Raw genomic sequence first — 51,376 nt, 5'->3', positions numbered from 1 at the left:
GTGCTTCTCCAACTCCGGTCAGCTGTGCATCTCCATCGAGCGCATCTACGTCGAAGAGTCCATCGCACCCGAGTTCATCCGTATGTTCGGTGACCGCGTCAAGAAGATGAACCTCGCCGCCGGATACGAATTCGGAATCGAGATGGGCAGCCTCGTCTCCGAGGCGCAGGTCAAGGCAATCTCCGCTCATGTCGACGACGCAGTGGTCAAGGGCGCCACCGTCATTGCCGGTGGCAAGGCTCGGCCGGACATCGGACCGCTGTTCTACGAGCCCACCCTGCTCACCGGGGTTCCCGAAGACGCCGAGTGCTACCGCGACGAGACCTTCGGGCCGCTCGTCTCGATCTACCCCGTCAAGGACGTCGAAGAGGCCATCGCTGCGGCCAACGACACCGAGTACGGCCTCAACGCCAGTGTGTGGGCTGGAAGCAAGGCTGCCGGTGAAGCCATCGCAGCGCGCATCCACGCCGGCACCGTCAACGTCGACGAGGGTTACGCACCGACCTGGGGCAGCACCGCAGCACCGATGGGCGGTATGGGTGTCTCGGGCGTCGGTCGTCGTCACGGCGCGGAGGGTCTGATCAAGTACACCGAACCGCAGACCGTTGCCACCACTCGCGTCATGAATCTCGGTGGACCGCGCGGACTTCCGGCCAAGGTGTGGGCAAAGCTCATGCCTCACGCCATCAAGATCATGTCCTGGGTTCCGGGCCGGTAACGGGTGGAAACCGCCAGCGCGTACATCGAGGCAACGCCGGTATCGGTGTGGAAGGTTGTCAGCGACATCGAAGGTATGGGTCGCTTCAGTCCTGAAAATACCGGTGGAACATGGACTTCCGGAACTCCGGGCACTGTGGGTGCAAAGTTCAAGGGCACCAACAAGCATGGTCTGATTCGGTGGAGCACGCACTGCACGGTGGTCGACGTGGTCGACTGCCGGAGGTTCTCCTTCGAATCGGACGAGCCGAAAGCGCGGTGGACCTTTGTGCTCGAGCCTTCGGGAACGGGCACTGTGCTTACCGAGACTCGTGAGATCTATGCGACGCCTGCGCTTTACGTGCGCATGATGTCGGGTAGCGGCCTACTCGGTCGGGGTCGAGATCAGCTGATGCAGACCGGAATGGAAACCACCCTGGCGCGCATCAAGGCGTTTCTGGAGAGCTAGAAACTGACACAAGTGGGGCTGCACTCGATTCGAGTGCGGTCCCACTTCTGTTGTTGGAGATCTAGTTTGCAGTGCTGATGAGCGCAGCGTCGATGAGCGCGGTGTAGACACGCTCCGGTTCTTCGGCGATGCGATTGAGTACGTACAGCCACCACTGTGTTCCGAAGATGACGTATTCGCGTGTGGTGAAGCCCGCTCCTCGGAGTGCGTCCAGTTGCTCGGTGCCGAGGCCGAGCAGCATCTCGAACTCGACGTGCTCGCCTCTGAGCTTCGAATCATGTTCGGCACGTAGTGCTTCGAGGATGTCGCGGTCATGTGTCGCGATGGAGACCTGGTGACCCGAGTCGACGATTCGGGCTGCGTAGTCGAGATACGCGCTGCGCAGTTCGGCACTACCGCGTGGGTAGGCGACGGACTCGGCTTCGAGGAAGGCGCCCTTCACGAGACGGATGCGGCCGGGTCGGTCCAGCAGAGCGGCGAGATCCTTTGCCGTGCGGTGCAGTCGGGCCTGAACGGTGATCCCCACATGAGTGAAGCGCTCGGCCAGTCGCGCGTGCATGTCGAGGACCAGGTCGGTGCGGTCGGACGCTTCGGCAGAGATGATCAGCTCGGCACCGGCGCGTTCCGTGGTCTCGGCCAGGCGCACGACATTGCGAAAGCACTGCTCCGGATCGATGACCAAGCCGATGTGCGAGAGGTCGAACGACACGGTGCTGTCGACGCCCGACGTTCCGATCCGTTCCGCCAATTCCACGAACACATCGGTTTCGGCGTTCGCGAGTTCGGGATCCCGGACGCTTTCTCCGGTGTATTCGATGCTCGCCTTGTGTCCTCGCGCGAAGATCGAGGGGAGTCGGTCGAAAGCGTCGTCGATGGTTTCGCCGCCGATGTAGCGAGCGGCGACTTTCCGTGCGAGTGCTGCCGTCGCGGCGTCCGCCATGGTGCGTTCTTTCAGGGATTCGTCGAGTGCGAGGCGGCGTAGGACGTCCGCGGCCTGGGCTTGTAGATCCGTGTTCACGGCTTCAGCGTATCCGGACGAGGGTGCGGGAATTATTCTACGAACCCTTGCGTTCGATCTATTGTCGATATATCGTCGATACGTCAGACAAACACAGACAGTCCAGGAGGACAACATGTACGCCCCACACAACAACCCAGAAATGCAAGAACGTCGCGAGCATGGCCGCCGAGGCCCGCATCGTGGACACGGCTTCCGTCGAGGATTCGAGGGCGAGCGCCCCGAGGGTCGCTTCGAAGACCGAGCAGAAGGACGCCCCGAAGGCCGACGCGGTCGGCCCGACCAGCGCGGATTCGGTCGACCTGACCAGCGCGGACACGGTCGGCCGGGTTTCGGTGAAGCCGGCGCAGCGCTCCGTCCCGCGATGGGCCTACTCCGAGGTGCCGCTGTCGCGGTAGCCGCAGGTGGGACCGCTGAGCAGGTAGCCAAGGCCGAGGCAATTCTCGCCGAGGCACGCCGAGCACTGTTCGAGATGCTGGCGGAAAAGTCGGCTGACGCGCAGCAGGCTCACACAGAATCTACCGACACGCTGCCGGCAGAGTGATCACGGCGCTCAGGCGCCGACGGTGACTTCCTCGCTGTTCATGCCGGAAACGTGGCCGTCGGCGCCCTCTCGCCAGTACCCGACAACATTGTGCTTGTCGCGAGCAATTCCTCGAACTTCCCTCAGATGCTTACGAATACGACGGCTGGTTGCGCTTTCGCACGCCACCCACGCGTAGACGTCGGCCGTTTCGGATTCGGGAAACTCGACCTTCTCCACAGCTTCGAACAGCGCGCTCGGCGCCTTTCCGAGGCCACTCCCCACGAGCCACGTGTACGTGACGTCGCCGCGAGTGACAAATTCCTGTCGATCCTCTTCGGTTTCGACCTCGATGATCGCCTGTGCGACATCGCCCTTTCGAAGTTCTTCGACAATCCTGCCCAGTCCGGGGAGACCCGTGGCGTCTGCGACCAGCAGCTGCCAGCGAGGACCCGCCGGTGCTTGGTAGTGGGACCGCGAACTGTCCGACCAGAAGACGCCTAGTAGGTGACCTGGTTCGGCCCGCAGGGCCCAATCCGCTGCAATACCGCCAGGGTGCACGACGAAGTCGATGTCCAGACGTCGGCCGCCGTCGTGCACCTTGCGCACGGTGTAGTGCCGCCACGGTGGCTCGGTTCCGAGATCGGCCTTGCCGTAGTCGGGATTGTTGAAGTAGTCGTAATCTGCTTCTGTTTCACCGGGTTTCGGGAACGCGATGTCGATGCGCTCGTCGCCTTGTCCGCCGGTCGGCCAGTGCCAGTCGCCTTCTGCCTCGATGCTGATTCGCCGCATGTGCGGGGTCAGGGACGTGACGGTGACAACGCGGGCGGGTTCGCAGAAAGACATGCCTCGACCCTATTGGTCCTGCGTGTCGAAGTGGAGACAGATGCTGTCGCAAGACGGACATCGAGCGCAGCTGAAAACGCCAGCGTATGCCCCGGGGCATGATTCTTCCCCGGTGCACACGCTGGCCTTTTCAGTTATGTCGGTTCACGCCGCTGTCGGTGGGCTGTTCCCGCCGATCGGCTGCTGATACGGATCCACCGACATCGGCGGATAGAACACCGATTTCCGATCCGGCCCGATCTCCACCCGCCACTCCGTGTGGTGCATCGTCCGATGATGATGACCGCACAACAAGATCAGATTGTCGAGATCTGTTGGGCCACCATCGTTCCAGTGAACAATATGATGGGCATCGCACCACCCCGACGGCGTCCCGCACCCCGGAAACGCACACCCGCCATCCCGAACCGCCAACGCCCGCCGCTGCGGCACCGTCGCCGTTCGCACTTCCTTACCGCAGTCGAGCGGAACACCATTCTCATCCAACAAAATCCGCGTGACCGTGCAATCGCAGGCCAACATCCGCGCAGTGTCGATACTGATCGGGCCCACCCAATCCGTCCACGCGAAACCCACTTCCTGAGTCGACGGCAACATATCCTTCAAGGCTTTGAGGTTGGTCATGTCTTTCGCCGACGCAGTCACCGTGATGTGCGGTTTCACCCCGCCCTCGATCGGACCCAACCCCGCCCGCTCGTACCGCCGCAGTAGTTCGCAGAACCCGTCCGCCCGCCGCAGCGCCGGAGTACGGGTGTCCTTCACGCCGTCCTTCTCCGGTATCGGCGCAGACAGGCTCGACAACAACGTGATCAGACGCGCCCCGTTCACCGCATCCAAATCACCCTTCACGGTCACCCGCCCGTACAAGCCTTTCGAGGCGTAGAACTCGTTACGCTCCGAATCCTCACCCACCGGAACGCCGTCCTCACGCTTGCCGTACTGCTTCTCGATCCGCCGGATCGCCGCCCGCACCGCATCACAATCAGCAATATTCTGCGACGCCAGGCCAAGCAGGATCCCGCGAGCCTTGTCCACATCCGCCAGGGTCATGTTCTTCGGCGGATGCTGACAAAACGACGCCACCTGCCGCGCCTTCAACGCATCCACGTCACCACGATGAAACGCATCCGCGACAACAGGTTCGAGCATCAACAACCGCGCCAACCCGACCAGCAGACTGCACTCATCGATCTCCAGATTCGTCGAACCATGCAACCACTGCGCGATCGCCCGAAAACCCTTCCCGCCGAGAACGTCCCGGGAAAACATCTCCACGATCAGCAACACCAACCGCGACTGCAACTCGTGCCGGACACGCACCAGATCGAGAACCTCACTCTTGAGGCCCTCGCCATCCAGCTGCCACGCATCCCGACTGTCCATACTCAAAGTCTAATCGAACAAAGTTTCGAACACAATAGAATTGTGAGCGAAAATTGCTGCTGTCCAGCTACTTTCGACAATTCGGGCAAATGTCAGATCGAACCCAGCTCCCGCGCACGAGCTACCGCCGACGTCCGCGACTTCACTCCCAACTTGCCGAAGATGTGAACCAGGTGCGACTTGACCGTGGTCTCACTCAGGAACAGTTCTTTGCCGATCTCTCGGTTGGAGCGACCCGCCGCCACCAACTTCAGAACTTCGATTTCCCTTGGACTGAGGCTGGTTTCGGGTTTGCGTACCCGAGTCATGAGCTTCGACGCGATGGCGGGGGAGAGAACGCTGTCCCCGCTCGCAGCGGCGCGGACGGCTGACAGCAACTCGACCGGTGGTGTGTCCTTGAGTAGGTACCCGCTGGCCCCGGCCTCGACAGCGCTCAAGATATCTGCATCCGTGTCGTAGTTGGTCACGACGAGTACGTGCGGCGGATTCGGCAGCGCGCACACCGCGCGGGTGGCGTCGACGCCCGTCTTCCCGGGGCCGAATCGCAGGTCCATGAGCACGAGGTCGACCGGCGTGGTGGCGCAGAAGGCTATGGCTTCCTCGGCGGTGCCCGCTTCGCCGACTACCTCGACGTCGGCTTCGCTTTCGAGCAGCGCTCGTAACCCGGCGCGCACGATCGCGTGATCGTCGGCGAGCAGCAGGCGGATCACGGTTCGCCGACTTCGAGAGGAAACGTCACTGCGACGGCCGTGTGTCCCGGCTCGGACTCGATGGAGAAAGTCCCGCCCTGCAGTTCGACGCGTCGGCGAATTGCATTGAGGCCGAAAGATTCCGCCGGGCCACGTTCGAGAACTGCCACGTCGAAACCGCGACCGTTGTCGACCACGTCGAGGCTGACGGTGTCATCGGAATAGGTCAGTGTCACAGCCATTCTGGTTGCATCCGCATGGCGGAGAACATTGGACACCGCGCCCTGAGCGATGCGTACCAATGTTGCTTCGAGGGGCATCGGCAGCCGCACTGCCTCGCCTTCGACCACGGAGCGCGCTTCCAGTTCAGGACTGCTCGTGCGTTCGCAGATTCGACGAAGCGCGTCGGCGAGCGACTGACCGTCCAAGGCCGCGGGCGTCAATTCGGCTATGAGTTGGCGGGTTTCGGCAAGACTGTCCGCGGCAGTTTCCCGTGCGAGGCTGATCTGACGGATGGCCGGGCTGTCCGGATCGGCGCGTTCGGCAGCGTGAAGGAGCATCTGGATGCTCGAAAGTCCCTGGGCCACGGTGTCGTGAATCTCGGCGGCGAGTCTTTCACGTTCCGCGAATTTTCCGGCATCGCGAGACGTCGACGCCAATTCTTCACGGGTGTTCATCAACTCGTCGATGAGACGACCGCGCTCGGCTGCCTCGCGGTACAGCGCTTGATATCCGAGGCCGATTGCAACCGCTACGGCAGCGCCGATGATCGGGCCGACGGCGCCGGCAATCGTCCATCCACGATGCAGGCCGGTGCCGACCACGGCGACAGCCGTTGCCGCGGTGACGGCGAGAAGACTCCAGGGGCGTCGCAGAATATGGAGATAGAGGAAGAAGAGTCCGAACGCGAGGTAGGCGGCGTCGGCGGATACCGCCATCGTCGCGATCCAGACGAGGGTCAGCACGGCCAGCCACCAGCGGGCAGCGTTGCCGCGCAGCCTTTTGGCGACCCCGAAAAGATAGACGGCAACAAAGATCACGGCCAACGCGATGATTGTTGCGGTCAGGTCGGATTCGTCGATCAGCGCTCGAAGAAACACCACACCGGCCAGCGCCATGACAAGGACATGCAGGCCCAATTGTAGGCCGGCGAAGACAGGCGTGAGCGGAGATCGGTGCATCTCGCCCAGCTTAGCGAGGTTCGGGCCTGGTTCATCCATCAAAAGTTGTAAACCGGGATGGTTCTTTCGAGCGCTGGAATGTCGATCCGAGGTGCGATGGAAAGAGTCTGCATCCGCGAGAGCGTAGAGGCAAGCACAGGAAAGGAATTCACAGTGTTTGTCGCAATGAGGGACTTACGGGCAGCGCGAGGTCGTTTCGCGCTGATCTCCGTCGTGGTTCTGTTGGTTGCACTTCTGGTCAGTTTTCTCAGCGGGTTGACTGCAGGACTTCGCCATCAGAACGTGTCGGCCATCGAGGCCATGAATGCCGACACGGTGGTGTTCGCCGACACCGGAGCCGGGGCGTCGTTCGACGAGTCGGCGCTCACGCAGGACCAGGTCAACGCTTGGACCTCCACGTCGAAGGACGTCGATCCCATCGGAATCGGTCGCGGGAAAGCGGGATTGGCCGACGGAAATCAGAAGTCGGTGGCCCTGTTCGGCGCTGATGGCGGTTTCGGTGACGTGACGCCGTCGGCGTCAGGCACGGTGGTGTTGAGCGAAGGTGCCGCCCGCGATCTGGGGGCGGGCGCCGGCGATCAGGTGAGTGTCGGTACGCAGCAGTTCACCGTCAGCGCCGTTCGCGGTGACGACTGGTACAGCCATTCGCCCGTCGTCTGGATGACGCTCGACGACTGGCAGGCGGCCAATCCACGCGGCGGAGTTGCGACAGTACTGGCTGTCACCGGAGCCTCCGACGCTTCCGCAACGGACAAGGCGGCTGCGACGACGTCGACGACGGTCAGCGGTTCGCTCGACGCGATCGGTTCGTACAAGTCGGAGAACGGGTCGTTGACGTTGATGACGCTCATGTTGTTCGCGATCTCAGCCCTGGTGATCGGTGCGTTCTTCACGGTGTGGACGATCCAGCGAACTCCGGACATCGCGACGCTGAAAGCGCTCGGTGCGACTACCGGTTCGCTGGTGCGCGACGCACTGGGTCAGGCGCTCATCGTTCTGATTGCCGGTGTCACCGTCGGAATCGGGCTGACGGCCGTGGCCGGATCGCTGATCGGTGACGCCATGCCGTTTGTCCTGGACGCATCCACCACCGTCGTACCTGCCGTGGCATTGATCGGGCTCGGTCTGCTCGGCGCGGCCTTTGCACTTCGATTCCTCTCGACCACCGATCCACTCACAGCATTGGGGAGCGCACGATGACCATGACAACCGGCACCACAGTTCTCGACATCCAGAACGTCGATCTGACGTTTCCCGATGGGCAATCGCGGGTGACGGCGCTGGACGACGTGTCTCTGCGACTGCACCGCGGCGAGATCGCCGCGATCACCGGGCCCTCGGGTTCGGGCAAGTCCAGCCTGTTGGCGGTGGCGTCGACGCTGATCCGTCCGGATTCCGGGCACGTCTATCTCCGGACGCCGGAAGGCAGCACCGACATCGCTGCGCTGAGTCGGCGGGCGGCGTCGGAGCTGCGACGCTCGTCGATCGGCATCGTCTTCCAACAGTCGAACCTCGTGTCTTCGCTGACTGCACTGGAGCAGCTCGAGGTGATGGCGCATCTGGGGCAGTCCGTGTTCACGTCACGGGCCCGTCGCAAGGCCGTGAAATCAAAAGCGATGGATTTGCTGGACGCTGTCGGGCTCGCGGATCAGAGCGGAAAACGGCCGTCCCAGCTGTCGGGCGGGCAGCGACAGCGCGTCAATCTCGCGCGAGCATTGATGAACGATCCGCAGCTTCTCGTGGTCGACGAGCCCACGAGTGCGCTCGATCAGGAGCGCGGTGCCGCTGTCATGGATCTGATCATCGGCGTGGTGCGGGAACGCGAGGCGGCAACCCTTCTCGTGACACACGACCGAAGTCACCTGTCTCGGATGGATACTGTCTATCGTGTTGTTGACGGTTCCTTGGCGGAGGATCAGGAGGCGCTCGCGGCGTGACTCAGGCGGGCACGATTCGGGCATTCGTCACTGCATCCGGGCGGGAAGTCAACCCGCGATTTGCTGGGCAGTTAGACTGTTGTCGACTCGGGCAACTTGAGAGGACGTGTTATGGAACGCCGCCGCAACGTTGCGCAGCCGCCACAATCGCCGATTGCGGATCTGGAGCAGATGCCTGCCCTGATTCTCCTCGACAGGCTTCCGGTGCCGGTCATGGCCGTTCACCGCGACGGCAGCATCGTTTTTGCCAATCCGTCCTTCGCTGACATGCTGGGATATCCCAAGAAGGCCGTCTCGGCGTTGCGTTTGCAGGACATCCTCTACGACAAGGATGCCGACGACGTCAGTGCAGAGCAGGCCCATCGTGAACTGAGTTCCGAGCCGGGCTCGGTCAAGGAGTTCGTGCACTCCGACTCCACGTTGGTGCGCGCGACGGTCAGCCAGTCGCTGCTCCGACGGGACGACGACACGATCACCCTGGCCGTCCTCCACGATCTGACGGAGCGCCTGTGGAACAACCCACGGCACATCGACGACAAGCCCACCAAGTAATCCCAGCTACTTCCGGGATTTGACGGTTCGGTCCAGGCCGAGGGTGGCGGCAAGGGTGTTGACCACCCATTCTTCGTACTGTTGGCCGGTCCAACCCGCGCCGACCACGAGGTCTGTATAGGTCTCGGGACTGAGCAGCGTGAGTGCGACGTTCACGGCTGTTTCGAGGTCGACGGTTGGCGCTTTTTCGACGATGCCGACCATCAGATGTTCCTGCACCGTGCGTCTCTGAGTGCGGTTGATTTGCCACAGACGGGCGGCGTCCTCGTCGGCGGAAGCGGCGGCCCGCAGTGCCAGCAGGATGTCTGCGGTGCGTTCCAGAATGAGCCGTCCGTGGTGAACCTGAATCCGGAGTTGTCCGAGTGGATGTGGGGCGCCGAGTGCTGCCGCCACCCACGGACGGTCGAGAGTTGCCGTCTTTTCCTCGTCGCCCGCAACGGCCACGTCGAGTAGTGCTGACAGCACGCTCGGCTTGTTGCCGAACACGAAATAGACACTCTGCACCGACACGCCCGCCGCCGCGGCAAGCTGCTTGATCGTGGCGGCCGCGTAGCCGGGATCGACAAAAACCTCACGCGCTGCCTCGATGATCTTGCGCCGCGCCGACGTGTCTTCCCGAAGAACCTCAGTCATGATTAGAGTTTAACTCTAGAGTCGAACTCTAGCGACTCGGGAGGCGAAATAATGACAAAGGTTCTTGTACTCGGTGGCTACGGTGCCGTCGGGATTCCCCTGATGAAACAACTCGCGAAGGTCCCCGAAATCTCCGCGTACTCCGCCGGCCGTGATCCTGCCCGCGCGGACGTCGTCGTTGATCTTAAAGAACCAGGCGCGTATTCGACTGTGGTTCGAGACTTCGATGTGGTGGTGAATGCGTCGGGTCTCGAGGACGTTGGCCTGGCAGACGAAGCGGTACGCGGTGGGGCGGCATTCGTCGACATCACGGCGACCTCGAGCTACTGCGAAGAATTGGAAGCGGTCGACGGACCCGTTCTGATGGGCGTCGGGTTGGCGCCGGGATTGACCAGTGTCCTTGCAACCGAGGCGCATCGACTCGGCGACGGACCCGTGGACATCCTGATCGGCCTCGGCGGTGGAGAACTACACGGGCCGGCCGCAACGGCGTGAACGTACGGGATGTTGGGCACGAGGTTTCCTGATCCCGACGGACGATCGGTCCGCAACTACACCGGGATGAAGACGTTTCGAATACCGCCCGATGTGACCGGCTACCGCACCGGTCCTGCTGTGCGGGCCGACTTTTCGGACCAGCATGCGTTGACGCGAGACCTCGGTGTTCCGGTCAGGACGTACCTGCGATTGGACACGTCCACCGCGACGCTCGGACTTGCGGCCATGACGTGGGCACCCGCGCTACAGAAGGTCGTGCCGAAGAAGCTGTGGGGCTCGGATCGTTGGGTAGCGATGGCCCGAGCGGATACCGGCCCGGCGCTGTGGGTTTCGGGGCGTAGCCAGTCGGTCGCGACGGCAGCTATCGCCGCGCGCGCCGTGCAGGTGATTCGGGATGCCGCGATCTCGAAGCCGACGTGGTTCCACGCGGTGGAAACCACCGAGTCGTTGCAAGCGGCGGTTCCCGAACTGTCAGTGCGGCAATGGGATGGTGCGAGCCGATCGTCCGGCAAGACTGTCCACTAGTCGGGGCGAGCCGAGAAACGGCAATCCGGCGGCCGCATTGGTGAGACAACCGGGTACGACGACGCGGACGACGTGCAGGCCGGCGTGGAGAACATCAGTTGTGGTGAGATCGACCCATGCCGGCCGGAAACCGGCTGCCGTCAGAGCGCTTTCGGTGCCGGCGGCTGATGTCAGAGAGTCGAGTCCCACCTCGCCGACGACGGCACCGACCAGCTCACTCTCGAATCGTGCTTGGATCTCCGGGTCCAGGTGAAGTTGCAAGTGGCATCCGTAGTCCATCACGTCGGCAAAATCCGATCGGTAGGCGCCTGCATAGCTTCGGTCAGCTCGCCAAGGCGCAAGCGGACTGGTCGGGGAGGCCGCGGCTCGACCGATGCCGCTCTGCGGGTTGTCGTAGTCGGCGGAAAGCAGCTGCAGCTGAAGCGCTTCGCCGAGTGACTTGAACGCAGCGGTCTGGGCGTCTTCGTGGCAGGCGGTACCGATGGTCGAGTATCCGGTGAGTCCGTCGTGGATGAGGGCGCCGAGCACCGGGATCCCGAAATCGCTGTCGAATGACAACCACCTGGTCGAGAGGGTGCCGTGATTCCCCAGTCGCCGAAGCACCTCGGGAATGCCGGTGACGACCCGAACACCACGCCGCCCGGTCCAGGACAGCGTCATCGCGTCTCGTTCGACTATCTCGCGCAAGGCATTGTCGATTGCGAACTTCACCGAGGGTCCGGCGGCGAGACCCGCCTGAGCTACCGGAGAGATCGCCGGACCCGTCCGGGCGACGAAATGAGGATACGAACCCCAGACGAGTTCGGCCGGTACCCAGATATCCGAACCCGTGATCAGGTCGGCTCCGCGAGTCCAGTCCATCTCCAGATCGTCGGTTGGTTCGACGAACGGGAACTGTGGCCGCGCGCACTGGGCGGCGTCGAAACGCGCGAGTTGTGACAGGTCGATGCTTGCTCCGATCAAGGCATCGGCCGACCCGCGGACGATCGGTTTGGCGACGATGTTGCCGCAATATCGTTCCACCGCTTCGCCTATCGCAGCTGCGGTAGGCCGCGCACGGTCACCCAGATCGAAGCAATATCCGGCGCCGGCCGAGTCACTGGACCAGGGTGAAAAGCGTGCTGAATCACTGACATACGAGTGAATCAGCTTGAACTCGGGCGGAAAGTGCTGGGGAACAACGGCGTCGACCAGCTCTCGAATGATCCCAGTTCGGCGGTCGACGAGCGAAGATGTCATGCGAGGGGGACCGGCAGATGCAGATGGGTGGTCGATGCGCTGGTCAATCTGCTACCTCCAAGAAGGGGAAAGGCTGCCGGGGCGTTGTTGTACAGGCCCGGAGTCAGGATGCGGACGACGTGCAACCCGGCAATCGAGATGTCGCCGGTGGTGAGATCGACGGAAATCGGCTGGTGTCCCCGTGACATCAGAAGCGCTACGAGAGAAGCCAGATCCAACGGCGCTTCGTCGGGAATCTCTGATACCGAGAGTGTTTCGGTGTAGTCGAAGAGATGTTCCTCTGCGGCCAGGGCCATCACGGGATCGAGATAAAGTTGGGCAACGGTCGGCAGATCGACGACATCTTTCCATTGCGGATCGAACTCGTCCCGGTAACGACGGTCGGCCCGAAAGGGTTTGTACAGGTGCGCCGGCAGCGTTCCGTCCGCCACGCTGCGCCAGGTCGGCCCGTCGGGGTCGGCGAGGTCGATCGTGATGGCAAGTACCGCGTACGCCTCGACCAGTGCCTTCGAGACGGCCGCCTCCATCGTCGGTCGACAAGCTGTGCCCAGCGCGACCAATCCACGTCGGTCATCGCGGATCCACACTGCGGCGACGGGAATGCCGAAGGGGGAGGGAAGCAGCAGCACTCGAACGCTCCGGGTCTGGCTCTCCAGATCCCCGAGTTGGCGGTGCGCAGGCAACCGCTCCCAGTCGGAAAGCTCGATCGCCGGCTGTGACCGGTCCCCGCACCACCACAGCGCGGTGGCATCGCGTTCGAGAAGTTCCAGCAGAGCTGACATCTCGGCCTCGTCGCGTGAGCGTCCCGCTGCGATTCCGGCGTACTGCAACGACGCGATCGGTGGCTCGCAGCGACGGGTGCCTGTGTAGTACCCGAGATAAGTCAGGGCCGCAGGCACGTAGGTGGGCACCTTTTCGTCCATGGTATGACCCAATGCCCAGCGAATGTTCAGATCAGAGGTGAAGGGAACAAAGGGGAATCCGGGAAGGCGGTACTGATCCTCGCTGTACAACGCAAATTCAGCGGGATCGACGACCCGTGAGCCGGCCAGTTCCAGCGCTGATGCACTGCTGCGGACCAGATCCTCGGGGACCACGTTGCCGCAATATCTTTCGACGGCCTCACCGGTCGCCGCCCCGCGAGCTGCTGCATCGTCGCGTATCGAAGCCCCGAATCCGTAAGGGTCCGCGCGAAACAGTGAACCGCTGCCGCCGAAGTTTCTGGTGTCGGCCACCCTCGCGGCCCAACCGACCCAGCCTGTCGGCATGTCCGAGCGAATGTGTGGTTCCAGTGAGGTCAGCACGCCGCTCCGGGCGTCGACCAGCAAGTCATCCACCGGCAGTTCCTCCGAGTATTGGCAGGGTCAACGACCCGGAAAATGATTGGTGCAGTGCGGTACTGCGTGTTCCTCGATAGCGATCACCGTCTCCGAGATTGCGTGCGAGTCGTGGGAAGTCCGAGCCGGCGATCCGCAGCGTCAAGACATCACCCGCGCGCACAGTGTGCAACACGGGATCCAGATCGATGGTCACCATCGTCGGCTGCAGGCTGACACCCGCGCCCCGTGCGATCGATCTGGTAACTCCAGCGGGATCGACGACGCTCAGTTCGGCGATCCAATCGGCTTCGCCCTCGGGTGAATACACTTTCAGCTCCACCGATGGTGTTCCGGAGAGTACGGAGTCGTGCTTGATATCGAAAGTCAAGACAACACAGTTGTTTCGGTCCCGTGAGGCGTCATACAGGAAGCTGTAGGCCGCATCCTTCCGATCTGGTTCGAGATGAACGCGATTCGCACCCGTGACAAACGGTTCGGTCGACCATTCGCCGACACCCCGGTCGAATACCCGATTGATGGTCAGGGGCCGCGCAGCGAATACCGATTCCATCCACTCGACCTGAAGGCGGCCGAAACTTGTCTCGCCGACCATTCCAGGGCGGAGGTCATGTGCCCAGGGACCCACGATCAAACTTTGTGGCCCGTGCCCCACGGATGCAAAGTGCCGAAGCGTCTCCCGGATCATCGCATCGTCCCAACCGCCGACGTGCAGTCCGGCGACATCGAGCTCGGACAGTTCGTCCGCGGAGACGAGATCGTCGCTGCCGTACGGTTCGCGTTCACGAGCCCGGCTGATCGGCGTCCTCCAACCTGGTGAATCGGAGGTCAGACCGACTTTCTCGATCATCGACTGCACCGGGAGATGTTCCAGCAATGACGAATCCGAGCGCATCAGGGCAGGGATGAAACCCTCACGAGAGGAAGACGAATCTCCGTGCTCGCCCCACCACGCCAGATGCTCGGCGAGGAGAAGTATCCCCGAGGGATCACGTTTGACGCGGTCGCTTCCGATGGTCGGCACCTTGGAGACGACGCCGTCTACACGAAATGACCGATCGGCGCTGTTGGTCTCGGCAGCAAATGCCCAGGCGGTTCCGGCCGCATACGAAGCCCCGCTCGCGATGACGCACTCCGGTGTCCACGGCTGATCCTGCAGCCACTCGGCCAGGGAGGCGCTGTCCTCGCGCTCGTGGACGTACGGTTCCCAAGAGCCGGTGGAATCGTGCCGTCCGCGTACGTCCTGCGAGATGAATGCAATTCCTCGTGATCGCCATTCGATCCCCTCCGCCAGATGCCATCCACGCCCGTACGGGGTGCGGATCACGATCAGTCCCCGCGGTGAAGAATCCGGTGGGAGAAGCACATCCGTAGCCAACGAAGAACCGTCTGCTGCCGGGATCTTCACGCCGAGTGAGATCACCGGAGCGTCGGCGCGGGTTCGAGAACGCCGCCGGGCAGTGGTAGCACGGGATGGCGAGTCATCATGAGGGTTCGCGGATTCATCCGGATCTGGTGGTGAAGGTGTGATGGCGGTGCGCCATGCACACCAGCCACGACGTCCGAACATGCAAGCGCACTGGCCATTGCGGCTGCGGTGGGTGAAAGTTCGAGCGGGCGAAGTTCGCTGCCGGCGAGGTGATTCCACAGTGCCTGCAGATGATCCGGGACGCGCGACGCAGCAAGCCGTCGACCGCAGACGTCCCGGTAGCTTGCGCTGTCGATGCCGTCGAAGAAGGGACCGATGCAGATCTCACCCAGCTCCGCGTGGACGCGTTGCCACGGAGTTCGGCTGTGGCGGCACCAGGTATCGAGTTCCGACCACTCGTCGTGAGGAGGAGCGCCGGCAACCGACAGTACGAGGTCCGACGACGCAACGTCGTGTTCGATTGGCGCAGTAGTGGATACGACCTCGAGATGCGGAAGAGCCTTGGAGAGCAGGGCGATGCAAGCATCGGCAACGGGCCCGATCCCGTCCATCAGCACACGCTGTGGGCGCGGAATCTCCGGCGCTTGACCTGGAACAGCCAGCACGCCGCGAGAGACGAGGGCGTCGGCGATCTCGATAGCTCCCGGGCCGAGCACCGAACCAGAGCGCCTGAGAAAGTTGTCGAGTTCCGCGAGGTCTTCGGCCGGCGCGCCGATCGTGACTGCGTTCTCGTCCGGTGTCAGGTAATGCCAAGTGCCGTCCGGGGTCGGATACAGCTGGTGTCCGTCGGCGAGGGCGTACACGGATCTCCTTGTCGGTGCCCGCACCCGACGAGTCGGATGCGGGCGGGGTCATCGGCAGATCAGACTGTCGAAACAGTCTGGATCAGGGGAGGTTTCAGCTCTGGAAGCTGAACGGGTTGTCGACGAGGGCGTTGGTGCCCACACCCTGCAGGGCGTGTGCGGACGTTGCCTCGGCAACCGGCTCGAAGGTAAACGGGTTGTCGACGAGAGCGTTGGTGCCGACGCCCTGGAGTGCATTGGCCGGAGCCGAGTTGGAGACGCTGTCGAACGAAATGTTGCTCATTGTCATCCCTTCCGTAATGGAAACCATTTCCATTACGATGCCACCGTACGAAAGATCGCCACGGAGAGCAACAGGTACAAGAGAGTGCATACATGAGCGAGACCCCGACGACGGGATCCGTCGAAGCGCAACCACATGTCTTTCGGGACAGATCGTTTCGATTGTTCTTCACGGCTCGTACGATTGCCGTAGCCGGTGCGGCGGTCACCGGAGTGGCCATGCCGATCCTGGTGTTCGACATCAGCCGGTCTCCGTTTCTCACCTCGCTCGCGGCTGCGGGGACGGTTCTGCCGTATCTCGTGTTCGGCTTGTTCGCCGGCGCCGTGGCAGACCGAGTCAACCGGCGGACGGTCATCCTGTGTGCGCAGGCCGTAGCTGCACTTGCTTTGGCGAGTATTCCGGCGGCGCAGGCACTCGGCGTATTGACGGCGTGGCATGCCGTCGGCGTATCGATGTGCATCGGAACGTGTTTCGTGTGGTTCGACGCCGCTGCTTTCGGAGCGCTGCCTGCTCTGGTCGGTCGGCAGAGGATACCGGCGGCCAACAGCGCGCTGTGGACGTCCAGCACGCTGATCGATGTTGTCTTTCCGGCGATAGCCGGCGTGCTTGTGGCCTCGATCGGCCCGGCCTACGCATTGGGTGCTGATGCACTGGCTTACGTACTGGCCGGGCTGGCCATGGCCTCGATCGGAGCCTCGTTTTCGATTACTCCTGCGGCGCCGAAGAAGTCGGGAACCGGAATTGCGCGTGACATACGCGAGGGCCTCAGCTTCCTCTGGCGGTCGCCGCTTCTGCGAGCCTTGACCGGCGTCGGCTTCGTCAATTCCCTGACGCAGGGTGCGGTTACGGCGCTCCTGGTGGTGTACGCATCCGAGAGGCTTGGGATTTCGACGTCGAGTCCGATGATCGGCGCCGTGTGGACGGCCGTCTCCGTGGGTGGAGTGGTCGGGGCGCTCGTGCTTCCACGCCTACCGGCGCAGTGGCCGGTCGGGGCGATCACTGTCGGGGCGCTGACCATCGCCCCGGTGGTGCTGTTCGTCGTTGCGACAACCGGCAACACCGGCGCCGCGATCACGGCGCTCGTCGTCTACTCCGGCTGTGCGACCGTCACCATCCTCAATGGCATCGGTGCACGTCAGCGCCTGACTCCGGATCGTCTGCAGGGGCGCGTGAACACCACGGCGAGGATGGTCGCCTGGGGTGGTTCGCCGGTCGGCGCCTTGATTGCCGGGGCAATCGCAGGACGCTGGGACATCGGCACCGCCTACCTCGTTGCGTGCATCTTTGCGCTGGTCGGGGCGCTCTTCGCGTGGGCGAGCGCGCTGCGGACCGACCCTTATCCGCACAAATGAGCATGTGACTATTAATGAAAACGACTGTCGTTATGGTTAGATCCAACTGTTCATGACTGCGAACCCCACCGACTCAGGAGTGCGATGACGCTGACCAGCGAGGCAGCACCACGAGTGCCGTCGCGTCCACATCCCGTCGGCGAGCGCGGGTACGTCCCGTTTCTGTTGGCCACGGCGGTTGTGCTTGTCGCGGTCTCCACCGTCGCGGTGTGGTCGGGTGCCGCGTCGGTGTCCTTTGCCGACGTGTTCGCGGTGTTGTACGCACACGTCGGCGGTCCGCCGGTCGACCCGTTGCTCGATCGGATCGTGTGGGGATTGCGGGTACCGCGCATTCTGATTGCGGCATTGGCGGGCGCCGGATTGTCGTTGGCCGGCGCCGTGCTGCAAGCGTTGGTGCGCAACCCGATTGCCGATCCGTACATTCTGGGCGTGGGTTCCGGAGCATCCTTCGGTGCAGTACTGATCATGACGACCGGCATCGGAACCAGCCTGTCGATCGGTGTTCCGGTGGCAGCCTTCCTGGGGGCCATGGTCTCCCTGATCGCGGTTCTCGTACTGGGTCGGCGAGAGGGAATGCTCGTCCCGCTGCGCATGGTCCTGGCCGGAGTTGCCATCGGCTATCTGCTCTCGGCTGCAACAAGTTTTGTGCAGTTGCGCGCCGATCCGAGTCAGCTTTCGGGAGTGCTCTTCTGGTTGCTGGGCTCGGTGAGCGGGGCCAGTTGGTCGGATCTCGGTGTGCCCGCCGCGGTGATCACCGTCTGTGCGGCAATTCTGTTGACACAATCGCGCCAACTCAACGCGTTGGCCATGGGAGACGAGAGTGCGCAATCGGTCGGCGTGGACGTGCGCCGTACCAGGTTGCTACTACTGGTGATCGCGTCGTTGCTGACCGCGGTTGTCGTATCCGTCGCCGGGGGAATCGGTTTCGTGGGGCTGCTCGTGCCGCACGCCGTACGACTTCTGGTCGGTTCCGATCACGGCAAGCTGCTCCCCGCGACCGCGTTGGTTGGTGCCACCTTCCTGGTGATCGTCGATCTTGCGGCTCGGATGTTGGATGCGCCCAACGAATTACCACTCGGGATCATCACCGCCGGATTGGGTGCACCGTTCTTCCTCTGGTTGCTTCGACGGGACGGCGGTGCGCAGTCATGAGATTGTCGGCCAGCGGAATTCACGTCGTTCGGGGCGGACGCCTCGTGGTTTCGGGTGTAGACCTCGAAGCGCCCGAGGGAAGCGTGGTCGGACTCGTCGGACCGAACGGCAGTGGAAAGTCCTCCCTCCTGCGCGCGTTGTATCGCTCGATGAAGCCTCGAAGCGGAATCGTGAAGGTGGACGAGGTGAATGTTTGGGACGATCTCTCGCCTCGATCGGCGGCACGCATCATCGGTGTTGTGGGGCAGGAGCATTCATCCGATTTCTCGTTCAGTGTCCGCGAGGTGGTTGCAACGGGTCGGACGCCGCATCACAGCGCGTTCTCTCGACTCGGCGAGATCGACCGAGACATCGTCAGCGCCGCACTGGTGCGAACCGGCATGCAGGGCTTTGGATCACGTCTCTTCGCCGAACTGTCCGGCGGAGAAAAACAGCGTGTGATGTTGGCCCGGGCGATCGCTCAACAACCGTCGGTGCTGGTCCTGGACGAGCCCACCAACCACCTCGACATCCGTGCTCAACTCGAATTGATGGAATTGGTCGCCGAACTCGGTACCACGACGATTGTCGCGATCCATGAACTCGCCTTGGCTGCAGCGTATTGCGACTACGTCTGTCTGCTCTCCGGCGGGGTAGTTGTCGCGACAGGACCAACGGCCGAGGTCCTCACCGAGGACCTGCTGTCCGAAGTATTCGGGGTTCAGGTGCATCTCGGCACTCATCCGTTGACCGGGCGCCCCCTGCTCTCGTTCGCCCCTCCGCTCCTACACACGAAAGAAGCAGTGTCTTGAAATCCTCGATACGTACTGCCGCGCTGTTGTGCTCGGCCGTTACCGCCACTGCAGTACTGACCGCATGCGGAAACTCCACGGCGGATTCGGCGGCGTCGTCGTCCGAGAAGATCACCGTCACCAATTGTGATCGCGAGGTCACGGTGCCCAAGACGGCGGAGCGGATTGTCTCGCTGTATCCGTCGATGACGGAACTTCTCATTCAGCTCGGCGCCGCCGACCGCATTGTCGGACAATCGAATACCGACCTCTCTCCTCCCAGCCCCGAACTCGCTGATCAGTTCGCGGCCGTGCCGGTACTGAGCACCGGAGTTCCCGCGAAAGAAGCATTGCTCGACGCCCGTCCGGATCTGATCGTCTCCGACGGGGAATACTGGTTCGACGGTGACCGATTGCAGACCATGGACGAATTGCGTGACCTCGGCATCCCGATCTTCGTGAACAGCGGCTACTGCCACAAGGCCGTCACCGAGGGGCGGATCGACGACGTCTGGTCCGACCTCGACGGTCTCGGCACCTTGACCGGAACTAGTGACGCGGCAGCAACCCTCCTGGCCGACGGCAAGAAGTCCCTCGCAGCAACCGAGGCATCTGTCGCCGGGCAGGAGCCGGTTCCCACTGTGATGGTTCAGGTTTCGGAGGGACAGTCCTATGCTCTGGCCAGGGGCCTCTACAGCAGTGTGCTCGAGGCCGCCGGGGGAAGCAATCTTTTCGAGAACGACCTTCCCGACGGAAAGTACTTCGGCCAGGTAGCCACGGAATCGGTGCTCGCGAAGTCGCCGAAGGCTGTCCTCGTCGTCTACTCCACCGAGTCGGCTCGGGAATCCACCCTGGATGCTGCGCGGACGGCATTTGCCGGAACCCCCGCCGCGGCGTCGAATGCGATCTTTGCCGTTCCGGAGGCGTGGTTCGCCGGCGAGTTGGTCTCGATCGACGGGGCCGGCGAGGTGTCTCGCCTGCTGCACCCGGGTTCGTGACCGCACTCGAGCGAATCGAGGCCGTCGTATCGCTGCATGCAGTGTTGGACCGGACGGTGAGTCCGTCGGAGCTACCGTTCGACGAGCACGCACTGCCGCCGGTGACGTGTGAATCCGTGGAACTGCCGGCCGCGACGCCACTGCCGGCCTGCGGGTTCGCGGACGTCTTGCAGGCACGACGGAGCCGCTACGACCCCGCACAGACGGTACTCCGAGCAGGCGAGCTGTCAAACGTGTTGCACCACAGCCTTGTCAGCAGCCCGACGGCGGGCGGGATGCGCGAACTGACGCTGTCGTTTGTTCTCAGCCGACCCGGAGACGAGCTCGGAGCCGGGGTATACCGATATGCCCGAGGCCGTGCCGAAGCTGTCCGGCCAGGCGACGTGCGAGAGCACCTTCGAGCGAGCCTGCTCCAACCCGAGTTCGTCGACGTGTTCCCGGTTCTTCTGTTTGTGGTCGCCGACGTCGAAGCTCCGCTCGAGAAGTACGCGATGCGGCACTACCGCACGATGCACGTGGATGCCGGTGTGCTGGTTCAGAATCTGTACCTCGTGACCGAGGCGATGGGACTTGCGGGCTGCGCCATCGCAGGATTCACGGATGCGCGAGTGGCATCTCTGTTGAATCTCGCGACGACGCAGCTTCCCGTCATGGCTTTTGCACTCGGGAGGCGCAGCTAGGTCAGGCGAGAATACGTGCCTTCTGGGTCTCGAACTCGGCCTCGGTCAATACTCCCGCATTCTTGAGTTCGCCCAGCTTGGTGAGCTGTTCGAGCTTCAAGTCCATCGATGCTGCCGGAGCTGCCTGCGGTGGCAGGGGTGGTAGATCGGGAATCGGAGGCACCGGCTGGGCCTGCGCTGCGCGAGCCTGATCTTCGGCGGCCCAACGGGTCCGCTGACGGCGCTGAACATTGCCGTGAATGGAGCTTGCGACGGCTACCCGGCCGGCTCGCCTCAAGAAACTCATGCGTCCTTCTCCGTATTGCCTGGTGCGGTGTTGTCGAGTGCGGTGGCAAGTTCGTCCAAGCTCAGGTGACCTTCGGTGACAATCTTTGCGCCGCTGCGTGTCCACGCGTCGATCACCGGCAGTATGGCCAGTTCCTCGTAAACGAGCACGGCGGCAACACTACCGGTGGCCAACTCGTCACCAACGGCGGCGATGTCGCCGGCGTCGAGCAGTCCGGAGGCTGCGCCGTCGAACTGCGCCAGATCGAAATCTGCGAGTTCGAAGGTCGATGCCGGTACGACGGCCACTGATCCATCGGCGGCTTTGGTGACGAACTCGAGGTCGAGGATGCGGATCACGCCGGAGTCGACGAGAGTGAGCAGCTGCTCGAATCCTGCGGAGGTCGGTGCACCGCCGGGAAACTCGACGGCAACGTATTCGATCGGACCGAATTGGTCTTGGTTGGACATCGGTTACTTCTTGCCCTTCGTGGGTTGCGGTTCTTCCAGAGCAGGTACTTCGTCGGGCATGCGGCCGGCCGGAATGATGGCGAGCAGGGAGAGTCCGGCGAGGACGAGTAGCGAGGTTCGCAGGGCGCGCAAGCGCGCTTCGGTGTTGATCCGGATGGCTTCGTCGATCTGTGCTTGTGTCGCCGAGGTGTTTTCGAGCGTCACGACGAGTTGATCGTTGGGGACGAAGTTGACCTGGTCGAGATTGATCCCGGACTCGACCTTGAGTGATGCCGGGATGGTGGGGTTGTCGATCAGCTGCGAGCTGACGAGGGTACCGAGGATTCCGACGGCGAAGACGCTGGCCACCGCGATGCCGACGCTGCCGGACATGTTGTGTACCAGTCCCCGCCAGGCACCGACGTCGCCGGCCAGTTCCTTGGGGGCTGCGGTGAGGAGGGTGTTGAACACCAGCGCAACGATGGCGCCCTGCCCGAGGCCGAGGGTGATCAGTCCGATGACGACAAAGATCTGATGCCAGTCGCCACGAATGGTGAAGGCCAACAAGATGAGTCCAGCGGCAACGACGACGAACCCGGCTCGTGCGATCAGACGCGGGGAGTACGTCTTGTACAGACGCGCGACGACGGTACTCGCGATGAAGATCGAAAGTGTGTACGGGATGATCGAGAACGACGTCTGCAAGCTGCTGCGGCCCTGGATGATCTGCATGTACAGCGGAATGAGGAAGTTGGCCGCGGTTCCCACGAACATCATCGTCGCCATGCAAATCGTGGTGGCGCGCTCGGCGCCGGTCTTGAGGACGTCGAGGTTGAAGAGCTGAGGCTTGTTCTGCGCCTTGCGGCTTCGCGTCCACTGGAAGAATCCCTGCGCACAGATGGTGCCGAGGACGATCAGGATGGCCGCGGGTGAAACACCGATGACCGAGAACGGCGCAGCGTCGGTGGCCAGGATGACGCCCCACGAGTTCAGGCCGCTGAAACCGAAGCTGAGCAGGATGACGGCAACGGCAGCAATGGCGGCGCCGGCCCAGTCGATGGTGATGTCCTTCTGCGGGGGAACAGGTTTGACCCGGAAGCTCAGGATCAGGTTGACCACCGCGAGAGCCACGACGAGGGCGAACGAGTATCGCCACCCGATCGTCGTCGCGAAGGAACCGGCGATGAGCAGCGCCAGCACACCGGCCGCCGGGATTGCTGCTGCCAGGTAACCGATGGCCTTTGCCTGCTGATCGCCACTGAAGTTCGTGGCGATGAAGACCGTCAACGCGGGAGCGATGAGGGCGATCACGGCGCCGGATGCAGCTTGCGCCACGAACAGCATTGCCGGGCTCTGACTCAGGGCGACCGCGGCCATTGCGAGGCCGTGAATCGCGACGGCAATCTGGAAGACCAGACGCGTTCCGTAACGGGCGCCGATCTTGGCCCCCAACAGAATGAAGGCAGCCATGGCGAAGGTGCCCGCGGTGATCGCGGTGCCGACACTTGTTGCGGGCGTGTCGAGATCGGTGGTGATGCCGGCCATCGAGACGGTCAGGGCGTTGACGGCGAACGACGCCTGAATCTGGGTGAGGACCACCACGATGAGTGGTAGCCAGGAGGCGGTGCTCACGGCGGCCGTTGTGGCGGCCGCGCCAGGCTTTACGGACATGATGGGTCACGCCTTCCTCGACACTGCGTGTACTCGCGACGTGCCCGGATCAGCCACGCACGGCTACATTAGCCGGAATTGTGCTGAATGGTCGCCTGCAAGTGGTTGGTTTCTTCGCGGTAGACCACCATCTCCCGGTGCAAGGCGCGACGGAAGCGCGGTTGCTCGGCCAGGAGTACGGCCAGCACGGTCAGCAACAGCCACGTCGCGGCCGCGCTCGCGAGGAGCAGCAGGACCGGAATCCACGGAACGCCCATCTGCTCGAGCAGCGTCGTCTTTGCCCAGACGCGCCAGTAGAGCATCAGATTGACGATCAGTCCGACACCGTACGAGATGACGAAGGACAGCAGGAACTGCTTCCACGTGCCGTCGTGGCGCCGCGCCGTCATCGGTTCTGCCCGCAGCGGCAAGCTCACCGACATCACGTTCGCGACCCCCAACCAGAGCAGGATCATGGTCAGCACCTGGCCGCACGCCTTCACCAGGTCGGCACTGCTTCCGGAGCGCCACGCGAGGACGGCGCTGAGCAGGAACCCGGCGCTGCCGACGAGGAGCAGCATCACCGCGTTTTTCGCGACGAGCACGTGCCAGAGCCTCGTTCCACCGGACAACGCAGCGCGCACGCGGCCGGCGTCGAAGCTGAGCGCATTGGTGCACACGACGCTTCCGACCACACCCGAGAGTGCATACAGCGCAAGGTAAGGCAGTCGATCTTCCTTGGTGTCCCACTGGAAGAGGCGAATGAATGCCAGGTACGCCAAGCCCATTCCGAGGCTCAGCCCCAGCCGAAAAGCGATCGACCGAGGCTTACCACTCACCACGTGCCGTGCTTCCTCACGGATCCGGGAGCCGAGATCCTGCACATGCCGGACGACGGGGTTGCCCGAGTTCAGCGGGACGTAACCACGGATCGCGGCGGCGACGGTATCGGTGTCACCGGCATCGAGCGCGGCGACGCGTGCTTCGAGAACCGCAAGGTGGGCGGCGCGCAACGCTATCCGTGCGGTGGTCACCGCGGCGACGGCGTCGGCCTCGGCCTGCGCGGCGGTGCCGATGCCGGCGTCGGCGGGCAGCGGCGGCTGCAACGTCGTGATCAGTTCGAGTTGGCGCGCCATGTGCGGCGACGGTGACAACCCGCTGTACGACGGTCGGCTCAGCGCTGATCGTTCGTCGTCGAGCGAATCACCTACGGACGCGGCAGCCTTGCGGACGGCTGCCGGGTTGTGCCAGCGCACCGACCGGGCGTCACGCTCGGCGGCGACGGCCCGAGAGGCAACCTCGGTCAGATCCTCGACCGCTGTCAATGTCTGCTCCACTCGGTTTAGGTTGGTTTCATGACCACCAACTCGGAAAAGGAAGATCTCCAGCGGTACCTGCAGGCAGCACGTGATGCGCTCGTCTGGAAGCTCGACGGGCTGTCGGAGTATGACATTCGGCGCCCGATGACCCGGACAGGGACCAACTTGTTGGGTCTGGTCAAACACATGATCGGCGTCGAGCTCGGGTATTTCGGTCCGACGTTCGGCCGGCGTGTTCCCGATCTCCCCGCGTGGTTGCGTTCGGAGGAACTCAACGTCGACATGTGGGCCCGCGCCGACGAGTCCACTGCCGACATCGTCGAAACTTATCGCCGCACCTGGGCTTTCGCCGACGCCACGATCGAGGAGCACGATCTGGACGCCCCCGGCTTCGTGAAGCACTGGCCGGAGGATCGTCGCGACGTCACACTGCACCGGATACTCGTTCACGTTGTCACCGAGATCCATCGGCACGCCGGCCACGCGGACATCGTGCGGGAGCTGATCGACGGCGCCGCGGGGATGAAAGCGGGCGACAACAATCTGGCTCCCGGTGATGAGGCGTGGTGGGCCGAGTACACCGACCGTCTGGAGACGGCGGCACGCCAGGCCCACCACGCCTGAACTACTCGAATACCGCTGCTGCGCCGATCACCACGACAACGATCACGAAGTTGATCAGTAGCAGTGGCCAGACGAAGCGCAGGAACTTGTCGTAGCCGACCTTCGCCATGGCCAACCCGCCGACAACGACGACGTTGGTCGGGGCAACCATCAGCATCAGGCCGTGGCCCATCTGGAAGGCGGTGATGACGAGTGCTCGGCTGACTCCGGCAAAGTCGCCCAGCGGCGCGAGCAGCGGCATCGCCAGGGTGGCGTGACCGGAACTGGACGGGATCAGGAACGCCAGCGGGATGTTGACGAGCATCACCAGGATCGCGAAGACCCCCGCCGAAGCGCCGCTGACCAATTGCTCCATCGCGTTGAGGATGGTGTCGAGGGTTTCGGTGTTGGTCATGATCACCGAGACGCCGCGAGCGAGCAGGATGACGATCGCCGGTCCGACCATGTCGCCGGCTCCACGCGTGATCAGGGAGACGATCTTCTTCTCACCCATCTTCGCGACTATGCCGACGAGAACGGCGGCGAGGATGAACAGCATCGCCAATTGCGGGAACCACCAGTTCAACTCGAACCAGTAGGGCTCGGTTGCCGTGACGTGGTACGCGTCGTACTCGGCCGGACCGGTGGTGGCGCCGAAGATGCTCGACCACGGGATGACGGAGAAGATCATCAGTCCGAAGGTGAGTCCGGTGATGAGCAGTACCAGCTTCTGAGTTCCGGTGAGCTTGCCGTCGATGTCCACCGGCTCGGCCGGCTCTTCGTCTTCGTCGTCCGCGATGTCGAAACCGACAAGCGACTTGGACGGATCCTTCTTCACCTTTGCGGCGTAGCGGAGAACGAATGCCACTGCCACAGCGGTCAATACGATCCACAGGATCACGCGCAGCACGATGCCGTCACCGATGGAGACGCCTGCCTCACCGGAGGCGACGCCGATCGAGAACGGATTGACGGTCGACGCCATGTTTCCGACCAGAGCGCCGAGGATGATCATGGTGGCCGCGACCATGCGGTCGTAACCCAGTGCCGTCATCAGCGGGATGAGCAGGGCGTAGAAGCCGAACGTCTCGACCGAGAAGCCCATTGTCGAACCGAGCAGCGAGAACAGCACCATGATGACGGTGATGAGCAACCAGCCCTTGTCGCTGAGCTTGGTAGCCAGCTGGGAGACAGCGGTTTCCAGGCTGCGGGTGGCAAAGCTGACCGAGATGAACGCACCGAGCGCCATGATGAAGAGGACTACGCCGACCGAACCGAAGAGCCGTCCGATGTTGTCGGTGTCGACGAACCCGGTGATCGAATCCTGTACGCCGTACAGGCCGTTCACGGGGGAGAGGATCAGTTGCTGGATTCGTTCCCAGAACGACAGCGGAGACGTGACGGTCTCGAAGCTGCCGGGAACGGGTGAGCCGTCCACGTCGACGCCGAAGCGTCCGGCCGGAATGAACAGTGCCGCAACCCAGACCAGAATGGTGACGATCGCGAGCATCGTGACCGCGCCGGGGAACTCGAACTTCTTCTTGGCCGGAGTAGGTGCGGACCCCGTGTCGGTCTCGGTGCTCATTTCTTCCCCTCGAAGGTGTGTGCGTACTCCTGGAAGAACAGTGCTTTGGCGACGACGGCCTTCTCGAGCTCGTCGAGCAGGACGCGTTCGTTGGGGCCGTGGATGTTCGCGTAACCGTCGGTGGCGCCGAACAACAGCTTCTCGGCGGTGGGCACTGCTGTATCCAAGGCCATCACGAGGGGGATCGAGCCGCCGCCTGCCATCAGCCCGGCCGGCTCACCCCACGACTGCGATAATGCAGACAATGCCGCGTCGAAGGCCGGTCCACCTTCGGCTGCCGCAAACCCGTCGCCGGTTTCTCCCGCGGTGACAGTCAGTTGTAAACCGAAGGGGCGCAGGGCTTCCAGGTGTCGGACCAGAGCAGCCTGCGCCTCGATGGCAGGTTGGCGCGGGTGTACGCGCAGATTGATCACGGCGCGGGCAGTGCTTGCGACGGCGTTGACCGCACCGTCCACAGGGGGAGCGTCGATTCCCGTCACGGTGATGGCCGGGCCCGACCAGATGCGTTCGCCGATGCCGCCGGTTCCGAGCAGCGGAAGCCCGTCTTGGATCTCGGCGAGGGTGCGGAACTCGTCCTCGGTGTATGAACTGCCGGTCCACGGTTCGCGCAGGAGGCCGTCGATCGCCACGTCACCGTTGTCGTCGTGCAGCGACGCCAGTGCGCGGATGAGCGCGAGGCGGGCGTCCGGTGCGGCGCCGCCGTAGAGGCCGTTGTGCTTGTCGGCTCCGAGAGTGGTGAGTTCGACGATCACCTGGGCCGATCCGCGCAGTGCGACGGTCAGGGTCGGTGATCCGGGTCGAACGCTCCCGACGTCGGCGATGACCATTGCGTCGGCCGCAAACAATTCGGGGGCTTCCGGCGGATAGTTGTCGAAGGGGCTGCCGAATTCTTCCTGGCCTTCGATGACGAGCTTGACCGTCACCGGCGGCTTTCCGTCGAAGACGCGAAGCGCGCCGATCATGCCGATGACGTTTGCCTTCGAATCTGCCGTACCGCGGCCGTAAATCGCGCCGTCACGCTTGCTCGGTTCGAAAGGCGGTGAATCCCAGAGTTCGACGTCGTCGGCGGGAACGACGTCGTAATGCGAATACATCAATACGGTCGGGGCTCCCTCTGGACCGGGAACTGTTGCAATGATGACCGGCGCAGTTTTACCTGTTATTTCGAGTTTCTCTATCTTCGTGACTCCGGACTTCTCCAATAGAGAAACGATCAGGTCGTGAGCCTCGAACAGGGGCTCGCTGGGGAAACCTTCTGTTGCTATCGACGGAATACGAACAAGTTCGACGAGTTCCGACTCCAGTGCCGGCATCAAAGCTGCAACTGTTTCCTTGATTGTGGAATAGGAGGGCGAGGCGGATTCTTCCGGCACGGAATTGACTCCTTCTGGGAAAGGCGAAAAACATTAGAGGCAGAGTCTTACACCCGATATGCGGGGTGTGAAAGGGTGACCCGAACAAAAAGCCGAAGTGGGGCGCCGGGCTCGCGATTCTTGACATTGACGTCAACGTCAACACACACTGTGACGGTGACCACCAGTGAAACGCAGGAGCGAGCGCGGACAGCCCGCAAACTCGGCGACGGTCCACGCCGTGCCGGACTGCTCGACACCGCTGCCCTCTGCTTCGGCGAACTCGGATACGACGCCGTGACGGTCGAGACGATCACGACCAGGGCTGATGTGTCCCGGGCGACCTTCTACGCGTACTTCTCGTCGAAGGACGAGGTCTTCCGCGCCGTCGCCGAAATGATGTGCCGACGCTTCCTCGACGCTCAGCACATGGAGGGCCCGGCGGCCGAGGATCTACGCGAAGTTCTCCGAACGACCACGTCGGCGTTCATCACGGCCGTGTACACCTACGGTGACCTGCTCGCGGTGATCGAGCATCGGGCGCGGGTGGATTCCGAGGTCGAGCGCAGTTGGTCGGCGGTTCGCGAAAAGCTCGTGAGCCGCTACGTCCGCTTTGTCGATCGGATTCGACAGGTTCACGACGTAGATCCCTGCGTTTCGCCTCCGGTGCTCGTTCAGATGATCTCGGATGCACAGATGGCCGGTGGAGCACGACTGAGTAAGGCGAGTGTCGAAGAGCAGAACCAGTTCATTGCAGATATGACGACGATGTCCGAGCGGTTGATCGGGTTCGAAGAGTCGAAATAGAGTTCTTTTACGAATGGAGTGATCGGTGGCAGAACAAGACGTGCTCGAAGCGGCTCTGGCGGAGATCTCTGCGCTGCAACAAGCGCATTGGCCCGCCGGCATTCCCCGCGCCGTCGAGTATCCGCTCGAAGGTGGGGGACTTGTCGATTACTTGCGGCATTGGGCGATCGAGCGGCCGGATACTCCTGCCATCGTCTTCTACGGCCGGGTCATCACGTATTCCGAATACGACGAGCTTTCGGATCGTTTTGCCGGATGGCTGCTGTCACTCGGAGTCGAACGCGGCGATCGCGTCGGCGTTCACCTGGTCAATTGCCCTCAGTTCCATATCGCGATGCTCGGCATTCTCAAGGTCGGTGCGGTTCACGTGCCGATCAATCCACTCTTCCGTGAACATGAATTGATTCACGAACTCAACGATGCCGGCGTCAAGGTCCTACTGACGCAGAACACCTTCTCGAAGTTGGTGAAGAAGGTTCGCTCACAGACTCCACTCGAACACGTCGCGAAGACTGCAGTGTCGGACATGCTGACGGCGATCCCGACCGTCGAACTGCCCTTCGAGGTCGACGATCCGCGCCTGAGCGACTGGCAGTCGATCATCACCAGTGAGCGGGCGACTCCTGTCGCCACCGAACTCGATTCCCTCGCCGCCCTGAACTACACGGGCGGAACGACGGGAATGCCCAAGGGCTGTGAGCACACTCAGCGCCACATGGTTTACACCGCGGCCACCGCGACGCTTGCGGGCGGTGACCAGGTGGGTGCCAATCCGCCGGTGTCCCTGGTGTTCTTGCCGATCTTCTGGATCGCAGGTGAGGACTTCGGCATCCTGGTTCCGCTCGTCAACGGCGGAACCGTGGTCCTGCTGAATCGTTGGGATGCGGAGACCACGCTCGACGCTGTCGAGGCTTACGGCGTGACCTCGCTGGTCGGAACTGTCGACAATTACGTCGAACTGATGGACACGCCAGGATTCGCGGAGCGAAATCTCTCGACACTCCAGAACGTCATGGCAGTTTCGTTCGTTCTCAAACTCGATCCGGCCACGCGCCAGCGGTGGCGCGAGGCTACCGGCGGCGTTCTGCGCGAAGCGAGCTACGGCATGACCGAAACCCACACCGCGGACACGATCACCCTCGGCTTCCAGGACGGCGACTACGACCTGAAAAGCGAGCCGGTGTTCTGCGGAATTCCGGTGCCCGGCACCGACGTTCTGATCGTCGATCACGACGGCAGGCCGGTTCCCGTCGGCGAGCACGGGCAGATCATCGTGCGCAGCCCGTCCATCCTTTCCGCGTACTACCGCAACGAGGCGGCCACCGCCGACGCCATCCGTGACGGCTGGCTGCAGACCGGTGACGTCGGAAAGTTCAGTGAGCGTGGCGGTTTGCACTATTTGGCGCGGAACAAGGAAATGATCAAGACCAACGGCATGAGTGTCTTTCCCTCCGAGGTGGAAGCGCTGCTCATGCTGCACCCGGCGATCGAAAAGGCTGCGGTGGTGCCGAAACCGGACCCGGACAAGGGGCAGGTGGCTTTTGCGTTTGTCCAACTGGTCGAGGGTTCCGACACTGCGGCCGACGAGATCGTCTCGTGGGCCAAGGAGAACATGGCCACGTACAAGGTGCCCGAAGTGGAAGTGCTCGAGGCGCTTCCGATGACTGCAACAGGAAAGGTGCGCAAGGGCGATCTGTTCGAGCGCACTCAGGGGGGCAAGTGAGACTGCTGATTGCGAACCGCGGCGAAATTGCGCTGCGGATCATTCGAACTGCCCGTGAACTCGGGATCGAGACGGTGTCGGTGTACGCCGAGGACGACGCGTCCAGTCCGCACGTCGCGGCGGCCACGGAGTCGGTGCCGCTCGGAGCGTCGGGCGCATCCGCGTACCTGGATCAGAGCGCACTGCTGAAGATCGCGGCCGAAACGGGCGCCACGCACGTGCACCCGGGCTACGGATTCCTCAGTGAGAATGCCGAATTCGCGCAGGCGTGTACCGAGGCGGGCATCGTCTTCGTCGGCCCGGACGCCCAGGTTCTCCGGACTTTCGGCGACAAGGCCAGCGCCCGCACTGCGGCGGTCGACTCAGGAGTGCCGGTCCTGCCGTCGACATCGGCGAACGCCGACCTCGACGAGGTGCGTGAATTCTTCGAGCGCAACTCCCGCGGCATCATGATCAAGGCGCTCAGCGGCGGCGGTGGCCGCGGCATGCGCGCGGTGCGCGACCCGAAAGCGCTCGACGACGCGTACCGTGTGTGTGCGGCCGAAGCCCAGTCGGGATTCGGCAGTTCGGCACTGTTCGCCGAGGTACTCAGTGAGCACGCTCGGCACATCGAAGTGCAGATCGTGGCGGCACCGGGGCAAGGTGGAACCCACGCGCTCGCTCTGGGTGACCGCGATTGCAGCGTCCAACGTCGCCATCAGAAGTTGATCGAGGTTGCGCCCGCGCAGGGGCTGTCGGGGGCCCTGCGCGAGCGTCTTCACGCTGCGGCGGCGAGGCTGTGCGCCGAGGTCGGCTATCGAGGCATCGCGACGGTCGAGTTCCTGGTCGAGGAACGCGGGTTCGTCTTCCTCGAGGTCAATCCCCGAATTCAGGTGGAGCACACGGTGACCGAGGAGGTCACCGGAGTCGATCTCGTCGCCGTGCAGCTCGCGATCGCGGACGGAGTTCCGTTCGAGAACCTGGACCTGCCAACAGGGATCATCGCTGTCGAGAAGGGCTCGGAGACAGTCGGATCCGTGGCAAACGCTTCGGGGATTGCGATACAGGCCCGCGTCAACATGGAAACCATGACGCCGGACGGCAATGCGCTGCCGTCCTCCGGCACGCTCGACAACTTCACTCCTCCGGGCGGACCCGGCGTGCGCGTGGATACCTTCGGTACGGTCGGACTCTCGCCGAGTGCGCGTTACGATTCGCTGCTGGCAAAGGTGATCACCCACACGCGTCGAGCGGATTTCCCTGCCGCGGTGCGTAAGTCGATTGCTGCTCTCAGTGAGTTCGCCATCGACGGTGTAGCGACCAACCTCGAATTTCTGCAGGCAATACTGTCGGACAAGGACTTCCGCGACGGCCTGGTCGACGTCGACTGGTTGGGTTCTCGATTGGCGGACCTTGTCCCCGAAGTGGGCCCACAAACGCCCTCCTCGTCTGTGGACGTGGCACCGGACGAGGATGTGGTCCGTGCACAGATGGCGGGCATCGTCGTCGAACTCGCGGCAGTCGGTGACGGTATCCATGCGGGTGGCCAGGTTGCCGTCCTCGAGGCGATGAAGATGCAGCATGTTCTCTCGGCGCCCGGTGATCTCGAAGTGGTCCGGGTCCTGTCGTCACCGGGCAGGTCGGTGGGCGCGGGCGAACCGTTGCTCGTCGTCCGTAGTGCAAGCGCAGGATCGAAGCTCGCCGAGGTCGACGAGGTGGACCTCGACGACGTCCGTCCCGACCTCGCCGAAATCATCGCTCGCCACGAGGTGACCCTGGACCCGGCCCGGCCCGCAGCCGTGGCGAAGCGTCACAAGCTGGGACGCCGGACTGCTCGCGAGAACGTCTACGACCTGGTCGACGACGACAGCCTGGTCGAGTACGGCGCGCTCGCGCTGGCGGCGCAGCGCAGTCGACGCAGCGAGGAAGACCTGATCGCCAACACTCCTGCCGACGGGTTGATCGGCGGAGTGGCGACCATCAGCGGCGGCGAGAGCGTCGTGATCTCGTACGACTACTCGGTGCTCGCCGGTACCCAGGGCATGCGCAATCACGCCAAGACCGACCGCCTGCTCGAGATCGCCGATCGCAAGCGAGTTCCGGTGGTGCTGTTCGCGGAAGGTGGCGGCGGTCGCCCCGGTGACACCGACGCCGGCGCCGGGGCGGGCCTCGAGCTGGGAACCTTCCGCGCCATGGCGGCGCTGAGCGGGCGGGTGCCCATGGTCGCCGTCGTGTCCGGGCGCTGTTTCGCGGGCAACGCGGCCCTGGCCGGCGCGTGCGACGTCCTGATCGCGACACCGGACGCCAACATCGGGATGGGTGGTCCTGCCATGGTCGAGGGCGGCGGGCTCGGAAACTTTCGCCCCGAGGACATCGGCCCCATCGACGTGCAGCGCCGCAACGGCGTCGTACACCTGGTCGCTGACGACGACGCTCATGCGGTGGCGCTGGCCAAGCAGTACCTCGGCTACTTCCAGGGTGCGAGCGGAGAGTGGACCGCTCCGGATCCGCGGCTCTCGCGGCATGTGGTGCCGGAGAATCGCCTGCGCTCGTACGACGTTCGTGGAGCGATCGACGCAATCGCGGACGTCGACAGCGTCCTGGAACTGCGTCGAGACTACGGACGCGGTGTAGTAACCGCACTCGTTCGTGTCGAAGGAGTTCCGTACGGTGTGCTGGCGAACAGCAGCGAGCATCTCGGCGGCGCGATCGACGCGGAAGCCTCGGACAAGGCTTCGGATTTCCTGGAACTGCTCGAAGCGCACCGCATCCCTCTGGTGACGCTGTGCGACACACCGGGATTCATGGTGGGCCCGGATTCGGAGGAGGAGGCGACGGTTCGAAGGTTCGGCAGGTTCTTCGTTGCCGGTGCTCGCCTCACCGTGCCGTTCGGAACGATCATCCTGCGCAAGGGTTACGGGTTGGGCGCTATGGCAATGGCCGGTGGTTCCTTCCACGCCCCCGAGTTCACGGTCGCGTGGCCGACGGGCGAGATCGGGCCGATGGGTCTGGAAGGTGCTGTGCGTCTCGGTTTCCGCAAGGAACTCGAGTCCGTCGAAGATCCGGTGGCTCGGGAAACACTGTTCGGTCAGTTCGTGGAACTGGCCTACGCACAGGGCAAGGCGCTGATGGCGGCGACCACGTTCGAACTGGACGACGTCATCGATCCGGCCGATACCCGCGGATGGATCAGACAACTCTGCAGAAACAGTTGAGATCCTGCTGATTCGAGCTGTTGCCGCACGTGGGCGGGGCAACTAGCCTTGCCCACGTGTCGGCTGCGCGAGATAACGTCCTGATCATTCATTGGCACGACCTGGGGCGGCACCTCGCGAGTTACGGTGTCGCCGGGGTCAACAGCCCCCATCTCGACCGGCTGGCGGCAGAAGGCATCCGGTTCACCGACGCACACGCGACGGCGCCGCTGTGCTCGCCTTCGCGCGGATCGCTCTTCTCGGGCAGGTATCCGCACAACAACGGTCTGATCGGGTTGGCGCACCACGGCTGGGAGTACCACGCTGAGGTGCAGACGCTCCCGCAGATCCTCTCCGACCACGGTTGGTACACCTCGCTCTTCGGCATGCAGCACGAGACTGCGTATCCGAAGCGACTGGGCTACCACGAGTACGACGTCACCAACTCGTTCTGCGACTACGTGGTTCCGCGTGCCCAGAACTGGCTACGACGCTTCCCGCCCGAGCCGTTCCTGCTCACCACGGGATTCTTCGAAACGCATCGCCCGTACCCCGCCGATCGCTATACCCCGGCGGACACCGCAGCCCTGGAGGTCCCCGGATACCTTCCGGACGTGCCACAGGTGCGCGAGGATCTGGCCGAATTCCACGGCAGCGTAGAGGTGGCCGACGCCGCGGTGGGGGAACTGCTCGCGACCCTCGAGGAAGAGGGGCTCGACGAGAACACCTGGGTCTTCTTCCTCACTGATCACGGCGCGGCGTTCCCGCGTGCCAAGTCGACGCTCTACGCCCCGGGTACCGGTATTGCCTTGATCGCTCGGCCTCCCGCGCGGTATCGCAGTGGCGGAAAGGAATACGAGACACTGTTCAGTGGTGTGGATCTTGTTCCGACCATTCTCGATCTGCTCGGAATCGACGTCCCCACCGAGGTGGAAGGGCGCTCGCACGCCGATGCCCTCGTCGACCGCGGAACTGAACCGTCCGAACCCGTTCGTACTTCCCTGTTCACGGAGAAGACCTTTCACGACAGCTTCGATCCCATTCGAGCGGTGCGTACCAAGGACTACAGCTACATCGAGAACTACGCCGTCCGCCCCGCTCTGGATCTACCGCTCGACATCGAGGACAGTCTTTCCGGAAAAGCGCTCGGCACCGAGCATCTTGCGGTACGCGCACCCCGGGAGCTGTACGACCTCCGTGCCGACCCGGACGAGAAGATCAATCTGATCGATCGACCGGAAGTCTCGGCAATACAGGCGGAATTGTCCTCGCAGCTTCACACGTGGCGCGCCGAAACCGACGATCGTCTCCCGGACGAGGCATTGGGAAGCGCGATGGCGGTGCACCGCATGGCGGCGTACCTCGAGAAGATCGGTGTCCGACCCAACGTGCGGTCCGCCTACAGTGCGGACCGCGGTTACCTCGAGTCGGACACCGAAAACCCCTAGGGCCTCGCGGCTTCGCGCTCTTCCAACAATGCGATGACCCGCTCGACCAGCTCGTTGATGTCAGCGCCGGTTGTGTCGAATGCCAGGTCCGGGTCCTCCGGCGTCTCGTAAGGCGCGTCGATTCCGGTGAGCCCCTTCAGTTCACCCGCCCGCGCACGTGCGTACAGGCCCTTGGGATCGCGGCGTTCGCATTCTTCGACGGGAGTGGTGACGGCAACTTCGAGGAAAGTGAGCCCGGCAGCTTCGTTGAGAGCGCGCGCAATTGCTCGATCCGAACGCAGCGGCGAAACCATCGACGCGATGGCCACGACGCCGGCGTCGGCGAACAGTCGAGTGAGATGCCCGACGCGCCGGATGTTCTCGGCCCGGTCTCCCGGCGAGAACCCGAGATCGTCGGAGATACCGTGGCGGACGTTGTCACCGTCCAGGAGATACGCGGTGCGTCCCGCGTCGACGAGCGCACGTTCGACAGCCACAGCGACGGTGGATTTTCCGGAGGCAGGAAGGCCGGTCAGCCAGATCGTCGCGCCCCTCTGGGTGGTAGACGCCCATCGCCGTTGACGTTCGAGTGAGGACGGATGCCACTTGATGTCGTTGCGGGTCTGCTCGCCGGGAACGACGACGCGTGGTTCGAGAATGGTGCCGGCGCCGACGGTGTCGTTGCTCTGCTCGTCGATCAGGATGAAGGCGCCAGAGTCCCGATTGTGGTCGTAGGTGTCGGCGACCACCACGGAACTGGTTCGGAGCGTGACCGTTCCGATGTCGTTGAGTCCCAATTCGACTGGGCTGTCCTGCTCGTCGAGCGTTTCAGGATCGAGACGGGTGTGCAGTTCTTGGACGGTCGCTCGCACGGTCCGGGACGTGTGTTTGAGCGCTATCCGATCGCCCGCGCGCAACGGTGTGTTGGACAACCAGCAGATGGTGGCTTCGAGTTCTCGGGCCAGAACCGGCAAATGAGCCTGCGCACCGCCACTGACCAGAACGTCGCCACGTCCGACGTCGATGTCGTCGGCCAGTTCCACCGAAACCGACAGTGGTGCAACGGCAGTACTGCGGTTGTCGTCGAGAGTGTCCAGACTGATCACGGTGCTCTTCGATCCGGACGGCAGGACCACTACCTCGTCTCCGACGCTCAGTGTGCCTGCCGAGATCCGGCCGGTGTACCGGCGACGATTCTGCGGATCGGGGCGCGAAACCCATTGCACGGGAAGCCGAAGCTCCTCGATGTGCGTCGCGGGCGCATGGAGTTCGACGCCTTCGAGGTACTCGAGGAGCGTCGGCCCCTCGTACCACGCGGTGTTCTCGGACCGCGTCACGACATTGTCGCCGGCTTTCGCGGAGACCGGTATGGCGAGTACGTCCTCGCGTCCGACTTGCCGTGCCAAGGCCCGCAATTCTTCCTGCACCTGAGCGAATCTCGCTTCGTCGAAGTCCACCAGATCGATCTTGTTCACCACGGCTACAAGGTTCGGAACACCGAGCAGTGCGGCGATTCTGGCGTGCCGGCGCGTCTGACGCAACACGCCGGTCCTCGCGTCGACCAGCAGGACCGCTACGTGAGCGTTGGATGCTCCGGTGAACATGTTGCGCGTGTAGCGTTCGTGCCCCGGGGTGTCGGCGAGTACGTAACTTCTTGTCGGGGTGGAGAAGAATCGGTACGCGACGTCGATCGTGATGCCCTGTTCACGCTCGGCACGTAGTCCGTCGGAGAGTGCAGCCAGGTCGGCGACACCGTGCTCGTCGGTCACGGAATCGAGGTGATCGGTTGGCAGGCTGTCGGTGTCGTGCAACAGTCGTCCGATCAGCGTGCTCTTGCCGTCGTCGACGCTACCCGCCGTTGCCAGCCGCAGGAGTTGGCGAGTGATGGTGGTCGTCATCAGAAGTAGCCCTCACGCTTTCGGTCTTCCATCGCGGCGACCGACGTTCGGTCGTCTGCGCGAGTCTCGCCTCGTTCGGAAACCGTCGCGGCCGAGATTTCGGTGACGACGTCGTCGATAGTGGTGGCGTGCGATCGAACGGCGCCGGTGATGGTCAGATCGCCGACGGTTCGATATCGCACCCACTCGGTCGTTGCCGCGGCGTTCTCGGCGTCGGTGCTGAATTCGGAAGCAGCGAGGAGCATTCCGTCGCGCTCGAATACCCTCCGCTGGTGCGCGAAATAGATGGACGGCAGTTCCAGTTCCTCCTGGGCTATGTAGCGCCAGATGTCGAGCTCGGTCCAGTTGCTCAGCGGAAAGACACGAACGGACTCGCCGCGTCTGATCCGACCGTTGTAGAGCGACCACGGTTCGGCCCGTTGCGCTCGCGGGTCCCACTGGCCGAACTCGTCACGGAAGCTGAGGACTCTTTCCTTGGCGCGCGCACGTTCCTCGTCCCGGCGGGCGCCGCCGAACGCGGCGTCGAACCTTCCAGCTTCGAGAGCGTCGAGCAGGGTTCTGGTCTGCAGGCGGTTTCGCGATCCGCTGGTCTCGGTCGACTCCTGCACTCTGCCCTGGTCGATCGAATCCTGAACGGAAGCAACCAGAAGTGTGTGCCCGCCCTCCTTGATTCGACGGTCGCGAAATTCGATGACCTCCTCGAAATTGTGACCGGTGTCGACGTGCAGGACCGGGAAAGGGAGTGGGGAGGGCCGAAACGCCTTCTCGGCCAGACGAAGCAGGACTATCGAGTCCTTGCCGGCCGAGAAGAGCAGGACCGGTCTCTCGAGTTCTGCCACCACCTCTCGAATGATGTGAACCGCTTCGGATTCGAGAACTCGGAGTTCGTCGACGACATCGGTGACGGTGCTCATGTGACGGGATATCCGTTCTGTTCGGCGTCGATGCGATAACGCTGCACCCATTCGCGGGATCGTCCGTCGCTCTGACGACGCAGCGGCGGTGGCGGGGCCAGTTGTCCGTCGAGGCCGAGGGAGATGAGGGTTTTTGCGACCACGGATTGCGGGTCTTCGGTGAGATCGCGGAACCCGACTTCGATGGGAGAGATGTCCTCTTCCTCGAACCAGCGCTTCCATTGGCGTTCCTGCTCACCGAGAATCGTCACCAGGTGCGCGATTCCGACTGCGTTGTACTGCGCACCGTCCGAGAGATTCGGTGGAGTCGCGTCGTCGCGCCAAACCTGTGTCTGCACGGCGCGCCACATCGACACAGCTTGAGCGACGACATCTTCTCGATAGACGTGGATGAACTGCAGGTCGTGATCGAGGGTGTCGTGGAGTGCGGAACGTAGGTCCGTCCCACTGCGCCAGGGCAATCCGGCCGCGCGATCGAGTAGGAGCGGCGTCTGGTTCCACATCAGCTTGCCACCCCAGACTCCGTTGGGGGTTCGGCCGAGTTCGAGAAGTTGTGTGCGCCACTGTTCGGAGGTGCGAGTGTCCGGCGTGCCCGGGTGGAACGGGGCGAGCAGACCCAGGACGGACTCGTCCGTGACGTCTTCGAACCACTGCCTCGGTTGCGGCGATCGCGAGGTCTCGGGGAGGTACTGGAAGAACTCTTCCGGCTCACCCGCGACCCCGGTTGCTCGCAGGGATTCGACCAGCAAAGTACTGCCGCTGCGCTGCGAAGCGCAGACGAGAAACGAGCGTTGGGCCTCCGTCATGCGAGCAACGCTAAGGGGGGCCGGAAACCGCCGCAAGCTGGGAAAATAAACTCACGTAGAGGTTAAATCTCGACGTGAAACGTTAAATGTGCGGGTCACGAAATGTCGCGCTGAGGCACGTCTTACGCAGTTGTCGCAAGGGCCGCGGCAAGCCCGAATGCGATGGCCATGAAGACAACTTCACCGATGGCGCGACGCAGGGATCCGTCCGAACTCATGCGGTGTGCAGCGCTCGCGACCACCCATGTCCGGCGCCACCACCATCCCAGGGCGACGAGCAGTCCGATCGCCACGATCTTGGCGAGGATCACCCGGCCGTATGCGGTGTCGTAGAAGGCGGAGAGTGAGTCGAGTCGCACGACGGCGTTGACGATACCGGTGACGACCAGCGCGAGGACGCATCGCCAGGCGAGAGCGGAGTACTTGGGCAACCAGATCGCCCAGGCACCGCGCGACGGTACGGCAAGCGCGAGTGCGGCGAGCACGCCGAACCACAAGGCCGCAGCGAGGACGTGAACGGCGTCGAGGATCGATCCGAAGCTCTGCTGCGCCATGTGCCCGGTGATCGGGCGGGCAGCGAGCGCCAACGCGGAGACGACCAATGCCGGTGCGACGGGCACCGTCTCGGGATTGGTGAACCCGTAGATGCCGTAACAGACCACGGCAAACGCGCACGCGATGATCGCGACACCGACGCGGCCGACGTTGACCTCGGAGACGAATGCGCCGAAGTGCCCGATGGTCAGTGAGGTGACCGGGGCGCCGTCTGCGGCTGCGGCATTGAGCACGAGGAGCGTGATCTCGGCGACGAGCCAAACCGCTGCCGCCGCGGTGAGCTGAGTCCACATGATCGCGGGGGTTGTTGCCGGGCGGCGTTCACTGCGGCCCATCCAGGCAAGCGTCGCGATGCCGAGCGTCAACGAGCCGCATCCGATCGCGAGAACGCGGACAGTGCTCGACGATTCGGGTCCCGAGGGGCTCGCGAGGCCCCAGGCGATGAGGACTCCCAGCAGAGCTGTGGGTACGGCAAACAGCAACCACCACCTGTTTGCCGTACCCGTCACGCGATCAGCTCGACTTCGGCTTACGCAGCACGAAGAACAGCGCACCGCCGAACACGACGACGCCGGCGACGATGAAGATCCACACCGGCATGCTGCCGGACTCCGACTCACCCGTACTCGACGCAGCAGCAGCGCCGGGAGTGCCCGACCCCGCCTCGGTGAGGGTGAAGGTCAGAGTTCCGTTGACGGGGTGACCGTCGGCGGAAGTGACTCGGTACGCGATGGTGTAGACGCCGGTCGGCCCGAGATCGCCGAGGTCTGCACTGACAGTGGGTCCTTCGACGGACGGATCGCTCTTGGTCCAGAGGTTGCCGTCCGGGCCGGTGACCGTCAGTGCCGCGAACTGCGCCTGCAGAGCCTCGTTGAACGTGACCGAAACCTTGTCAGGCGCAACCTGAATGGAAGCGCCGTTTTCCGGGTTGGAGCCGACCACCGCGGAGTGCGCACTGGCCGTGCCCATTCCGAGCATCGTGGCCAGCATCGCGAGCATGCCGACGGTGATGACCTTGATCCGGGTACTCATCAGCGCTTGCTCCTGACCAGTGCGCCGAGGCCGAGTGCAGCGCCCAAGGCGCCGAGCACCAGGCCGACGCCGCCGAGCCAGCGCGCGGTGTTGTCTGACGAAGAAGATTCGGAAGCAGCGGACGTCTCGGCAGTGTTATCGGCAGCAGGCGCTCCGTGAGCATCGCCGGTGGATGCGGCGAGAGTCAGCGTCGGCGCGGGCTTGTCCGGCTCGCTGCCGTCGGCAAGCTCTTCCTGATCCCAGTTGACGACGTTGCCGTCGCTGTACGTCTGGACGGCCTTGAACTCGACCTCTTCCTGCTCCGGCAGCGGGCCGGCAGAAAGGACGAACTGCTGGAACTGGCCGGGGGCGATTCCGACGCCGGGGTCGGCGGTCCACGTCACGGACTTGGCGACCAACGAGGTGGGGTCCTTCTCCACGACGGCGGTCCAGCCGGGCATCGGTTCGGTGCGTGCCGACTTGAGGTCGGGGAGCGCCACCGTCAGTTTGGTGGTCGAAGCGGTGTCGGATTCGGTGGGCACGCGGAACGTGAGAACGGAGTATCCGCCCTGCGCAGCTCCTGGTGCGACGACGCTGACGTGTGCTGAAGCAATTCCGGCGGCCAGCAGCACGGCGCTGCCGGTAGCGACGGTCGTGACAACCGCGCGCGAAATCAGGGTGTTCTTCATGTCGGGAAGTGTCCTCTTGGTCTGGTGAAGGGGGGCATTCTACGAATCTTCAGACCAGGGCAGGAGGACCGCGCCGCGAGATGCTGGCGCGAAGTAGAGCGTCGACAGGTCCGTGATGGATTCCGGTCGAGACGGTGTGGCCGCGGGAAGTGACAGCGGCGGGAGCCAGAGACGCCAGGACGACGTGGAGAGCGTGGGTGACAACTCGGTAGAGGCGCTCGGCGGCCAGGACCGCCACCGCACAAGCGACGGTGGCACTGGCGTGAGCACCGAGCATCACCAATCCCGGAGCGGGCGAATGAGCGTGCTCGGAGAGCGTCATGGTGGTGTGCGCGGCCAACTGACCCAGACCCAGAGCAACGATCAAGGCAGCGGGCCCCCGTGAGAGGGCGGGAAGGGTGGCCGTCACGGCGCCGACGGTTGCGCAGACGGCGAGCAACAGGGTCAGCGACGACGACTGTGGCAGCTCGCCTCCGCCGATCCCGTGCGCGGCGACAGCGAGAGCAGCCGAAGCGGAACCGACAGCTGTCCCCCGGAGGGTCGCGGTCTGCTCGGCTGCTCTCACTGGCGTTCTCAGGTCTAGCGCACGCCGAGACGTGCGAGCAGATCTGCTTCGACGCCGTCGAGTTCGGAAGAAATCGCCTGGTGAGCTGCTTTACGGCGAGCCTGCGGCATCTGCTCGGCAGCGCGAACTGCCGTGCTGAGGTCGCCGAGGCGCTCACGGATGGCGGCGGCGAAACGCTGCGTCTCCGCGTCGTCGGGCTTGCGGCTGAGGATCTCGGTGACCGAGCTCTCGGCGCCGGCGATACGAGCGCTCAACTTCGCGCCGTGACCGGTGTAGTCACCGAGCTGGTCGACGGCGATGCCCATCTTCTGTGCACGCGTGGTGTCGAGCTGGGCGCGCACCGCCGTGGCTGCGCGGTAAGCGATCGGCAGGAGAACGGGGGCAAGCAGACGTGCCACTCCCAGGTACTTACGCACCTTGGCGACGGTCAGGCCCTGATTCGCAGCGGCCTTCTCCTGCGCCTTCAGGGTCGCGATCTGCGCCTTTTCGATCTTGTGCTGTGACTCGATCTCGGCTTTCTCCAGCTTCTTGAGCGACTTGGTCTCGACCTTGTCGCGCTTACGCTGGCTCTTGGCGTTGAGCTTCGCCTCGACCTCAGCCTTGTGCTTGAGAGCCTTTGCCTCCGCCTTGCGGGTGGCACGAGACTTTCGCTTCTTGAACAACCCCATCGAAAAGGACCCCGTTTCCAGGTGTTTGTGTGTTGCCAGGTACCTGCGCTTCGGCTTCAGCCTAGGGGAGCACATAATCTTCGTCATCGTGTGTTCCGTTAACAACCCCGCGCCCCAGCTCCCGATCATCGATTCGGGGGCGTTGACCCGATGCCGTCATCGGGTGCGTCTGGACGGGTTGTTTCCCGGGAAATCGGCTTCGGAACCCGTCGACACCGGCGTCAAGCAGCGCCAGGATGCCGCGATCGCGAAGCGCGCGGAGATCGCCGAACTCGTGATCGGCGCTGCTCCCGAGCGTTGGGTGAAGATCAACCCTGATCAATCGGCGTCGGCTCAGGCTCGCGACACCTTGGCTGCCTGTGAGGCCGGCGCAGACCGGATCTGGGGCGCGGTCTTGCCGGTCGAGCGCGACACCGGACGCAAGGGCCGCTGCGAAATGCTGATCCGTGACGACGAGGGTGGCGGGTACATCCCCGTCATTGTCGTCAATCACAAGGTGACCGATCCCGGCCAGGGCGCGATCACCTCGGGGCTCTTCGAATGGGAGCCAGCGGCCGATCCCAAACGCAAGGTCCGCAGTCAGGTCCGCGATCAGATGCGCGTCGCGCAGGTCTATCGGATGCTCGAGCGTCGTGGGCTGGCGAGCCCATCGCTGACGGCAGGCGCGATCGGATACAACGGAGACTGCATCCTCGTCCACGACCTCAGCGCGATTCTCGACGATTACGACAAGCGTTTCGCCGACCGTATCGCTGTGGCCCGCGGTGAGGTGCTGACGTCTCCGTCACAGGTGAGCGAGTGCAAGTCGTGCCCGTGGTGGACCGAATGCAAGCAGGAGTTGGTTCGCAACCGCGACGTCAGCCTGGTGGCTGTCGGATCGCGGGCCGAGCTTCTGCGCGACGTGGGCTGCAACACGATCGATCAGCTGGCCGCCTGGGACGGTGAGCCGCTAGAGGATTGGCCGCACGGAAATTTCGACGACGCAGTAGTGATCGCCAAGGCGTGGTTGGTGGATGCTCCGTTGGTGCGGCGGTTCGAGAAGATCTCGGTGACTCGGGCGGACATCGAGATCGACGTCGACATGGAGAGCTATCAGGAGCACGGCGCGTACCTGTGGGGGACGTTGCTCAATGTCGGTGGCTTCTCGATGTATCGAGGATTTGCGACGTGGGATCCGCTGCCGACGCGTGACGAGGCGCGGTCGTTCGCAGAGTTCTGGGGCTGGCTGATGGCGGAGCGTGCCGCGGCCGCTGCTTCGGGTAAAACCTTTGCCGCATACTGTTATTCGCGTTCAGCCGAGGATAAGTGGTTGTTGGACTCGGCGCGCAGGTTTGCCGGTGAACCCGGGATTCCGAGTAAGGACGAGATTCGCGAGTTCATCGACAGTCCGCAGTGGGTCGACATCTATCAAGCGGTGAGTGATCAGTTCATCTGCCCGAACGGCAAGGGGCTCAAGAAGATTGCGCCCGTCGCCGGCTTCAACTGGCGTGACGCCGAGGCCGGGGGTGAAGCGTCGATGGCGTGGTACCGCGAGGCGGTCGGCTACGACGGTGAGCCGGACGAGACGCAGCGGACACGCATCCTGCAGTACAACGAGGACGACGTCATTGCCACCAAGGTCCTCCGTGAGTGGATGACGGACCGCGCGGAGAAGGAAATTCCGCTGGCTTCCGAGTTGTAGCGCTGATCCGTTCTGTCGCGATTGTCTGAAACATCCTATTGAACAGTATGTTTCAACTCGTAGTTTCTCGTCATCGTGTGTCCGGAACCCGCATCCGCGCTACCTTCATCTGGTCGGCTCCACGATGGAGGGTGTTGCATGCTGAGCAGGCTGAATTCGAGCGCGAGCGACGCCGAACTGTCTGACGTCGAGCGGCGCGACCTCTTCGCACGCCAGATACTGCAGGTGACGACGGTCGCGCCACTGGCCAACATGGTCAATGTACTCAGCGTGTGCGCTTTGCTTGTGTATGTCGTACCCCCCGGTCACAACGAGTTTCGGGTGATCTGGGGTTCTGCGGCCTTCTTGGTCGTCCTCAATTCGGTGCGCGTCTGGATACCGCGAGTCGTCCTGAAGGGCCGGTACACGCCCAAACATACGACGAGGTACGACTACTGGGCGCTCATGCTCGAGGTGATCCTGCTCGGGCTTCTGCTTGTCGTTCTCGCCGCCGCGATGCTTCCCGTGACGGACAACTCGCGAAAGCTTGTGCTTCTAGCGACATTCGCCGGAGTCATGGGCGCCGGCGCCGTAGCATTGTCGACGGTTCGGTCGATAGCGGTAGCGTGGATTCTGGTGCACAGCATCGGATTGCTCGTCGTTATCCTGCCCAAGAGAACTACGGAATATGCTGTCCTCTCGTTCCAGTTGGTCGTGTACTCGGTGACACTGATTATCGGCGTCGTGTACCTCTGGGCGTCGTTCCGAAGTCGTTGTCTTGCCGAGTTCGAGGCTGCTGCCGAGCGCCAGACGGTCAGTTTGCTTCTCGACGATTTCGAGGGTGGGTCACGCGACTGGCTGTGGGAAGTCGACACCACCGGGACGTTGTCGCACACCTCCGCTCGGCTGTCGCAGATCTCGGGAGTTCCCGTCTCCGACCTGCGAACCCTGTCGCTGCGCGGATTGTTGGATCGGCTCGACGTGGGTTCGACGAAGAGTGGCCGAGCCGCGGTCCAGGTCATCGGAGATCACCTCGACCGCCTCATGCCGTTTCGAGAGGTCGTCATTCCCGTTCGTGTCGACGGCGTCGACCGATGGTGGTCTCTGTCGGGTCATCCCAGGCTATCCGAGGCCACGGAGTTCGTGGGTTGGCGAGGCGTGGGCTCGGACATCACCGAGAAGTACAACTACGAGCGGCGAATTCTGTGGCTTGCTGCAACCGACGGACTGACCGGGCTCCCGAATCGCCGGACGTTCGGCTCGGAGCTGTCCGACGCGCTCGGCACCGTCCGAACCGGCGAGGAAGTCCTTGTCGGAATCCTCGACCTGGACAATTTCAAGTCGGTGAACGACACGTTAGGGCACCCTGTCGGTGACAAATTGTTGATTTCCGTTGCTGCACGGCTCAATCGGGTGGTCGACGGCGCCATGTGCGCGCGAATCGGTGGTGACGAATTCGGCGTCGTCTTGCGGGGAACAGGGGACGGCGGAGAGGTGTTCGCTCGCTATCTGGATGCATTGCGTGAGCCGTTTTACGTGCGGGGGAATCGCATCGAGGTTCGTGCATCGATCGGCTATGCCGGCGCACCCGCAGATTCCGAAGACGCGGACACGCTTGTCATGTCCGCCGACCTGGCGCTGTATGCGGCAAAATCCGCCGGCAAGAACCGGGTAGGAAGATACTCACCGGTGCTGCGGGCGCGGGCCAGGGAGCGAGCATCGGCCCTGCAAGAACTTGGGCTTGCGATCGAGTCTCGGCAGTTCGAGCTGTACTACCAACCGCAGGTTCGTGCGGACACCGGCCGCGTCGAGGGTTTCGAGGCACTGCTTCGCTGGAATCACCCGGTGCGGGGCGTGCTTGCACCGCACATTTTCATCGATGTCGCGGAGGAGACCGGCCTGATAGTCCCTCTGGGGCTTCAGGTACTGAACATGGCGTGCGCCGAAGCCGCGACGTGGCCCGACGACACGTACGTGACGGTGAACGTCTCTCCGGTGCAACTGATGTCGTCCGGCTTCGGATCAGCCGTGAACGATGCGCTGGAGGCAAGCGGTCTGTCCGGCAAACGGCTTCAGCTGGAAATCACAGAGACGGGAGCAGTGGAGGAGCTTGCCGTCGCCGAGTTGGATCGCCTACGTGCCACCGGGATTGCGATTGCCTTGGACGACTTCGGAACCGGCTATTCGTCTTTCGAGAGTTTGAAGAAACTGCCATTGGACATTCTGAAGATCGACCGGTCGTTCATCACCGAATTGAACGAGGGTGATTCGGCAGTTGTCACTTCGGTGGTCGAGGTGGCGAAGGCGCTCGGTATGCAGTCATTGGCGGAAGGCGTGGAGACGGCCGACCAGCTGAGGCTCTTGCTTACCGCCGGTTGCGAATTGGTTCAGGGTTACTACATCAGCCGACCGATGCCGGCGAAGGAAGTAGCCGAGTACCTCAGCGCAACTGCCCACTCCAACGGTGGGTATTTTCATTCGTTCTGACAACTGTGCGCCTTTATTAACCGCGGGCGGTTAATAAAGGCGCACAGCAGGGAGGTTAGCGCGGCGCCATGCGCAGTGCGCCGTCCATGCGGATGGTCTCGCCGTTGAGGTAGTCGTGCTCGACGATCATCTGCGCGAGCTGCGCGTACTCGGACGGCTGGCCCAGGCGGGACGGGAACGGAACGCCGGCCTCGAGGCCCTTGCGGTACTCGTCGGTGACGCCTGCGAGCATCGGGGTGTCGATGATGCCGGGAGCGATCGTGTTGACGCGGATGCCGAACTGCGCAAGGTCACGGGCAGCCGGAACCGTCATGCCGTGCACGCCGCCCTTGGAGGCGGAGTACGCGATCTGGCCGATCTGGCCTTCGAAGGCAGCAACGGAAGCGGTGTTGATGACAACGCCGCGCTGGCCCGACTCGTCGACGGCCTCGGTCTTGGCGATGGCGTCGGCGGCCAGGCGCATGACGTTGAAGGTGCCGAGCAGGTTGACGGTGATGACCGTGCGGAACAGCTCGAGGTCGTGCGGACCCTTCTTGGACAGGATGCGTCCGGCCCAGCCGACACCGGCACAGTTGACGACGATGCGCAGCGGGGAGCCCGACTCGACGATCTGGTTGATCGCTGCTTCGACCTCTTCGCCGCTGGTCACGTCGGTGGGGATGAGGGTGACGCCGGCGGGGACGTTGTCGCCTGCGCGCTCGATCGACGCGGGCAGATCCAGGCCGAAGACGGTAGCGCCGGCGTCGGCGAGGCGCTTGGCTGTTGCGGCGCCGAGGCCTGATGCCGCTCCGGTGACCAGTGCTGCGGTTCCCTTGATTTCCACTTCGTGTGCTCCTCGAGTTAGCGATCGGTAAGGCGGTGGTACGTGTCGAGAACCATAACGCGAGGGTGTATGTGAGGGCGAACGCGCGAGACCCGCGTAGGGCTGGGTACCTTGGACGCGAGGTCTGAGAGCAAAGCACCGGACGAGAGGGGACCTGCGTGAGCAAGGCGCCTGTGCGTCCCGCCGCTTCTGTCGAGAATTTCGAGCGGTTGCAGCGCGACCCTCTCTTCGAAGATCTTGCCGAACTGATTGCCGAGGTTCTCTCCTACGCGTTCGACGCTCCGGCCGCCGTCGAGATCGAACAGTGGACGATCAGTTGCCTGCCGTCGACCAACCGATCCGCGGAGCGCCATCGCTTGTTCACGCTCAATATTGGTCCGATGGAGATTCTGAGCGTCGAGTGCCATCTGGTCGGCGGTAAGGCGATCGAGCACGTCATGTCCGTGTACGTATCCAGTTCGGCACTGGAATCGCGAACCGGCTGCAGCATCGAAGAACTCGATGCCAAGCACGATCTGGTCGCCATCAGACGCACCGAGTTGGCGTCCGCCGACGGCGACGGGACCGTGATCGACTGCAGTCTCGAGGACTCGGATGCGTTGGAACAGTTCGCCCAGCTGCCCGTCGACGTGACGACGGTTCGTCCGCTCGCGGAGCATCTTGTTGCCAAGGGCAAGGGCCCATTTCGGCAGTATCACAACGCCGGGTTCGCCAAATATGTACTGGAAAGGTCGCTCGACCATGGTTGATCAGTTGCCCATCCGACTCCCGCGTGTGCTGCGAGACGGGGACGATGACGGCGCGGTCGACGTGCTGCAGGAATATTTCACGAGGCCGCTCCGAAAGACCGGTTATCTCCGAACCGGTGCGTTGTGGGATTCCTGGGATCCCAGTGGCAATCGCGATCGTGATGCGAACATCTTCACCGCGGAAGATCTTGTTGCGGTGACGCTTCTGTCGGTTCAGGTTCCGGCGCAAGGAGCCTTCTTCCTGCTCGGGGAGAACAATGCCGAACTGAACCGACTCCTGGCGGACGTGGGCCCGGATCGCGATCTGTCGAACGAACCCGATCCCTTCACTCCGGAATCCCCGGTGTGGCGGTTGGAGACGGCGCTTCGAGAGATTCACGGCGTCGGGCGAACCATGGCGTCCAAACTGATCGCGCGCAAGCGTCCGCGACTCTTCCCGATCTACGACGACGTCATCGGGCGGGAGTTGGGAACGAAGTCGGCCCACCTGGAACCCGTTCGCGTAGCCATGTGGGAAGACGAGTTGCAGAGTCGACTCCTCGATCTACGTGCACGAGCAGGTCTCGACGAATCCGTTCCGGTCATCAGGGTGTTGGACGTGCTGGCGTGGATGCAGGGTAAGGGATACAAACCGGCACTCTAGCTTTCTTGTCGGTGGGTGGGTTTATTGTCGAATGTATGTTCGATAAGGGATTGACGAGCGGTGTGGGGACATCCGTCGATGACGGCTGTCCTGTCGTCGACCCACTCGTGTTGCCGGACATGCTCTTTGCGACGGCGCAGAGCGAGAACATGCTTGCCGCGCAAAAGGTGCTCGGTGCATCCATGTTGTCGGAGTCGAGATTCAACGCCGAACTCGACGTGTCCGGTGATGTCGACAAGGCGTGGCGGATCGCATGCAACGAGATCGCGGTCATGCTCACGTGCTCGCGTCGTACTGCCGAAGTCCACATCGAGATCGGTGATGCCCTACGGGAGTTCCTTCCGCTCACCAAGGTCGCCTTCGCTGCCGGCGAGCTGGACTATGCGCGTGTGTGCAAGATTGTCGACGGACTCACCGGGGTCGACCCCGAGGCGATCGCAGCACTCGAGCGCCGGGTACTTGCCTCGGCGCACCGTCTTCCGCCCGGGCAACTGGAGCGCGACATCGAGCGCCAGCTCTTTGCCTACGATCCGGATGCTGCCGCCGAACGTCGCCGGAAGATGCTGGAACACCGCGATGTTCGCACGCGTGCAGACCGTCACGGACTCGACCAGTTGCAGGCAACACTCAGCGCGACCGAGGCCGTCGAAGCGCTTGGCCTGATCAACGAGGCCGCCGGAAGCGTCTGCAACCACGATCCACGAAATGTCTCGACCCGTAGGGCCGACGCACTGGTCGCTCTGCTGCACGGCGAACAGGGGCTGACTTGTCAGTGTGGCAGCGAAACGTGCGAGGCAGCATTCACAGCAGCTCGATCGACTGCGCCCTCACGTCGGAAGCCGTTGTTGCACATCGTGTGTGATCTGGCGACGCTCCTCGGATTGATGTCAGATCCCGCGAGCATCGACGGATACGGGCCGATCGATCCTGATTTTGCTCGCGAGCTCGCCGCTGATTCCACCTGGCAGGCCTTGTTTGTCGATTTCCGCGCCCAGGTCGCGGGGAACCGACCGCGTCGGCAGCATGCTCCGACTGTCCTGCCGCTTGTCGCCCGACGTGATCGCCCAAGTCGCGAACCGAACGGCTGCGGGGATCGGATTCGGGCAATGCAACGGTTGGTCGCGCGAGCCCCGGACATCGTTCGAAGATCGGATGGGCATGGCGCCCAGCCCGATCCACCTCCCGGCGCGCTGACCTATGCTCCGGGAGCGGCTCTGGCCGCATTGGTGCGGGCCGTCGACGGTCACTGCCGGTTCCCTGGTTGTTCGGTGCCCGCGAACAGGTGCCAACTCGACCACGTCACCGAGTTCGATCCTTCCGATCCGAGACGCGGTGGGTGGACCATTGCGAGCAACCTCCAATGCCTGTGTCGTCATCACCATCAGGTGAAGACATACAGGTTGTGGACGCCGGTGATGCTGGAGGACCGTGCCATTCACTGGACCGATAAAACCAGCGGGTTGACGGCGGTCACGGTTCCGGAGAGGATCTGACCTGTGCCGGAAGGACAGTGCGCGGGAATCGTCGGCGGGGGAATTGGCGGGCTGACGGCTGCCATCGCGCTCCGCAAAGCAGGCTGGGATGTCACCGTGTACGAGCGTTCGTCCGAGTTTACGGAGGTAGGCGCCGCCGTCGTGTTGTTTCCCAACGCTCTGGCAGCGTTGGACGAAATCGGTGTAGGCGAACAGGTCAGGGCGAATTCCCTTCCGTACAGCTCGGGCGCGATCAGGAATCTGCGCGGGCAAAACTGGTGACGCGCAAAATTGGTGACCTCGCCGGCGGTCGCGATCTGGTGACAATCCACCGCGCCGATCTGATCGACGTGTTGGTTCGCGCAATCCCCGCTGAGTGCCTACGCACCGGAACCAGGGTGACGGGTGTTGGCTGCGGAAATCATGGCCGCGGCGAGATCGTCACCGATGGTGATACCGCTCGATACGACCTTGTCGTTGCTGCGGACGGTGTGCACAGTGTTGTGCGACAGCAGATCTGGGACGGCGAGGGAACCGTGGAACGGACTGGCGTGTCCGCTTGGCGCTGGATCGTCGATGGTCCACCGCCCGATTTTGTCGGACAGGTATGGGGGATTCGAGGGGAGTTCGGGATTCTCCCGTTGGCGGGCAACCGCACCTACGCTTTCGCGGGTGCGCAACGCGGCGAGAGTCTTGCGCATTTTGCGGACTGGCCCGAACCTGTGTCGCAGCTCGTCGCGAACGCTGACCCGACCCGCATCATCGAGAACGAACTGCTCGAGATTCGGACCCCGAAGTTGTTGACACGCGGCAAAGTTGCGTTGATTGGCGACGCCGCTCATGCCATGCGCCCTCACCTCGGGCTAGGTGCGGCTTTGGCGATCGAGGACGCCGTTACTCTTGCTGCCTATGCGGACGATCTCGCCGGCTACACAAAGGCTCGACGTCATAGAGTTCGAACTGTTCAATGGATTTCGCGACAGATGTCGACCGTCGTGATGCCGGACAATCGATCGTTAGCGGCGGTGCGTGACGTCGTTGTGCGGTTGACTCCCGACATCCTTGCCTTGTCGGTATTCGGTGTGATCAA

General features: G+C 63.3%; 52 protein-coding genes (2 of these 52 only partly in view). 25 read left to right on the top strand and 27 right to left on the bottom strand.

Annotated features, from left to right (window positions below):
* Both ASU23_RS13640 and ASU23_RS13635 read left to right on the top strand, forming a co-directional pair.
* On the top strand, nt 1-718 hold a 718-nt coding region (locus ASU23_RS13640; protein WP_156423160.1), incomplete at its 5' end, for an aldehyde dehydrogenase family protein.
* 3 nt (nt 719-721) lie between these two features.
* Entirely contained in the window at nt 722-1,165 is a 444-nt protein-coding gene (locus ASU23_RS13635; protein WP_003943564.1) for an SRPBCC family protein, read from the top strand.
* 61 nt (nt 1,166-1,226) lie between these two features.
* Here the strand turns inward: ASU23_RS13635 and ASU23_RS13630 are convergent, their stop codons facing one another.
* Nucleotides 1,227-2,183 (bottom strand): proline dehydrogenase family protein, encoded by a 957-nt coding sequence (locus ASU23_RS13630; protein WP_054827482.1) that lies wholly within the window; start codon nt 2,181-2,183, stop codon nt 1,227-1,229.
* Nucleotides 2,184-2,298: 115 nt separating this feature from the next.
* Between ASU23_RS13630 and ASU23_RS34895 the strand changes: the two genes are divergently transcribed.
* Nucleotides 2,299-2,727, top strand: a complete 429-nt coding sequence (locus ASU23_RS34895; protein ID WP_241064889.1) for a hypothetical protein — start codon at nt 2,299-2,301, stop codon at nt 2,725-2,727.
* Between the two features lie 9 nt (nt 2,728-2,736).
* On the opposite strand, the gene ASU23_RS13615 is transcribed toward ASU23_RS34895, so the two are convergent.
* The 4 genes from ASU23_RS13615 to ASU23_RS13600 form a co-directional block, all read right to left on the bottom strand.
* On the bottom strand, nt 2,737-3,552 hold the full coding sequence (locus ASU23_RS13615) for a siderophore-interacting protein (protein ID WP_058038103.1): 816 nt from the start codon (nt 3,550-3,552) through the stop codon (nt 2,737-2,739).
* A 144-nt stretch (nt 3,553-3,696) separates the two neighbouring features.
* The gene (locus tag ASU23_RS13610; protein ID WP_058038102.1) at nt 3,697-4,935 is read right to left on the bottom strand and encodes an HNH endonuclease signature motif containing protein; all 1,239 of its coding nucleotides are present in this window, start codon (nt 4,933-4,935) and stop codon (nt 3,697-3,699) included.
* A 92-nt stretch (nt 4,936-5,027) separates the two neighbouring features.
* Complete coding sequence (locus ASU23_RS13605; protein WP_058038101.1) at nt 5,028-5,645, bottom strand: response regulator transcription factor; 618 nt, start codon at nt 5,643-5,645, stop codon at nt 5,028-5,030.
* The gene (locus tag ASU23_RS13600; protein ID WP_058038100.1) at nt 5,642-6,844 is read right to left on the bottom strand and encodes a sensor histidine kinase; all 1,203 of its coding nucleotides are present in this window, start codon (nt 6,842-6,844) and stop codon (nt 5,642-5,644) included. Before ASU23_RS13600 ends, ASU23_RS13605 begins: the two co-directional genes overlap by 4 nt.
* Nucleotides 6,845-6,958: 114 nt before the next feature.
* Here ASU23_RS13600 and ASU23_RS13595 point away from each other — a divergent pair, with 114 nt between their 5' ends.
* The 3 genes from ASU23_RS13595 (at nt 6,959) to ASU23_RS13585 (ending at nt 9,294) form a co-directional block, all read left to right on the top strand.
* On the top strand, nt 6,959-8,005 hold the full coding sequence (locus tag ASU23_RS13595; RefSeq protein ID WP_039973533.1) for an ABC transporter permease: 1,047 nt from the start codon (nt 6,959-6,961) through the stop codon (nt 8,003-8,005).
* On the top strand, nt 8,002-8,742 hold the full coding sequence (locus ASU23_RS13590) for an ABC transporter ATP-binding protein (protein WP_003943539.1): 741 nt from the start codon (nt 8,002-8,004) through the stop codon (nt 8,740-8,742). Before ASU23_RS13595 ends, ASU23_RS13590 begins: the two co-directional genes overlap by 4 nt.
* A gap of 111 nt (nt 8,743-8,853) precedes the next feature.
* Nucleotides 8,854-9,294 (top strand): PAS domain S-box protein, encoded by a 441-nt coding sequence (locus tag ASU23_RS13585; protein ID WP_003943598.1) that lies wholly within the window; start codon nt 8,854-8,856, stop codon nt 9,292-9,294.
* Nucleotides 9,295-9,300: 6 nt separating this feature from the next.
* Here ASU23_RS13585 and ASU23_RS13580 read toward each other — a convergent pair whose 3' ends face one another.
* On the bottom strand, nt 9,301-9,927 hold the full coding sequence (locus ASU23_RS13580; protein WP_003943606.1) for a TetR/AcrR family transcriptional regulator: 627 nt from the start codon (nt 9,925-9,927) through the stop codon (nt 9,301-9,303).
* A gap of 51 nt (nt 9,928-9,978) precedes the next feature.
* Here ASU23_RS13580 and ASU23_RS34890 point away from each other — a divergent pair, with 51 nt between their 5' ends.
* Entirely contained in the window at nt 9,979-10,422 is a 444-nt protein-coding gene (locus ASU23_RS34890) for a hypothetical protein (protein ID WP_253741340.1), read from the top strand.
* A 66-nt stretch (nt 10,423-10,488) separates the two neighbouring features.
* On the top strand, nt 10,489-10,950 hold the full coding sequence (locus ASU23_RS34885; protein ID WP_253741338.1) for a hypothetical protein: 462 nt from the start codon (nt 10,489-10,491) through the stop codon (nt 10,948-10,950).
* Here the strand turns inward: ASU23_RS34885 and ASU23_RS13570 are convergent.
* From ASU23_RS13570 to ASU23_RS13550, 5 genes are all read right to left on the bottom strand, one after another.
* A complete protein-coding gene (locus tag ASU23_RS13570) occupies nt 10,897-12,189 on the bottom strand; it encodes a YcaO-like family protein (protein ID WP_058038099.1) in 1,293 nt (430 codons plus the stop codon). The two genes, ASU23_RS34885 and ASU23_RS13570, sit on opposite strands and share 54 nt — an antisense overlap.
* On the bottom strand, nt 12,186-13,526 hold the full coding sequence (locus tag ASU23_RS13565; RefSeq protein ID WP_058038098.1) for a YcaO-like family protein: 1,341 nt from the start codon (nt 13,524-13,526) through the stop codon (nt 12,186-12,188). The genes ASU23_RS13570 and ASU23_RS13565 overlap by 4 nt, the downstream gene beginning before the upstream one ends.
* On the bottom strand, nt 13,519-14,949 hold the full coding sequence (locus tag ASU23_RS13560; RefSeq protein ID WP_058038097.1) for a CocE/NonD family hydrolase: 1,431 nt from the start codon (nt 14,947-14,949) through the stop codon (nt 13,519-13,521). Before ASU23_RS13560 ends, ASU23_RS13565 begins: the two co-directional genes overlap by 8 nt.
* A complete protein-coding gene (locus ASU23_RS13555) occupies nt 14,946-15,758 on the bottom strand; it encodes a hypothetical protein (RefSeq protein ID WP_058038096.1) in 813 nt (270 codons plus the stop codon). Before ASU23_RS13555 ends, ASU23_RS13560 begins: the two co-directional genes overlap by 4 nt.
* Before the next feature lie 94 nt (nt 15,759-15,852).
* The gene (locus ASU23_RS13550; protein WP_003943543.1) at nt 15,853-16,041 is read right to left on the bottom strand and encodes a streptamidine-related RiPP repeat protein; all 189 of its coding nucleotides are present in this window, start codon (nt 16,039-16,041) and stop codon (nt 15,853-15,855) included.
* 92 nt (nt 16,042-16,133) lie between these two features.
* On the opposite strand from ASU23_RS13550, the gene ASU23_RS13545 reads away from it, so the two are divergent.
* The 5 genes from ASU23_RS13545 (at nt 16,134) to ASU23_RS13525 (ending at nt 20,993) form a co-directional block, all read left to right on the top strand.
* On the top strand, nt 16,134-17,393 hold the full coding sequence (locus ASU23_RS13545; protein WP_042920631.1) for an MFS transporter: 1,260 nt from the start codon (nt 16,134-16,136) through the stop codon (nt 17,391-17,393).
* An 84-nt stretch (nt 17,394-17,477) separates the two neighbouring features.
* The gene (locus ASU23_RS13540; RefSeq protein ID WP_058038095.1) at nt 17,478-18,545 is read left to right on the top strand and encodes an iron ABC transporter permease; all 1,068 of its coding nucleotides are present in this window, start codon (nt 17,478-17,480) and stop codon (nt 18,543-18,545) included.
* On the top strand, nt 18,542-19,336 hold the full coding sequence (locus ASU23_RS13535) for an ABC transporter ATP-binding protein (RefSeq protein ID WP_042453274.1): 795 nt from the start codon (nt 18,542-18,544) through the stop codon (nt 19,334-19,336). The genes ASU23_RS13540 and ASU23_RS13535 overlap by 4 nt, the downstream gene beginning before the upstream one ends.
* Nucleotides 19,333-20,313, top strand: coding sequence for an ABC transporter substrate-binding protein (locus tag ASU23_RS13530; protein ID WP_058038094.1), 981 nt, complete (start codon nt 19,333-19,335; stop codon nt 20,311-20,313). The genes ASU23_RS13535 and ASU23_RS13530 overlap by 4 nt, the downstream gene beginning before the upstream one ends.
* Nucleotides 20,310-20,993 (top strand): SagB family peptide dehydrogenase, encoded by a 684-nt coding sequence (locus tag ASU23_RS13525; RefSeq protein ID WP_042920627.1) that lies wholly within the window; start codon nt 20,310-20,312, stop codon nt 20,991-20,993. The genes ASU23_RS13530 and ASU23_RS13525 overlap by 4 nt, the downstream gene beginning before the upstream one ends.
* Before the next feature lies 1 nt (nt 20,994).
* On the opposite strand, the gene ASU23_RS13520 is transcribed toward ASU23_RS13525, so the two are convergent.
* The 4 genes from ASU23_RS13520 to ASU23_RS13505 all read right to left on the bottom strand — a co-directional run bounded on the left by ASU23_RS13520 (nt 20,995) and on the right by ASU23_RS13505 (nt 24,694).
* Nucleotides 20,995-21,279: an SHOCT domain-containing protein gene (locus ASU23_RS13520; protein ID WP_007735909.1), complete on the bottom strand. Its 285-nt coding sequence runs from the start codon at nt 21,277-21,279 to the stop codon at nt 20,995-20,997.
* A complete protein-coding gene (locus ASU23_RS13515) occupies nt 21,276-21,728 on the bottom strand; it encodes a DUF6325 family protein (RefSeq protein ID WP_007735911.1) in 453 nt (150 codons plus the stop codon). The genes ASU23_RS13520 and ASU23_RS13515 overlap by 4 nt, the downstream gene beginning before the upstream one ends.
* Nucleotides 21,729-21,731: 3 nt before the next feature.
* Nucleotides 21,732-23,378, bottom strand: coding sequence for an MFS transporter (locus ASU23_RS13510; protein WP_054188693.1), 1,647 nt, complete (start codon nt 23,376-23,378; stop codon nt 21,732-21,734).
* Between the two features lie 68 nt (nt 23,379-23,446).
* A complete protein-coding gene (locus tag ASU23_RS13505; protein ID WP_253741336.1) occupies nt 23,447-24,694 on the bottom strand; it encodes a hypothetical protein in 1,248 nt (415 codons plus the stop codon).
* An 18-nt stretch (nt 24,695-24,712) separates the two neighbouring features.
* Here ASU23_RS13505 and ASU23_RS13500 point away from each other — a divergent pair, with 18 nt between their 5' ends.
* Nucleotides 24,713-25,300, top strand: a complete 588-nt coding sequence (locus ASU23_RS13500) for a DinB family protein (RefSeq protein WP_058038093.1) — start codon at nt 24,713-24,715, stop codon at nt 25,298-25,300.
* A gap of 1 nt (nt 25,301) precedes the next feature.
* Here ASU23_RS13500 and ASU23_RS13495 read toward each other — a convergent pair whose 3' ends face one another.
* Nucleotides 25,302-26,864 carry a YfcC family protein gene (locus ASU23_RS13495; RefSeq protein WP_058038092.1) on the bottom strand — a complete coding sequence of 521 codons (1,563 nt, stop codon included), beginning with the start codon at nt 26,862-26,864 and terminating at the stop codon, nt 25,302-25,304.
* On the bottom strand, nt 26,861-28,237 hold the full coding sequence (locus ASU23_RS13490) for a M20/M25/M40 family metallo-hydrolase (RefSeq protein WP_030535870.1): 1,377 nt from the start codon (nt 28,235-28,237) through the stop codon (nt 26,861-26,863). The genes ASU23_RS13495 and ASU23_RS13490 overlap by 4 nt, the downstream gene beginning before the upstream one ends.
* A 150-nt stretch (nt 28,238-28,387) precedes the next feature.
* Between ASU23_RS13490 and ASU23_RS13485 the strand changes: the two genes are divergently transcribed.
* Genes ASU23_RS13485 through ASU23_RS13470 form a run of 4 tightly spaced genes read left to right on the top strand, consistent with a single transcriptional unit; the run spans nt 28,388 to nt 35,367 of the window.
* Nucleotides 28,388-29,023 carry a TetR/AcrR family transcriptional regulator gene (locus ASU23_RS13485; RefSeq protein WP_058038091.1) on the top strand — a complete coding sequence of 212 codons (636 nt, stop codon included), beginning with the start codon at nt 28,388-28,390 and terminating at the stop codon, nt 29,021-29,023.
* 25 nt (nt 29,024-29,048) lie between these two features.
* Nucleotides 29,049-30,746 carry an AMP-binding protein gene (locus tag ASU23_RS13480; protein WP_058038090.1) on the top strand — a complete coding sequence of 566 codons (1,698 nt, stop codon included), beginning with the start codon at nt 29,049-29,051 and terminating at the stop codon, nt 30,744-30,746.
* The gene (locus ASU23_RS13475) at nt 30,743-33,940 is read left to right on the top strand and encodes a carboxyl transferase domain-containing protein (protein WP_058038089.1); all 3,198 of its coding nucleotides are present in this window, start codon (nt 30,743-30,745) and stop codon (nt 33,938-33,940) included. The genes ASU23_RS13480 and ASU23_RS13475 overlap by 4 nt, the downstream gene beginning before the upstream one ends.
* A 56-nt stretch (nt 33,941-33,996) precedes the next feature.
* Nucleotides 33,997-35,367, top strand: coding sequence for a sulfatase (locus ASU23_RS13470; protein ID WP_058038088.1), 1,371 nt, complete (start codon nt 33,997-33,999; stop codon nt 35,365-35,367).
* Here the strand turns inward: ASU23_RS13470 and cysC are convergent.
* From cysC to ASU23_RS13430, 8 genes are all read right to left on the bottom strand, one after another.
* Nucleotides 35,364-37,244 (bottom strand): adenylyl-sulfate kinase, encoded by a 1,881-nt coding sequence (gene cysC, locus ASU23_RS13465; protein ID WP_058038087.1) that lies wholly within the window; start codon nt 37,242-37,244, stop codon nt 35,364-35,366. The two genes, ASU23_RS13470 and cysC, sit on opposite strands and share 4 nt — an antisense overlap.
* Entirely contained in the window at nt 37,244-38,158 is a 915-nt protein-coding gene (cysD, locus tag ASU23_RS13460; RefSeq protein ID WP_047272728.1) for a sulfate adenylyltransferase subunit CysD, read from the bottom strand. The genes cysC and cysD overlap by 1 nt, the downstream gene beginning before the upstream one ends.
* Nucleotides 38,155-38,964 (bottom strand): Stf0 family sulfotransferase, encoded by an 810-nt coding sequence (locus ASU23_RS13455; protein WP_007735934.1) that lies wholly within the window; start codon nt 38,962-38,964, stop codon nt 38,155-38,157. Before ASU23_RS13455 ends, cysD begins: the two co-directional genes overlap by 4 nt.
* Nucleotides 38,965-39,086: 122 nt before the next feature.
* Nucleotides 39,087-40,028 (bottom strand): copper resistance D family protein, encoded by a 942-nt coding sequence (locus ASU23_RS13450; protein ID WP_058038086.1) that lies wholly within the window; start codon nt 40,026-40,028, stop codon nt 39,087-39,089.
* Between the two features lie 4 nt (nt 40,029-40,032).
* Nucleotides 40,033-40,551 (bottom strand): copper resistance CopC family protein, encoded by a 519-nt coding sequence (locus tag ASU23_RS13445; protein ID WP_029254160.1) that lies wholly within the window; start codon nt 40,549-40,551, stop codon nt 40,033-40,035.
* Nucleotides 40,551-41,219: a YcnI family protein gene (locus tag ASU23_RS13440; protein WP_058038085.1), complete on the bottom strand. Its 669-nt coding sequence runs from the start codon at nt 41,217-41,219 to the stop codon at nt 40,551-40,553. Before ASU23_RS13440 ends, ASU23_RS13445 begins: the two co-directional genes overlap by 1 nt.
* 49 nt (nt 41,220-41,268) lie before the next feature.
* Entirely contained in the window at nt 41,269-41,784 is a 516-nt protein-coding gene (locus tag ASU23_RS13435; protein ID WP_030535865.1) for a hypothetical protein, read from the bottom strand.
* Between the two features lie 14 nt (nt 41,785-41,798).
* On the bottom strand, nt 41,799-42,452 hold the full coding sequence (locus ASU23_RS13430) for a DUF6474 family protein (RefSeq protein WP_003944178.1): 654 nt from the start codon (nt 42,450-42,452) through the stop codon (nt 41,799-41,801).
* Between the two features lie 124 nt (nt 42,453-42,576).
* Here ASU23_RS13430 and ASU23_RS13425 point away from each other — a divergent pair, with 124 nt between their 5' ends.
* Nucleotides 42,577-44,133 (top strand): TM0106 family RecB-like putative nuclease, encoded by a 1,557-nt coding sequence (locus ASU23_RS13425; RefSeq protein ID WP_054827774.1) that lies wholly within the window; start codon nt 42,577-42,579, stop codon nt 44,131-44,133.
* A 138-nt stretch (nt 44,134-44,271) separates the two neighbouring features.
* Nucleotides 44,272-46,599 carry a bifunctional diguanylate cyclase/phosphodiesterase gene (locus tag ASU23_RS13420; protein WP_058038084.1) on the top strand — a complete coding sequence of 776 codons (2,328 nt, stop codon included), beginning with the start codon at nt 44,272-44,274 and terminating at the stop codon, nt 46,597-46,599.
* A gap of 55 nt (nt 46,600-46,654) precedes the next feature.
* Here ASU23_RS13420 and ASU23_RS13415 read toward each other — a convergent pair whose 3' ends face one another.
* Nucleotides 46,655-47,422, bottom strand: coding sequence for an SDR family NAD(P)-dependent oxidoreductase (locus ASU23_RS13415; protein ID WP_003944195.1), 768 nt, complete (start codon nt 47,420-47,422; stop codon nt 46,655-46,657).
* A 158-nt stretch (nt 47,423-47,580) separates the two neighbouring features.
* On the opposite strand from ASU23_RS13415, the gene ASU23_RS13410 reads away from it, so the two are divergent.
* The 5 genes in view from ASU23_RS13410 to ASU23_RS13390 are tightly spaced (at most 35 nt apart) and all read left to right on the top strand, a layout consistent with a single transcriptional unit that may run on beyond the window.
* Nucleotides 47,581-48,171 carry a hypothetical protein gene (locus ASU23_RS13410; RefSeq protein ID WP_058038083.1) on the top strand — a complete coding sequence of 197 codons (591 nt, stop codon included), beginning with the start codon at nt 47,581-47,583 and terminating at the stop codon, nt 48,169-48,171.
* Nucleotides 48,164-48,814 carry a DUF6308 family protein gene (locus ASU23_RS13405; protein WP_058038082.1) on the top strand — a complete coding sequence of 217 codons (651 nt, stop codon included), beginning with the start codon at nt 48,164-48,166 and terminating at the stop codon, nt 48,812-48,814. Before ASU23_RS13410 ends, ASU23_RS13405 begins: the two co-directional genes overlap by 8 nt.
* A gap of 35 nt (nt 48,815-48,849) precedes the next feature.
* The gene (locus tag ASU23_RS13400; protein ID WP_058038081.1) at nt 48,850-50,307 is read left to right on the top strand and encodes an HNH endonuclease signature motif containing protein; all 1,458 of its coding nucleotides are present in this window, start codon (nt 48,850-48,852) and stop codon (nt 50,305-50,307) included.
* Between the two features lie 3 nt (nt 50,308-50,310).
* On the top strand, nt 50,311-50,568 hold the full coding sequence (locus tag ASU23_RS13395; RefSeq protein WP_058038080.1) for an NAD(P)/FAD-dependent oxidoreductase: 258 nt from the start codon (nt 50,311-50,313) through the stop codon (nt 50,566-50,568).
* Nucleotides 50,565-51,376, top strand: the 5' portion of a protein-coding gene (locus ASU23_RS13390; RefSeq protein WP_058038079.1) for an FAD-dependent monooxygenase. Its footprint extends 34 nt past the window's final position; 812 of the gene's 846 nt are visible here — the first part of the coding sequence; the start codon lies at nt 50,565-50,567; its stop codon lies beyond the right edge, outside the window. The genes ASU23_RS13395 and ASU23_RS13390 overlap by 4 nt, the downstream gene beginning before the upstream one ends.
* Nucleotides 51,373-51,376, bottom strand: partial view of a GNAT family N-acetyltransferase gene (locus ASU23_RS13385; protein WP_058038078.1) — the final stretch only. The gene runs 563 nt beyond the window's last position; only the last 4 of its 567 coding nucleotides appear in the window; its start codon lies beyond the right edge, outside the window; its stop codon occupies nt 51,373-51,375. The genes ASU23_RS13390 and ASU23_RS13385 overlap by 38 nt on opposite strands.

The organism is Rhodococcus sp. KB6 (genome assembly GCF_001445685.1).
Taxonomy (GTDB): Bacteria; Actinomycetota; Actinomycetes; order Mycobacteriales; family Mycobacteriaceae; genus Rhodococcus_F; species Rhodococcus_F qingshengii.
This window is presented reverse-complemented; position numbering and strand designations above follow the sequence as displayed.

What these genes read in the sequence shown, in the direction of transcription:
- ASU23_RS13540 (WP_058038095.1), top strand. Translation starts at nt 17,478, where the DNA reads ATGACGCTGACCAGCGAGGCAGCACCACGAGTGCCGTCGCGTCCACAT.
- ASU23_RS34890 (WP_253741340.1), top strand. Translation starts at nt 9,979, where the DNA reads ATGACAAAGGTTCTTGTACTCGGTGGCTACGGTGCCGTCGGGATTCCC.
- cysC (WP_058038087.1), bottom strand. Translation starts at nt 37,244, where the DNA reads ATGACGACCACCATCACTCGCCAACTCCTGCGGCTGGCAACGGCGGGT.
- ASU23_RS13430 (WP_003944178.1), bottom strand. Translation starts at nt 42,452, where the DNA reads ATGGGGTTGTTCAAGAAGCGAAAGTCTCGTGCCACCCGCAAGGCGGAG.
- ASU23_RS13515 (WP_007735911.1), bottom strand. Translation starts at nt 21,728, where the DNA reads ATGTCCAACCAAGACCAATTCGGTCCGATCGAATACGTTGCCGTCGAG.
- ASU23_RS13500 (WP_058038093.1), top strand. Translation starts at nt 24,713, where the DNA reads ATGACCACCAACTCGGAAAAGGAAGATCTCCAGCGGTACCTGCAGGCA.
- ASU23_RS13545 (WP_042920631.1), top strand. Translation starts at nt 16,134, where the DNA reads ATGAGCGAGACCCCGACGACGGGATCCGTCGAAGCGCAACCACATGTC.
- ASU23_RS13405 (WP_058038082.1), top strand. Translation starts at nt 48,164, where the DNA reads ATGGTTGATCAGTTGCCCATCCGACTCCCGCGTGTGCTGCGAGACGGG.
- cysD (WP_047272728.1), bottom strand. Translation starts at nt 38,158, where the DNA reads ATGAGCACCGTCACCGATGTCGTCGACGAACTCCGAGTTCTCGAATCC.
- ASU23_RS13610 (WP_058038102.1), bottom strand. Translation starts at nt 4,935, where the DNA reads ATGGACAGTCGGGATGCGTGGCAGCTGGATGGCGAGGGCCTCAAGAGT.
- ASU23_RS13520 (WP_007735909.1), bottom strand. Translation starts at nt 21,279, where the DNA reads ATGAGTTTCTTGAGGCGAGCCGGCCGGGTAGCCGTCGCAAGCTCCATT.
- ASU23_RS13550 (WP_003943543.1), bottom strand. Translation starts at nt 16,041, where the DNA reads ATGAGCAACATTTCGTTCGACAGCGTCTCCAACTCGGCTCCGGCCAAT.
- ASU23_RS13420 (WP_058038084.1), top strand. Translation starts at nt 44,272, where the DNA reads ATGCTGAGCAGGCTGAATTCGAGCGCGAGCGACGCCGAACTGTCTGAC.
- ASU23_RS13570 (WP_058038099.1), bottom strand. Translation starts at nt 12,189, where the DNA reads ATGACATCTTCGCTCGTCGACCGCCGAACTGGGATCATTCGAGAGCTG.
- ASU23_RS13445 (WP_029254160.1), bottom strand. Translation starts at nt 40,551, where the DNA reads ATGAGTACCCGGATCAAGGTCATCACCGTCGGCATGCTCGCGATGCTG.
- ASU23_RS13585 (WP_003943598.1), top strand. Translation starts at nt 8,854, where the DNA reads ATGGAACGCCGCCGCAACGTTGCGCAGCCGCCACAATCGCCGATTGCG.
- ASU23_RS13440 (WP_058038085.1), bottom strand. Translation starts at nt 41,219, where the DNA reads ATGAAGAACACCCTGATTTCGCGCGCGGTTGTCACGACCGTCGCTACC.
- ASU23_RS13580 (WP_003943606.1), bottom strand. Translation starts at nt 9,927, where the DNA reads ATGACTGAGGTTCTTCGGGAAGACACGTCGGCGCGGCGCAAGATCATC.
- ASU23_RS13615 (WP_058038103.1), bottom strand. Translation starts at nt 3,552, where the DNA reads ATGTCTTTCTGCGAACCCGCCCGCGTTGTCACCGTCACGTCCCTGACC.
- ASU23_RS13535 (WP_042453274.1), top strand. Translation starts at nt 18,542, where the DNA reads ATGAGATTGTCGGCCAGCGGAATTCACGTCGTTCGGGGCGGACGCCTC.
- ASU23_RS13400 (WP_058038081.1), top strand. Translation starts at nt 48,850, where the DNA reads ATGTTCGATAAGGGATTGACGAGCGGTGTGGGGACATCCGTCGATGAC.
- ASU23_RS13495 (WP_058038092.1), bottom strand. Translation starts at nt 26,864, where the DNA reads ATGAGCACCGAGACCGACACGGGGTCCGCACCTACTCCGGCCAAGAAG.
- ASU23_RS13600 (WP_058038100.1), bottom strand. Translation starts at nt 6,844, where the DNA reads ATGGATGAACCAGGCCCGAACCTCGCTAAGCTGGGCGAGATGCACCGA.
- ASU23_RS13455 (WP_007735934.1), bottom strand. Translation starts at nt 38,964, where the DNA reads ATGACGGAGGCCCAACGCTCGTTTCTCGTCTGCGCTTCGCAGCGCAGC.
- ASU23_RS34885 (WP_253741338.1), top strand. Translation starts at nt 10,489, where the DNA reads ATGAAGACGTTTCGAATACCGCCCGATGTGACCGGCTACCGCACCGGT.
- ASU23_RS13590 (WP_003943539.1), top strand. Translation starts at nt 8,002, where the DNA reads ATGACCATGACAACCGGCACCACAGTTCTCGACATCCAGAACGTCGAT.
- ASU23_RS34895 (WP_241064889.1), top strand. Translation starts at nt 2,299, where the DNA reads ATGTACGCCCCACACAACAACCCAGAAATGCAAGAACGTCGCGAGCAT.
- ASU23_RS13510 (WP_054188693.1), bottom strand. Translation starts at nt 23,378, where the DNA reads ATGTCCGTAAAGCCTGGCGCGGCCGCCACAACGGCCGCCGTGAGCACC.